The following is a 56693-nucleotide window of genomic DNA, read 5'->3' as shown; positions in this document are numbered from 1 at the left end:
CTTCTTGCCGCGGCCGTACTCACGGTGGCCTTTCCCGCGATGGGAATGGCTGCGCCCGCCACCTGCGACAAGCCCGTCTACCTGACCTTCGACACCGGTCACATGGGCGTGGCGCCGCTGATCGCCGACGTGCTGGCGCGTCACAACGTCAAGGTCACTTTCTTCCTGGCCAACGAACGCACGCTGACCGACGGTTCCAGCCTGGACGACGTGTGGGCGCCGTGGTGGAAGGCGCGCGCGGCCGAAGGCCATGTCTTCGGCTCGCATACCTACGACCACGTGTACTGGCAGTCCGACCTGCCGGGCGGAAAATTCCGCGTCAAGCCCAGCGCCGGTCCGGACGCGGGCAAGCGTTTCGACTGGACCGCCGAGCAGTATTGCGCCGAGATCAAGCGTTCCGCCACCCGCTTTCACCAGATGACCGGCAAGAACATGCTGCCGATCTACCGCGCGCCGGGCGGCAAGACCTCGCCCGCCCTGCTGAAGGCGGCCAAGGCCTGCGGTTTCGAGCACGTGGGCTGGGCGCCGGCTGGTTTCCTGGGCGACGAACTGCCCAGCGACAAGTACCCCAATGCCCGCCTGCTGGACCAGGCGCTGCGCACCATCAAGCCCGGCGACATTTTGCTCGCCCATTTGGGCATCTGGTCGCGCCAGGACCCCTGGGCGCCGGCGGTGTTGGAGCCGCTGATTGAAGGTTTGCAGCGCAAGGGCTATTGTTTTGCTACTTTGGATACGCATCCGTCCTACCGCGACTGGATCGCTACGCATCATTGATCATGGATACGCTTAGTCAATTGTTCGGAGAGTGCCAGCAATGGCTCTTCGAAACGGCGATTCAGCCCGCGCTGTTCCACCTGGGCCTGAGCAACTTCATCGAGGATGGCTACGACGCCACCATGTGGTTGCTGGTCGGCCTGTTGCAGGTCGTGGTGCTGCTGCTGGTGTTCGGCCCGCTGCAGCGCCTGCATCCCGTCGAGGCCGTCACCGACCGCCGCCAGATCGGCATCGACGTGCTGTACACGTTGATTCACCGCTTGGGCGCCTTCCGGCTGATGTTGTTTTTCACGGTGGATCCGCTGTGGGACAGCGTGTTCGGCCAGTTGCACGTCTGGGGCTTCGCGCCATTCCAGCTGGACCAGTACTGGCCCGGTGTGACGGACAAGGCCTGGGTCAGCCTGATCATCTACCTGCTGCTGTTCGACGCGGTGGACTACTTCTATCACCGCGCCCAGCACCGTTTCGGCTGGCTCTGGGCCTTGCACGCCGTGCACCACAGCCAGCGCCAGATGACCATGTGGAGCGACGACCGCAACCACCTGTTGGACGACATGCTGCGTGACGTGCTGGTGGTGTTCGTGTCGCAGCTGGTGGGCGTGCCGCCCGCGCAGTTCATCATGGTGGTGGCCATCACCCAGCTGGCGCAGAGCTTCTCGCACGCCAATCTGCGGATGCATTTCGGCGCCATCGGCGAGCGCTTGCTGGTCAGCCCGCGCTTCCACCGCCACCATCATTCCATCGCCTATGACGCTTCGTCGCCGGGGCCGGTGGGCGGCTACAACTTCGCCGCGCTGTTTCCGATCTGGGACGTGCTGTTCCGTACCGCCCGTTTTGGCGTGGGCTACGGCCCCACCGGCATCCATGACCAGCAGCCGGAACTGGGCGGACGGGACTACGGGCGCGGCTTCTGGTCGCAGCAGTGGCTGGGTCTCAAGCGCATGGTCGGCCGCGACCGCGAGCCTGCCGCCGCGCCGCCGTCCCCGCCGGCGTCCGCCGAACGCGCCTGAACGCGGTCCTGAGCGCCGCGCGCCGGGGACGCCTTTCACGGCCTGGCCAAAAAAACGAGCCCCGAGGGGCTCGTTTTTCATTGGCCGATCGCGGGTTCCGTTTCAGGGCTGGGCGTCGTGCGTGGTTTCGCGCTTGATCTCGCCGTGCCGGCGTTCCATTTCCTGGCGCAGTTCGCGCCGCAGCCGGGCGGCCTCCATGCGCTGCTTTTCTTCCAGGTTGCGGGGCTCCAGCGGCGGCACCGCGGTGGGCGCGCCCTGTTCGTCCACCGCCACCATCGTGAAGTAGCAGCTGTTGGTGTGGCGCACGAGCTTCTTGCGGATGTCCTCGGTGATGACCTTGATGCCGATTTCCATCGAGGTGCGGCCCGTGTAGTTCACGGCCGCCAGAAAGGTCACCAGCTCGCCCACGTGGATGGGCTCGCGGAACACGACCTGGTCGACCGACAAGGTCACCACATACTGGCCGGCGTAGCGGCTGGCACAGGCGTAGGCCACCTGGTCCAGGTACTTGAGGATGGTGCCGCCGTGCACATTTCCCGAGAAATTCGCCATGTCAGGCGTCATCAGGATGGTCATCGACAATTGGTGGCTAAAGGCTTCGTCCATGGCGGGCGTTCAATCTTGGATAAAACACCTATGGTAGCGGCAGCCGCCTGTCATGGTTGCGTCTTTTCGGCGGCTTCCGGGGTTTCTTCGGGCTGAGGAGGAGCGTCGCGCAGCAGGGCCGGCGGCATCCACAGGCCGTCCAGCAGCGCGGGGTCTGGCGCGTAGACGCGCAGCAGCACGCTGGCCGGTCCCGCAGCGGGCAGGGGCAGCCAGTTGGCCTGGTCTTCGGGCGGGGGCGGCGCGTGACTCAGGCGCAGGTCCAGCGAGCCGTCGGCGTTGTAGCGCAGGGGATCTCGGTCGCCCAGCGCATAGCGGTCCAGCGGGTTGGCAAACGGCATGCCCTGGCCGTCGTAGGCCGCCAGCGACCACAGCGCCCCGGCGGGCGGCAACTCGCCGCTGGCGAAATGCAACGTATAGCCTTGCGCGCCATCCAGCGGCGCGCCCTGGCTGTCGGCGGCCAGCAGCAGCACGCTCAGGTCCTCGGGCAGGCCCGCGCCCGGCTGCGCCTGCGCGGCCAGGGCGCGCCGCAGATAGGAATTGCCATAGACGCCGACGCTGGCGGTCTCCTGGTGCCAGCCGTTCATGCTGCGCACCGTGGCGCCGGCCGCGGCCACCATGCGTTCGCGCCCCGCCCGCAAGCCGCGGCGCATGCCCTGCTTGGCAGGGTGGCCGAGCTGGGCAAAGTCGAACGGCCGTCCCGCGATCAGCCCGGCGCCGCGCAGCCTGGCAAGCACCGGCTGGTCGGTGGGGTGTGGCGGATTCTTGCGCAGCAGCTCGGCCGCGTACTCGAAGTAGGCGGCCGTCGGCATGGATTCGACCTGCTCGCGCACCGGGACCTGCAGATTCAGCGAGGGATCGGACTTCACCTGTTGCGCCTGCGCGGGCAGGTTCCATTGCGCCAGCGGCGTCAGGATGAAGCCGTCCTGCAGGGCGTGGACAGCCGGATAGTCGGCCGCTCCGTCCGCCTGCATCAGGTTCTTCGCCCACACGTGGGCGGTGGGGGCGTCGATGCGGGCCATGCCCGAAGGCAGGACGCCGCTCCAGCCCGGCGGCACGATGACCGTGTTGCCCTTGGCCGTGCCGGTGCTGCGCTTGCCCAGGGTGGCGAACGCATCGGTCCACATGTCCAGCAGCGTCAGGGTATAGAGGCGTCCACGGGTGTCCGGCACCGACAGCACCACCGGCCCGGCAGTCAGGTCCAGCCAGGCCGTGCTGCGCAGCATGTCGGGATTGGCCCAGGGCGTGGCGGCGCCGGGTCGAGGCAGCGCGCGGCCATGCAGAAAGGTGTTGGCCGGTGCGCCCTCGGCGCCTCGCGAGGGATGGACGAACTGGCGCCGGGTCAGGTCCATCGTCACCAGCGGGTAGAAGTAGAGGTAGCCCTCCATGGCGGCCTGATGGGCCGCTTCGGTGGCGGCGGCGGCCGGGGTCGGGACGGCGGGCGCAGCCAGGGCGCAGGCGCCCGGCGCAAGCGCGGCGGCGGTGAAGGACAGGGCCAGGGCAACAAGGCGGCGCATCGGCGCTCCTACGGTCATGCGGGAAGTAAACGCGGGAAGTAAACGGCGGGAAAAGGCAGGAATCCGGCTGCGCGGCGTCCCCGGAATCGCGGGCATGCCGGCCAGTTCAGGCAACCGGGAATGGTAGCAGCCGTCGCATCATCCAAAATCTGCGAAAAAACCTGATTTGGCTGCCAAATTTCAGACATAAGGAAGGTCTCTTTGGGGCCGGATGCCATGGCGCGTCCGTCAGGCAAAGCCTATACTTGGCAAATATCCTTGGGAGTCGTAGGGCTTTTTCGCTTCCGCGAACCGACGGCTCTCTTTCATTCACCAGGAGAGGAGTGTTTCATGGTCAACATGAATCGCCGCCAGTTCTTCAAGGTGACCGGTGCGACGCTGGCAGGCTCCAGCCTGGCTTTGCTGGGGGCAGCCCCCGGCACGGCCATGGCCGAAGTCCGCCAGTACAAGCTTGCGCGCATGACTGAAACGCGCAACACCTGTCCCTACTGTTCGGTCGCCTGTGGTCTGCTGATGTACGGCTTGGGCGACGGTTCCAAGAACGCCCGCGCCAGCATCATGCACATCGAGGGCGACCCTGACCACCCCGTCAACCGCGGCACGCTCTGTCCGAAGGGCGCAGCCCTGATCGACTTCATCCACAGCCCCAACCGCCTGAAGTACCCGGAATACCGGGCGCCGGGCTCGGACAAGTGGGTGCGGATGTCGTGGGACGACGCCCTGACCCGCATCACCAAGCTCATGAAGGCGGACCGCGACGCGAACTTCGTCGAGAAGACCGCGGACGGCAAGACCGTCAACCGGTGGCTGACCACCGGCATGCTGGCGGCCTCGGCAAGCAGCAACGAGGTCGGCTACATCACGCACAAGACTGTGCGCAGCATGGGGATACTGGCGTTCGACAACCAAGCCCGTGTCTGACATGGCCCGACGGTGGCAGGTCTTGCCCCGACGTTTGGCCGTGGAGCGATGACGAACCATTGGGTCGACATCAAGAACGCGGACGTAGTACTGATCATGGGCGGCAATGCCGCCGAGGCCCACCCTTGCGGGTTCAAATGGGTCACGGAAGCGAAAGCCCATAACAAGGCGAAGCTGATCGTCGTGGATCCGCGCTTTACGCGCTCGGCATCCGTGGCGGACTTCTACGCGCCCATACGCACCGGCACCGACATCATTTTCCTGGGCGGCGTCATCAAGTACCTGTTGGATAACGACAAGATCCAGCACGAGTACGTGCGCAACTACACCGACTTTTCCTTCATCGTGCGCGAGGACTTCGCGTTCGACGCAGGCCTGTATTCCGGCTATGACGCCGAGAAGCGCAGCTACAACAAGGCCAGCTGGGACTACGAACGCGGCGACGACGGCTACGTCAAGACGGACCCGACGCTGGCGCATCCGCGCACGGTCTACCAGCTGCTGAAGAAGCACTATTCGCGCTACACCGAGGAAATGGTCGAGCGCGTCTGCGGCACGCCCAAGGACAAGTTCCTGAAGGTGTGCGAGATGCTGGCATCCACCGCCACCACCAACCGCGCCGCGACGATTCTCTACGCGCTGGGCTGGACGCAGCACTCCATCGGGTCGCAGATCATCCGCACGGGCGCGATGGTGCAGCTGTTGCTGGGCAACATCGGCATCGCCGGCGGCGGCATGAACGCGCTGCGCGGGCACTCGAACATCCAGGGCCTGACCGACCTGGGCCTGATGTCGAACCTGCTGCCCGGCTACATGACGCTGCCCAACGAGCCCGAACAGGACTACGGCAAGTACATCGAGTCGCGCACGCAGAAACCCCTGCGGCCCAACCAGCTGAGCTACTGGCAGAACTACAGCAAGTTCCACGTGAGCCTGATGAAGGCCTGGTGGGGCAAGTCCGCCACGGCCGAAAACAACTGGGCGTTCGACTACCTGCCCAAGCTGGACAAGCTCTACGACATGCTGCAGGTCTACGAGCTCATGGTCCAGGGCAAGATGAACGGCTACATCGCCCAGGGCTTCAACCCCCTGGCGGCCGCGCCCAACAAGGCCAAGCTGAACGACGGCTTCGCCAAGCTGAAGTACCTGGTCATCATGGACCCGCTGGTCACCGAGACCTCGGAGTTCTGGCGCAACGCGGGCGAAGCCAACGATGTGGATCCGTCCAAGATCCAGACCGAGGTCTTCCGCTTGCCCACGACCTGTTTCGCCGAGGAAGATGGCGCGCTGGTGAACTCCGGCCGCTGGCTGCAATGGCACTGGAAGGGCGCCGAGCCTCCGGGCGAGGCCAAGAGCGACATCGAGATCATGGCGCTGATCTTCACGCGTCTGCGCAAGATGTACCAGGAAGAGGGCGGCAAGTATCCCGACCCCATCGTCAACCTGTCCTGGCCTTACTCCAATCCGCAGAATCCCACCGCGGAAGAACTGGCCAAGGAATATGCGGGCCGCGCGCTTGTGGACCTGGCCGATCCCAAGGATCCTTCCAAGGTCACCCGCAAGGCTGGCGAGCAGCTGGCCGGCTTTGCCGAACTGCGCGACGACGGCTCCACCATCAGCGGCTGCTGGATCTTCGCCGGCGCCTGGGGCCCCACCGGCAACCTGATGGCGCGGCGCGACAACAGCGACCCGACCGGCATCGGCCAGACCCTGAACTGGGCCTGGGCGTGGCCGGCCAACCGCCGCATCCTGTACAACCGCGCCTCCTGCGACGTGGCGGGCAAGCCCTTCGATCCGCGCCGCAGCCTGATTTCGTGGAACGGCAAAGCCTGGGGCGGCGCCGACATCCCTGACTTCAAGGCCGACGAGAACCCCGATGGCGGCATGGGCCCGTTCATCATGAACCCGGAGGGCGTGGCGCGCTTCTTCGCGCGCGCGGGCATGGCCGAAGGGCCGTTCCCCGAGCACTACGAACCCTTCGAGACGCCGCTGGGCTACAACCCGCTGTATCCGAAGGCCAAGGGGGTCACCAGCAATCCGGCCGCGCGGGTCTTCAAGGACGACCTGGCCGCGATGGGCACGGTGGATAAGTTCCCCTACGTGGCCACGACCTACCGCTTGACCGAGCACTTCCACTACTGGACCAAGAACGTCCGCATCAACGCCATTCTCCAGCCCGAGCAGTTCGTGGAGATCGGCGAGGCGCTGGCCAAGGAACTGGGAATCGCCAACGGTTCGCGCGTGAAGGTGTCGTCCAACCGCGGCTATATCAAGGCGGTGGCGCTGGTCACCAAGCGCCTGCGCGCCCTGACCGTCGAGGGCAAGACCGTGCACCATGTGGGCATACCCATCCACTGGGGCTTCGTGGGCCTGGCGAAACCCGGCTTCCTCACCAACACCCTGACGCCGTTCGTGGGCGACGGGAATTCCCAGACGCCGGAATTCAAGTCGTTCCTGGTGAAGGTCGAGAAGGCCTAAGGAGACCGACATGTCTATGCAATCCCTCGACATCAAGCGGCGCTCCGCCACCACCACGCCGCCGCCCGGCGTGCGCGAGCCCATCACGGGCTCGGTGGCCAAGCTCATCGACGTCTCCAAGTGCATCGGCTGCAAGGCCTGTCAAAGCGCCTGCATGGAATGGAACGATCTGCGCGACGAGATCGGCACCAACGTGGGCGTTTACGACAACCCGGCCGACCTGACCGAACATTCCTGGACGGTCATGCGCTTCTCGGAATACGAGAATCCGCAGGGCGACCTGGAATGGCTGATCCGCAAGGACGGCTGCATGCACTGCGAGGACCCGGGCTGCCTGAAGGCCTGTCCCTCGCCGGGCGCCATCATCCAGTACAACAACGGCATCGTGGATTTCCACGAGGAAAACTGTATTGGTTGCGGCTACTGCATCACCGGCTGTCCGTTCAACGTGCCGCGCATCTCCAAGAAGGACCACAAGGCGTACAAGTGCACCTTGTGTTCCGACCGCGTGGCCGTCGGCCAGGAGCCGGCCTGCGTCAAGGCCTGTCCCACCGGCGCCATCGTCTTCGGCACCAAGGAAGACATGAAGCAGCACGCCGAGGAACGTATCGTCGACCTGAAGTCGCGCGGTTTCGACAAGGCCGGCCTGTACGACCCGCAAGGCGTGGGCGGCACCCACGTCATGTACGTGCTGCATCACGCCGACCAGCCCGGGCTGTACCACGGGCTGCCGCAGGACCCGAAGATCAGCCCCATGGTTTCGCTGTGGAAGGGGCTGGCCAAGCCGCTGGGCGTGGCCGCGATGGCCCTGACCGCGTTGGCGGGCTTCTTCCACTACGCCCGCGTTGGCCGCAACGAGGTCTCCGAGGAAGACGAACGCCGTGCCGAAGAGGAGGTGCGCCATGAGTGAAGACCGCCATCACCGCCGGATCAAGCGCTACTCGCCGGGTGAGCGCACCAACCACTGGATCATCGCCTTCACGTTCATCCTGTTGGCGTTGTCCGGGCTGGCGCTGTTCCACCCGTCCATGTTCTGGCTGAGCAACCTGTTCGGGGGCGGCCCCTGGACGCGCATCCTGCATCCCTTCATCGGGATCGTGATGTTCGTCTGCTTCGTCGTGTTCGCCGGCCACATGTGGCGGCACAACCTCATGACGAAGGCGGACCGCCAGTGGCTGCGGCAACTGAACGACGTGGTCGAGAACCGCGAGGAAAAGCTGCCCGAGGTCGGCAAGTACAACGCCGGCCAGAAGCTGCTGTTCTACGTGCTGATCCTGTGCATGCTGGGCCTGTTCGTCAGCGGCATCGTGATCTGGCGCGAGTATTTCGCCTTCTACTTCCCGATCTGGGTGATCCGCGCCGCCTCGGTGGTGCACGCCGTCAGCGCGCTGGTGCTGATCTGCTCCATCATCGTGCACATCTACGCGGCGATCTGGGTCAAGGGTTCCCTGACCGCGATGTTGCGCGGCTATGTCACGGCGGGTTGGGCGTGGAAGCATCACCGCGCCTGGTTCCGGGAGCAAATCCGAAAGTAAAGGGGCCCCCACGGCGCGCGCACTACGTGCGCTTCCTGCCCCCCAAGGGGGCGCTTTTCCCTTGGGGCAGCCCGGCGGGAAAAGGGGCCCCCACGGCGCGCGCACTGCGTGCGCTTCCTGCCCCCCGAGGGGGCGCTTTTCCCTTGGGGCGGCCCGGCGGGAAAAGGGGCCCCCACGCACCCATCAAACGGCTGCTATCCTTCTCCCTGAAGGCTGGCAGCCGTGTTTTTTTATCTGGAGACGCAAGTGCAGCGAATTCTTCCGCGCGGCGAGATCGAAGCGCTAGACCACAACAGCATTCCCCGCGTCAGCTTGCCGGACCGCGGGTCCGTCTTCGCGACGCGCGCGGCGCGCCTGCGGCAGCTGGCGGCGGACAGCCCGGTGGCCGACTACCTGCTGCTGATGGCGCATCTGGTCGACGCCCAGCACCGCGCCTTGCAGGATTGCCGGGCGCCCGAGGCCTCCGAGGACCGCATTTCGCTGGCGCAGGCGCATGGCATGCCGCCCCTGCAAGCGGTGGGCTGGGCGCGCGATCCGCTGTGGCGCGGCATCCTGGGCCAATTGATCGACCATGTGTCCGGCGTCAAGGACGTGCCCGCCGAGGCCATCGAGGTCTGTGCCGGCCTGCGCCGCGCGCTGGCCGAGGATCCCGAGTCGCTGGAAGACCTGGCGGAGGCCGTGCTGTCCGAGCAGGACCGGGGCATCGATGGCGCCGCCGCTCCCTTCGTGATGGCGGCCCTGCAGGTCTATTGGACCGACCTGGCCAGCCGCTTCGACGAAAAGCAGCTGCCCGTGGTCAGCCCCTTCGGCGTCTGTCCCGTGTGCGGCAGCCTGCCGGTAGCCAGCGTGGTGCGCGTGGGCGGGCAGTTCGAAGGCTACCGCTACCTGTGCTGCAGCCTGTGCGCGACCCAATGGCACATGGTGCGGGTGAAGTGCTCGCATTGCGAAGACGTGGAGTCGGTGGCCTATCAGGCCATCGAGGGCCGCACGCCCGCCATCAAGGCCGAAACCTGCGACCACTGCCATACCTATCGCAAGATCTTTTACCAGGACAAGGACCTGCACGTGGAACCCGTGGCCGACGACCTCGCCAGCCTGATGCTGGACGTGCTGGTCGGCGAGGCCGGCTATTCGCGGGCCAGCGGCAACCCGCTGCTCTGGCATGGCGCGGAGGAATAGCATGGCTGCGCAGGCGCCTGATGGCGGCGTGGCCGCGGTCTCCGACATTCCTTCCCTGGACCGGCTGCTGAACGCGCCGGCCCTGAGTCCCGCGCTGGACGAATATGGCCGGACCCAGGTGGTGGCCGCCCTGCGGCGCGACCTGGACGCCCTGCGCGAACGCGCGCTGGCTGGCGGGCTCCCGCGGCACGAACTCGACGCCGGCGCAGTGGCGGCGCGCGTGACTGCGGCCCTGCGCAAGGCCGCCGAACCGAAGCTGCGGGCGGTGTACAACCTGACCGGCACGGTGCTGCACACCAATCTGGGCCGGGCGCTGCTGCCCGACGAGGCCGTGGCCTCGGTGCTGCGCGCGCTCACCACGCCCGCCAACCTGGAATTCGACCTGGACAGCGGCGGCCGCGGCGACCGCGACGACCTGATCGACGAACTGTTGTGCGAGCTGACGGGCGCCGAGGCCGCCACCGTCGTCAACAACAATGCCGCCGCCGTGCTGCTGATGCTGAACGCCCTGGCCGACCGGCGCGAAGTCGTGGTGTCGCGCGGCGAGCTGGTCGAGATCGGCGGCGCGTTTCGCATCCCGGACATCATGAAGCGCGCGGGAGCCAAGCTGGTGGAAGTCGGCACCACCAACCGCACCCACGCCGCCGACTACGAAAACGCCATCGGCCCGCGCACCGCCATGCTGATGAAGGTGCATTGCAGCAACTATGCGGTCACCGGCTTCACCAAGAGCGTGGGCGTGGCCGAGGTGGCCGCGCTGGCGCATGCGCGCGGCTTGCCCGCCACCGTGGACCTGGGCAGCGGCACGCTGGTCGACCTGACGCAATTCGGCCTGCCCAAGGAAGACACCGTGCGCGAAACCATCGCGGCCGGCGCGGACCTGGTCACCTTCAGCGGCGACAAGCTGCTGGGCGGCCCGCAGGCCGGCCTGCTGGTGGGCCGCAAGGAGCTGATCCGCAAGATCAAGAAGAACCCGCTCAAGCGCGCCCTGCGCGTCAGCAAGCTGACCCTGGCCGCGCTGGAGCCGGTGCTGGGCCTGTACCGCGCGCCCGAGTTCCTGGCGCAGCGCCTGACCACGCTGCGCCTGCTGACCCGCCCGCAACGCGACATACAGCCGCAGGCCGAGCGCCTGCGCGGCGTCCTGGCGCACGCGGCGGGCGAGTATTACGCGGTCGAGGCCGTGCCCATGTTCAGCCAGATCGGCAGCGGCGCCTTGCCGGTGGATCAGCTGCCCAGCTGGGGCCTGGCCGTGCGCTACAACGGCAGCGGCCGCGCCGGACGGCATCTGGACAAGCTGGAAACGCAACTGCGCCGCCTGCCCGTGCCCGTGATCGGCCGCATCGCCGACGACGCCTTGTGGCTCGACCTGCGCTGCCTGGAAGCGCGCGACGAAGTGGCTTTCACGGCACAGCTGGCGGAGCGCCTGGGATGATCATCGGCACGGCGGGCCATATCGACCATGGCAAGACCACGCTGGTGCGGGCGCTGACGGGCGTCGATACCGACAGGCTCAAGGAAGAAAAGGCGCGCGGGATCTCCATCGAGCTGGGCTACGCCTACACGCCGCTGCCCAACGGCGAGGTGCTGGGTTTCATCGACGTGCCCGGCCACGAAAAGTTGGTGCACACGATGGCGGCCGGCGCCACCGGCATAGATTTCGGCCTGCTGGTGGTGGCGGCGGACGACGGCGTCATGCCGCAGACGCGCGAACACCTGGCCATCCTGGCCTTGCTGGGCGTGGCGCGCGGCGCGGTGGCGCTGACCAAGACCGACCGTGCCGACGAGGCGCAGCAGCGCGCGGTGCGCGCGCAGATCGCCGAACTGGCCGCCGGCACGTTTCTGCAGGACGCGCCGCTGTACGCCGTGTGCGCATCGCAACCCGGCGACGCGGGCGTGGCGGAACTGAAGACCTATCTGCATGGCGAGGCGCAGTCTCTGCGCCAACGCGACAGCGCCGGCCTGTTCCGGCTGGCGGTCGACCGCGTGTTCACCCTGGCCGGCCACGGCACGGTGGTCACGGGCACGGCCCATGCCGGCTTGGCGCGCGCCGGTGACGATGCCGCTGACCTGCGGCTGATGCCTGCCGGCACGCGCGTGCGCGTGCGCAGCATCCACGCCCAGAACCAGCCCAGCGAGACCGGCGCGGCCGGCCAGCGCTGCGCCCTGAACCTGGCGGGCATCGACAAGAACGCCATTGCGCGCGGCGACTGGATCGCCGACGCGCGCTGTTTCCTGCCCTCGCGCCATGTCGACGTGGCGCTGACGCTGCTGGACTCGGCGGACGCGCCCGTGCGCGCCTGGTCGCCGCTGCACGTGCATATCGGCGCGGCGCACCACGTGGCGCACGCCGTGCCGCTGAGCGCCGAATCGCTGGCGCCGGGGCAATCCGGCTGGGTGCAGCTGGTGTTCGACGAGCCGGTCTGCGTCATGCCGGGCGACCGCTACATCGTGCGCAACGCGCAGGCCGCGCGCACGGTGGGCGGCGGCCGGGTGCTGGACCCGAACGCGCCGGACCGCAAGCGGCGCTCGGCCGCGCGTATGCAGTGGCTGCAGGCGCTGTCGGCCATGCTGGACGGCGCCGGTCTGCATCCGGTGCTGGAGCATGCCGCGCTGGGGCTGGACGAGGACGCCTTGCAGCGCCTGACGGGCCGGCCGGTGCGGGAGATCGCCGCGCCGCCTGGCGCGCTGTGGTTGGAGGCGCGTACCGCGCAGGCGCCGCGCACCCTGATCCTGGCTGCCCACTGGGACGCGCTGCGCGCGCGCATCGAACAGGCGCTGGCGGCATTCCACCAGGGCGCGCCGGACGAGCCGGGCCCGGACGGTCCGCGCCTGCGCCGCATGGCCATGCCTGCCGGCGCGGACGCGCCATGGCTGGCGGCGCTGGACGATCTGCAGCGCGACGGCCGCATCGTGCGCAATGGGCCCTGGCTGCACCTGCCCGGCCACGCCGCGACACTGGCGCCCGAGGAATCGGCGCTGGCCGCGCGCTTGCTGCCGCTGCTGGCCGCCGGCGCCTTCGATCCGCCCTGGGTGCGCGACCTGGCGCGCACGCTGGAGCAACCCGAGGACCGCGTGCGGCAACTGCTGCGCAAGCTGTTGCGGCGCGGCGAAGTTGCGCAGGTGGTGAAGGACTTGTTCTATCACCGCGATCAGATGGCGAGCCTGGCGGCGCTGGCGGGAGATCTGGCGGCGCGGCCCGAGGGCCTGAATGCGGCGGCGTTTCGCGACGCGACCGGCCTGGGCCGGAAGCGCGCCATCCAGATCCTGGAGTTCTTCGACCGCGTGGGATACACGCGGCGCTTGCGGGACACACACGTGCTGCGCAACGAAAGCGCCTATGGGGGCGCGCGCCAGGCTCAGTAACCGGTATCATGGCAGCCACCGCGGAAGGCATTCGTGTCCGGTGGCACGGCTGGGCTTCAAACCCAGTTGGGGACGTCAGACGTTCCCAGGTAGGTTCGACTCCTGCTGCCTTCCGCCATGCTTTGCGCTACGCGCGCAGCATTCCCGTCACCACGCCGCTCACGCGGTCTGACTTCCAGTCCAACTGCCCCAGATGCCAATATCGGACGGATCCGCCGCGGTCCACCAGATAGTTGGCGGGCAGGCCGACCGCGTCCCATGCTTTCAACGCGCTGCTGTTCCTGTCATGCAGCACGGCGCCGGCCACCGGCCATTTGGCAAGAAACGCGCTGATCTTGGCGGCTGAATCGCCCACGTTGACCGCCACCAGGCGCAAGCCTTCCTCGCGATGCCGCTTGGCCATGGCCGACATGAGGGGGATTTCGTCGCGGCAGGGGTCGCAGGTGGTGGCCCAGAAGCTGACGATGACCACATTGCCGCGCCACGCCGAGAGTTTTCTTTCGCGGCCGGCAAGGTCGGGCAGGGCCAGCGGCGGCGTGGCGGCGGTCCACGCGGCCCAGTCCGGACCGGTGGCGACCTTGAGGGCATCGTCGCTGGCGGCCCGGGCGCACCAGGGCAGGGCCGCCAGCGACAGGCCGGACTGCAGGAGTAGACGGCGGCTGATCATGGCGGGACCCTGCGTGCGGACTCAGATGGAAAGGGGCTTGGCGCTGAGCTTGTAGCTGAAGCTGTCGGGATCCAAGCTGTCCAGCCGGCCGGCCGCGGTTTCCCCGTTGGGATACATCAGGAACGGCACGGGGCCGTGGGCAGCTCCCGGCAGGACCACGTCGTGGCCGTGGTTGTAGGCGACCCAGTTCATCTCCCAGGCCCCGAACAGCATGACGCGCGCGGCGCGGACCTTGGCGTCGGTCAGCGGCAGTTCCCCCGGCGGCTCTTCCAGCATGACCTTGCGCACGTCGGCCGGGTCCACGGGCACCCAGCCATAGCCGGACGCGTAGAACTCGGCGCGGCAGTGCTGCGCCTTGGTGACGTCGCCGGCCTTGCCCAGGCTCTTGTAGCCGAGCTCGGAGTCCGCCACGCGCAAGCCGTAGGCGTCGCGGGCGGGAATGCCGGCGGCGCGGGCCAGGGCGACGAACAGGGCGTTGATGTCGGCGCATTTGCCGTTCAGGTCGTTGGCCGTGAGCATGTAGCGCACGTCGCCCACGCCGCAGCCGCGGGTGGCCGCGGTCCTGCAGGTGTTCTCGACCACCCATTCGTAGATGGCGCGGGCCTGCGCCAGATCGCCCCGGTGGCCGCGGGTGATGCGGTCGGCGGTGCTTTTGACAATGCCGTCGGTGGGCAGCAGCGCCGTGGGCTGGAGGAATTCGCGCAGGGTCGCGGCGTTTTCCCGCGGGCTGTCCGCGGGCGGCGGCTGGGTCAGGTCCACGCGCCGGTTGCGGGTCTGGAAGCGGCTGGTCACCGTGACCTTGCGCGGCGCCTGCGCGTCCGGCCATTGCACAGCCAGCATCCGCACGTCGTAGCCGGGCGCCTGCGTCAGCTGTGCAGAACCGCCGCCGCTGACCTGCCACGTGCTCTGCGCGCCGCGCTGGTAGGGCGTATCGGTGGCATAGGGCACCGGGATCCAGATGCGCGCGTGCGCGCCCGGGTCCTGCACGGTGATTTCGGTGGTCAGTTCAAAAGCGCGCCATCCGGCGCTGACGGGGGCGGATGCCGCGCGCGCCGCGCCGGGCAAGCCCGCGCCGGCGGCGCACAAGGCGCCCGAGAAACGGAGGAAATGTCGGCGATCCATGAAGCCCTCACTCACGGTGAAGATTGGCTATCGGTGCGCCCGGGGCCGGGCGGCCGTCCGTTGCTGCATGCTGCCGGACCATCATAGGGCCAATCCCGGGGGCGGTGCTATCCTTTTCCACAGACCAACGGAGATTGAGATGACCCAGGATGTTGCTAGCGCGGCGGTGCCGCGATTGACTTCGCTTTCGCACGGCGGCGGCTGCGGCTGCAAGATCGCGCCCGGCGTGCTGTCCGAGCTGCTCAAGCGCTTCGGTCCAGCGGTCAGCTATCCCGATCTGCTGGTGGGCACCGAGACGGCCGACGACGCGGCGGTCTACCGCCTGAACGACGAGCAGGCGCTCATCGCCACGACCGACTTCTTCATGCCCATCGTCGACGATCCCTACGATTTCGGCCGCATCGCCGCGACCAATGCGCTGTCGGACGTGTACGCCATGGGCGGCACGCCCATCATGGCGCTGGCCATCGTCGGCATGCCGATCAACGTGCTGCCGCACAGCGTCATCGCCGACATCCTGCGAGGCGGCGAATCCGTCTGCAAGGACGCCGGCATTCCGGTGGCGGGCGGCCATAGCATCGACTCGGTCGAACCCATCTACGGCCTGGCGGCCATGGGCCTGGTGCACCCCGGCCGCATCAAGCGCAACGCCGACGCGCGCGCCGGAGACGTGCTGATCCTGGGCAAGGCGCTGGGCGTGGGCATTCTTTCGGCCGCGCTGAAGAAGAACCGGCTCGACGACGCCGGCTACCGCGCCATGATCACCGAGACCACGCGGCTGAACCGGCCGGGCCCGGCGCTGGCCGCCATGGAAGGCGTGCACGCCATCACCGACGTGACCGGTTTCGGCCTGCTGGGCCACACGCTGGAAATGGCGCGCGGCGCGCAACTGACGGCGCACGTCAGCCGCGACGCCTTGCCCTGGCTGCCCGGCGTCCAGGCGTTTGCCGCGGAGGGCGTCATTACCGGCGCATCCGGCCGCAACTGGGCGTCCTATGGCGATTCCGTGCGCCTGGGCGAGGGCGTGAGCGACACCGAGCGGGCCTTGCTGACCGACCCGCAGACCGCGGGCGGCTTGCTGGTGGCATGCTCGCCCGACGCCGCGAAGGCAGTGCTGGACCTGTTCCGGCAGCACGGTTTCGAGCAGGCGGCCGTCATCGGCGAGATGCGCGCCGGCGCGCCGGAAGTGCGCGTGGATTGAGCCGCTTGCGCGGGCAGGCGTAGCGGCGTCTTCCGGCGCCGGCCGCGCCGAGGCCCGCGCCAGGCGCCTTGCGACGCAAACAGGCCCTAGCGCTTGTCGCGGGAACGATCCAGTTCCTGCACCTGGTAGTTGATCTGCCACTGGAGCAGGTGCGGATAGGCGTTCATCCGCACCTGCTCTGCCCATTGCTCGGCCGTGGCGTCCTGCTCGTCGGCCAGCGCCAGGCCCGAGGCGTCCGCCCAGGGCAGGATGCGGCCGGGCTTGTTTGGCCGGAACACCCCTTCGTCCGTCAGCATGACGTGCTTGTGGTTGAAGCCGAAGCACCAGCGCCGCTCGGGCTGCGCGGCCAGCAGGTCGCAGCCGGTGCGGAAGTAGGGCGTTTCCGGCAGGCTCAGGTTGTACAGGGTGGGCAGGATGTCCTTGTGGCTGCCCACGCGCGCCGGATCGTAGCGCGCCTGCGAGCGATAGGCCGGCGGGACGTACAGGTAGAACGGCACCGCGTGGGCCAATGCCGCGTCCTTGGGATTCTGGTAATCGATGCCCAGGATGTTGTGGTCGCCCGTTACCGCGACGATGGTCCGGGCGGCGCTGGGCGCTGCCTTCACCCGGGTCAGGAAGCGACCCAGCTGGTCATTGGCGTAGCGCAGCGTGTCGAGCGCGGGCGCCAGCACGTCCCAGGCCTTGAAGTAGGACAGACCGGTCAGGTCGTCCATGGGCAGGCCGCCCTGCGGCGAACCCTCCGGCACGATGAATGGCGGATGGTGGGTGGTGGACAGGGCGATGATGAACAGGGGTTGGCCGTCCTGGAGACTCTGCGCCAGCCGCTCCTCGATGTACCGGAACATGTACTCGTCGGGCACGCCCCAGGTGCCGGCCTGCGCCTGCGGATAGCGCGTTCTCAGGGTCTGCTGGTCCACGAACTCGTGCGCGCCCAGCTGGGTGGCGAAGACGCCGAGGTTGCGCCAGGTGGCCGCGCCGGAGGTGACGAAGAGGACCCGGTAGCCGCGTTTCAGGAACGGCGTGAAGGCATTGCTGACGAACGGCGTGTCCAGCGCCGATGACTGGCCGATGGCCGAGATGGGGCTGCGCACCAGCAGGCGGCTGAGTGAATCTATGGTGCCGTTGCCCTCCGCCACGAAACGCTCGAACACCCAGTCATCGCGCCAATGCGGGCGCAGCGCGCCGAGCAGGTCGCGGCCTGGGCGGTCATAGGCGTTCAGGTGCGCGCCCATGCTCTCCATGATCTGCAGCACCACGTTGGGCGGCTGCGCCGCAGCCGCCGGATTGGGGCCGGTAGCCGCCATGAAGGGCCGCAGGCCATTGTCCGGCCAGCCCAGGAAGCGCTCGTAGAGCAGGCGTCCCTCGCGGGTGGTGACGGGTTCGAAGCGTTTGTCGTTGCCGCGGTCCGACAGAGCCCAGGAAAAGGCCGAGACGCCGTTGGACGAGATGTCGTTCAGCAGGCGCAGCGACGAGATGCTGGTGTCGTCCTTGTTGAGCGGGAACTTGCCCAGCGAGCCTCTGCAGGCCACCACGGTGATGCCGATGATCAGCAGCAAGCGGATCAGGCCGCGGCCGGGGGCGAGGCGCTTGAACTGGATGCGCTGCACCCAGGCGCGCCAGCGGCGGCCGAGCCACCAGGTGCCCGCCAATACCGCCGCCAGCAGCAAGCCTGCCCGCGCCAGCGGGTAGCCGTGCCACAGGGTCATCAGGATGGCGTGGGTGTCGTCGTCGACCAGGCCGAACACGAAGATGTCGATCGAGCGCGAGAAGGTGGCGAAGTAGAAGACGCTGATGACCGTGACGGCGGCGAAGAGTAGCGCCATGGTCGCGCCCACGCCTGGCATGCAGCGCTGCCAGCGCTGTTGCAGGCGGGGTTTGGCGGCCATCGCCATCGACAGCAGCAGGAGCGCCGAGAACGCGATGCTGGCGACCTTGATGTCGAACAGCAGGCCCGTGGTCAGGGTGCGGCGCACGTCCTGCGGCAGCGCGGCATAGGTGCCCGGCGCCGCGTATTGCAGCAGCAGATAGCCCCGCCCGGCGCTCTGCGCCAGGACGCAGACCAGCCAGGGGGCCAGCAGCAGCACGAAGGAGCGTTGGAAGTTGATGAGCCAGTCTTGCCACGCCGGCACGGAACGGAAACGCTTCATCAACATCTGGGGAACAGGGTCATGGGCGGAGTCGAAGGGCTGAGACGGGAATGCAGCGGCCAGCCGCCGTTCCAAGCGCAGGCCGCAATTTACAGGAATAGCCCTCTCAACATATAAAGATTTGTATATCGCGCGTATGTCGCGCTCCTTGGGCGTCCGAGCCTAGCCTGTCAGGTCGCGCGCCGTGGCCTCTGCCTGTTCCATCAGCCAGCGCGTGACGACTTCGGCGTCCGGCGTGCCCCGGCGCGCGTTGCGCACCAGCCAATAGGCGTGTTCCGTGGCGCTGGCGGCCTGGCCGCCGACGGCTTCCAGGCGCTTGTCCGCCAGCATCGGCGCAATCAGCGCCAGCCGGCCCAGTGCGATGCCGTGGCCGGCCAGCGCCGCGTGCACGATCTGGTCGTATTGGTTGAAGCGCAGCATGCCTTTGACGGGCACCCGGCCCAGCCCGCGCGCGTTCAGCCATTCCGACCATTGCAGCCAGGGTCGGGTCGGGTCGTCGAACTCCAGCAGCACGTGGCGCTGTAGTTCGCCGGGGTCCAGCGAGCGGGCCTTGAGCGAGGGGTGGGCCACGGGCACCACCGCTTCCCCGAATAGCCAGACGGCGCCATCCGGCACGCCGTCGCGCATGCTGTAGCGGATGGCGATGTCCACGCTTTCGCGGTCGATGTCGATCAGCCGGTTGTCGGCCGCCACCCGCACGTCGATATGCGGATGCGCCGCCTGGAAGTCGCCCAGCCGCGGCAGCAGCCACAGCGAGGCCACGCCGATGGTCGTGGTCACGGTGACCGGCGTGCGTCTCTCGGGCGCGCGCAGTTGCTCGGTCAGGTCGCCCAGCTGGCTCAGCCAGACGTCGGCCATGCGGAACAGCTGCGCGCCTTCCGAGGTGAACGACACGCTGCGGAACCCGCGCACCAGCAGCGGCACACCCAGGTGGGCCTCCAGCGCCCGGATCTGGCGGCTCACGGCCGACTGGGTCACATGCAGATCCTGCGCGGCCAGGGTGATGCTCATGCGGCGGCCCACGGCCACGAAGCCTCGGACCAGATCAAGCGGCGGGAGTTTGGCCAGCGGGTATGGCATTCGTAAAACTCATGCGTATCGGACGGAAATGTCGCTTGAGCAATAGTACCCCCCGGGCGTCAAATAGCACTCAGACGACGGGTGAGGGGGATGAACCCCCCGCAATCCGCCGCGATCGCCGCCGCCGCGGCCAGGGGTACGCCATGATCCAGGTTTGTTGCACTGCGGGAATGTCATTCCGTCTGGCCGGCGGCTCGACCATGCTGCTCAAGCGCGCTTCCGGTATCCGCATCGTGTGTCACGCCGGCACCTTGTGGATGTCCGAATACCGGCGCTTCGATGACAGCGTGCTTCAAGCCGGTGAATCCATCACCGTCGGCAGCGATCGCGATGTCGTTCTCAGCGGCCTGCCGGATGCGCAGGTCGCGCTAATTTCCCAGCAGCCCGCCCCGGAGCCCTTGTGATGACTGCGCCACTGCCCGCCACGCCCCGCATCGAGATGTGGTTCGACTTCGCCAGCCCCTACAGCTATCTGGCGATCGAGCGCATCGACGCCCTGGCGCAAGAGGCCGCGGTACGGGTCGATCTGCGTCCCTTCCTGCTGGGCCCGATCTTCCAGGCCCAGGGCTGGAACGACACGCCGTTCCGGCTGTTCCCGGGCAAGGGCGCCTACATGATGCGCGACATCGCCCGCCTGGCCGACAAGTACGGCGTGGTCTACAACCGGCCGCGCCTGTTTCCGCGCATGAGCGTGCTGCCCGCGCGCATCGCGCTGCTGGGCCAGGACCAGCCCTGGGGCCGCGATTTCTGCGTGGCGGTGTTCCGCGCCAACTTTCAGCATGACCTGGACATCCAGTCCGAGGACGTCGTGCATGAGCTGTTGACGGACCTGGGGCAGGACGCTGATGCCCTGATCGCCCGCGGCAAGTCCGAGGCCGCCAAGGAGGCGCTGCGCCGCCAGGTGGACCGCGCGCGCAACCTGGGCGTGTTCGGCGCGCCCACCTTCTTTGTGGACGGCGAAATGTTCTGGGGCAACGACCGCCTGGAAGATGCGCTGGAATGGACCCGCCGCGCGGCGCCCGCCAGCGCCTGGAATTCGGCCGCGCGCGCCTGAGCGCGCCCGCTACGCAAGTTTTTTCGTCAACGCTACTTCAGCAATGAAAAACGCCAGCAGTTCCTATCGCGGCGCGCCCATGCCGGGCGGCCGTTCGTTCACGCAATTCCGGGCCGCGCGCATCCGCCGCGTGTCGTTCCAGTGGCAGCAGATCGGACGGCCCGATGTGCACGACAAAGGCAGCCCGCAAGGCGGCGCGCAGGGCCGCTAGGGCCCCGCGCGAACTGCGGCAAGGGGGCAGGCTAGCCCTTGCTGACGGGCGCCACCCGCGCCCATTCCTCATCCGAATACAGCCGCGAGCGCAGCAGGAAGCGCTTGCCTTCCGCGCTGTCCAGCGAAAACGCGCCGCCCCGGCCGGGCACAGCGTCGATGATGAGCTGGGTGTGCTCCCAATACGCGAACTGGTCCTCGCCCATGTAGAACGGGCAGCCTTCCAGTTCGCCCAGCAGCACGTCCGAACCGCCCACCATGAATTCGCCCTGCGCATAGCACATGGGCGAACTGCCGTCGCAGCAGCCGCCGGACTGGTGGAACATCAACGGGCCGTGCTTGGCCCGCAGGGTCTCGATCAGGCTGCGCGCCTCGTCGGTGGCGACCACGCGCGGCGTTTGCTCTGCCATGTCAGGCTCCTTTGAGGCGCGCCGGGCCCACTGTCTGGCAGCCCGGCGCCTGGCCGCAACCGGCTTAGAAGAAACCCAGCTTCTTCGGCGAGTAGCTCACCAGCAGGTTCTTGGTCTGCTGGTAGTGGTTGAGCATCATCTTGTGGTTCTCGCGTCCGATGCCGGATTGCTTGTAGCCGCCGAACGCCGCATGCGCGGGGTAGGCGTGATAACAGTTGGTCCACACGCGGCCGGCTTTGATCGCGCGTCCCATGCGATAGCAGGTGTTGGCGTCGCGCGACCAAACGCCCGCGCCCAGGCCGTAGAGCGTGTCGTTGGCCAGGGCCAGCGCATCGTCGGCGTCCTTGAAGGTGGTCACGGCCACCACCGGGCCGAAGATCTCTTCCTGGAACACGCGCATCTTGTTGTGGCCCTTGAACACCGTGGGCTGCACGTAATAGCCGCCTTCCAGTGCGCCCTGCATCTGCGCACGCGAGCCGCCGGCCAGCACGTCGGCACCTTCCTGCTTGCCGATGTCCAGGTACGACAGGATCTTCTCCAGCTGTTCGGTGGAGGCCTGCGCGCCCAGCATGGTGTCAGCGTCCAGCGGATTGCCCTGCTTGATCTCGGCCACGCGCTTCAGGGCGCGTTCCATGAACTTGTCATAGAAGGATTCCTGGATCAGCGCGCGGCTGGGGCAGGTGCAGACCTCGCCCTGGTTCAGCGCGAACATGACGAAGCCTTCGATCGCCTTGTCGAGGAAGTCATCGTCCTGCGCGGCCACGTCGGCAAAGAAGATGTTGGGCGACTTGCCGCCCAGCTCCAGCGTGACCGGAATGATGTTCTGCGAGGCGTACTGCATGATGAGGCGGCCGGTGGTGGTCTCGCCGGTGAAGGCGATCTTGGCGATGCGCTTGTTCGAGGCCAGCGGCTTGCCGGCTTCCAGGCCGAAGCCCGTGACCACGTTGACGACACCCGGGGGCAGGATGTCGGCGATCAGTTCCATCAGCAGCAGGATGCCCAGCGGCGTCTGTTCGGCGGGCTTGAGCACCACGCAGTTGCCCGCGGCCAGGGCCGGCGCCAGCTTCCACGCGGCCATCAGGATGGGGAAGTTCCAGGGAATGATCTGGCCCACCACGCCTAGCGGCTCATTGAAGTGATACGCCACCGTGTCGTGGTCTATCTCGGACAGGCTGCCTTCCTGGCTGCGGATGCAAGAGGCGAAGTAGCGGAAGTGGTCGATCGCCAGCGGAATGTCGGCGGCGCGGGCTTCGCGGATGGGCTTGCCGTTGTCCCAGGTCTCGGCCGTGGCCAGGCGCTCCAGGTTGGCCTCCATCACGTCGGCGATCTGCATCAGCATGCGGGCGCGTTGCGCGGCCGGGGTCGCTCCCCATTTGGGCGCGGCGCGGTGAGCGGCGTCCAGCGCCAGCTCGATGTCGCGCTCCTTGGAGCGGGCATTGCGGGTCAGCACCTGGCCCGTGACCGGCGTGACGTTGTCGAAGTACTCGCCGTCGGAGGGCTTCTGCCATTTGCCGTCGATGAAGTTGTCGTACTGGGTCTTCAGGTCCAGGCGCGTGCCGTAGGAGTCGGGGGTGATGCGGGTCGCGATGTCCATGCTTGTCTCCGGTATTGTGGGGGTGCGGCAGTCGGCTGCCTGTTCCGTATCAAGCAAGGAGCGTGCCAGTCCGCGTTTCCTCCCTGGACAGCCCGCGGCTTGCATGCGAAAGTAGGTTTCCGGAACGGGCGATCAGCAGCAAACGCCCTTCGAGGGCCGGTTCCCCGCCGAGCCCCTGGGCGGGCCAGTTCCCCCAGGTGGCGGCAAGCCCGCGTAGCGGGCGCGGCGTGGGGCCTCCCTCCCTGTCGCTTTTTGCGACATCGTCGCGGAACAGGCGTCGCAGAACGCCTGTCCCAGGAGACATGCATGGCCACTCATTCCCGTCAGCGCGCGCTGACGCAAGCGCGCCTGCTGTTCAACCAGCAAGGCGCCGTGCCCGGCGGCCTGGTCGCCGAGCCCATCCTGCGCTCGTGGCGGCGCTGCGCCGACCTGGGCTTCGACATGCGCGGCGTGCGCCGCGCCGAACTCATGACCCAGGGTGAATTGCGCGAGGCCCAGCAGCGCAACGAGGCGCTGCGCCGGTTGTCCGAGCCCGCCATATCCCTGCTGCGGCGCGAGGCCGGCGGCAACGGCGGCCTGGTGATCCTGTCCGATGCCCAGGGCCTGGTGCTGGACACCGATGGCGACACCGGTTTCGCGCAGCGCGCATCGCGCGTGGCGCTGATGCCCGGCGCGCCCTGGGACGAAGCGGCGGCGGGTACCAATGCCATCGGCACCGCGCTGGTGGAAGGCCGCCCCATCGCCGTGCACGGCGCGGAACACTATTTCGAACCCAACCGCATCCTGACCTGCGCAGCCGTCCCCATTACCGACAGCGAGGGCCGCACGGTGGGCGTGCTGGACCTGTCCAGCCCGGCGCGCGACCTGCGGCCCGACGTGCTGGAGCTGGTGCGCGCCGCCGTGGACCTGATCGAGCACCGCTTGTTCGAACAGGCCTACGAGCAGCATGCCGTGCTGCGGTTGCATGTGGACCATTCCGGGCTGGGCGCGCCCGGGGAAGGCCTGCTCGCCTTCCAGGGCGACCTGCTGATCGGCGCGAACCGCCGCGCCCTGCAAGCCCTGGGCCTGGCGCCGACCGCGCTGGGCGTGTACCGCTATGGCGACGTATTCGATGGCGACATCGAGCGCTGCCCCGACGCCGCCGGCCGGGTGCAGGCGCGATCGGGCGCCGTGTACCACGCGCGCCTGCGCTGGCCGCGTTCACGTCCGCCGCAAGCGCCAGCCCTGCCCGTGGCGCCGCCCGCGGCGGGGCCACGCCCCGTCGCGCCGAATTTCGATGCGGCGACCCTGGGCGCGCTGGCGCGCGCCGTGCACCTGTCGGACGCGGGCGTGGCCATCCTGCTGCAAGGCGAAACCGGCGTGGGCAAGGAAGTTTTCGCGCGCCAGCTGCATGCGCGCAGCAAGCGCGCGTCGGGGCCGTTCGTGGCGGTGAATTGCGCGGCGCTGCCCGAAAGCCTGATCGAATCCGAACTGTTCGGCTACGAAGACGGCGCCTTCACCGGCGCGCGCCGGCAGGGCAGCAAGGGCCTGCTGCGCCAGGCGCATGGCGGCGTGCTGTTCCTGGACGAGATCGGCGACATGCCGCTGATGCTGCAATCGCGCCTCTTGCGCGTGCTGCAGACGCGCGAAGTCTCGCCGCTGGGCGCGGCGCGGCCCGTGTCCGTGGATTTCGCGCTGGTGTGCGCGACCCACCGGCCGCTGGCGCACGAAGGACCCGACGCGCCGGTGCGGCCGGACCTGTACTTCCGCATCGCCGAATACACCGTCACGCTGGAACCGCTGCGCACGCGCGCGGACCGCGTCGAACTGCTGCGCGGCCTGTGGGCGGCGCAAGGCGCGGGGCCGGTCCTGCCGCCCGGCATCGAAGCCATCCTGGCCGCGTACGCCTGGCCCGGCAACTACCGGCAACTGGTCGCGGTGCTGCGCACCTTGCACGTGCTGGCGGGGCCCTCGGGCATGGTCGACGCGGAAATGCTGCCCGCCGACATCCGCGGCGCGGCGGCGGCCCGGCCATCAACTGGCGGCGATGACCCGGCAAGCCTGCAAGCCATGACGGACGCCGCGATCCGCGACGCCCTGGCCGCCCACGGCGGCAACGTCAGCCGCGCGGCGCGCGCGCTGGGCGTGCACCGCAGCACGCTGTACCGGCGCTTGCCGCGTCCGTCCTAGCGAGATCTTCCGCGGCCCCTGCGCGCGCCATGGCGGCAGCGCGCGGACGCTTGCCGCGTGCGCGCAAGGCGTGCACAAAAACTATCTTTTGAAGATAAGTTAACTATCCCAGCGCACGGGAAGAACTGCTTACGATGCCCGCATCCCCTTCAACCCAGGTGATGACATGGCAAGCAACGAGCTGTTCTACGACGACTTCGAAATAGGCCGTCTCTTTCCTCCCAGCCGCTACAGCATCGACGCCGCGGACAGCGACGCGTTCATCGGCACCTTCGAACATTCCCCGGTTCTCGACGGCAGCGGCCGCGCCTTGCGGCCCCAAGGCGGCGCGACCCCCGTGCGCAGCGTGCATCCCGTCCTGGTCGGCAGCTTCCAGCCGCAGCACGCGGCGTTCGCCTGGCCGACGGGCGTCTTGCATGCCCGCGAGAAAGTCCGCTTGCTGGCGCCCGTATATCCAGGCGAGGCGCTGGAGGCCAGCGTGCTGGTGAAGGACAAGTACCTGAAGAACGACAAGCGCTTCGTGGTGCTGGAGCTCACCGTCCGCAAGCTGGAAAACGCGCGCGTCGCCCTGGTGGCGGAACGCAGCCTGGTTTGGCCCAACTGAGGAGACCCGCATGGAATTCAAGGTAGGCGACAAGTTCCGTAGCGCCGCGCGTGGCGCGGAACAGAAAGACATCAACCGCTTCGGCGCGCTGCACGGCACCACCGGCAGGACGCACACCGATCCCGAATATGCGCGCAACAGCGTCTTCGGCGGCGTCATCGTGCAGGGGGCGTTGGTGATGGCGCCAGTCCTCGACATGGCCGCCGACCTGCTTGGGGACGCGTGGCTCGACGGCGGCGAAATCGAGGCGAAGTTCGTGGCGTTCACGCGGCCGGGGGAGGCCGTGGACGTTGCATTCGAAGTGACCCGCAGCGAACCCGGATGGCTGGAGCTGGCCTACGCCTGCACCCTGGCTGACGGAAAGAAGGTCCAGGTGGGAACCATCACCCGCCGCCGCGGCTGAATCCAGCCGCAACACATAACAAGCACAAGGAGACAATCTTGAAGCGCATCCTGCAGAGTCTTGCCCTCTCTTGCGCGGCCTTGGCCGCGACCACCGCCTGGGCCGCGCCGTATCCCGACAAGCCCATCCGAATGATCGTGCCCGCGGCGGCCGGCGGCGCCGCCGATACGCTGGCCCGCATGATAGGCCGCGGACTGACGGAGAAATTCGGTCAGCCCGTGGTCATCGAGAACAAGCCGGGCGCGGCCGCCATCGTGGGCATGTCGGCCATCGCCAAGGCGCCCGCCGATGGCTACACCCTGGGCATGACCTTCTCGGGGGCGATGTCCATCAATCCCTCGCTGTATCAGCAACTGCCCTACGACCCCGTGAAGGACTTTGCGCCGATCACTATCGTGGCGGTTTCGCCCCTGGTCATCGCCGTCAGTCCCAAGCTCGGGCCGAAATCGCTGGGCGAATTCCTGGCCCTGGCCAAAAAGGATCCGGGCAAGCTGACCTTCGGTTCCGCCGGCACCGGGTCGACGCAGCACCTGTCCATGGAGCTGCTCAAGTCGACTGCGGGCGTGGACATGCTGCACGTGCCCTACAAGGGTAGTTCGGCAGCGCTGGTCGACGTGCAATCGGGATTGATCTCTGCGCTCAGCGACAACGCGATCACGCTGGTGCCGCTGATCCAGTCGGGACAGCTGGTGCCGCTGGCGGTCGAAACTGCGCAGCGTATCCAGTCGCTGCCGCAGGTGCCCACCGTGGCCGAATCCGGCTATCCCGGATTCCAGGCGGCAGGCTGGTATGGGCTGTTGGCGCCCGCTGGCACCCCGCAGCCCATCGTCGCGCAGCTCAACGCCACCCTGCGCGAGATGGTGGACAAGCCCGAATTCACGCAATGGCTGCGCCAGCAGGGCATGGAGCCGCAGACCGATACGCCCGAAGGCTTCGGCCGCTACATCGGGCAAGAAAAGGAAAAGTGGGCCCAGGTCATCAAGACGGCCAAGGTGCCGGTGCAGGAAGCCCGCTGAACCGCGGCGGCCACGCGCCGCCATCATTCCAGGACAAACATGCAAGCCGTATCTTCGACGCTCAGCGGAAACATCCGCGTCATTCTCATCGACAACCCTCCGGTCAACGCCACTTCGCAGGCGGTTCGGGCCGGGCTGCTGCAAGCCATGGAGCAGGCCGGCGCCGACGGGGCCACCCAGGCCATCGTCATCGCCTGCGCGGGTGCCACGTTCGTGGCCGGGGCCGACATCAAGGAGTTTGGCAAGCCGCCGGTCGATCCGCACCTGTCGGATGTGATCCACGCCATCGAATCCAGCGACAAGCCCGTGGTCGCGGCGATCCATGGTTTGGCCCTGGGAGGCGGCCTGGAACTGGCGCTGGGCTGCCACTATCGGGTGGTCGATGCGCAAGCCCGCCTGGGCCTGCCCGAGTCCACCCTGGGCATCATTCCCGGAGCCGGAGGTATTCCAAGGCTGTTGCGGCTGGCAGGCGTGGAAAAGGCGCTGGACATGGCCGCCGGCGGCAAGCCCATAGACGCGGTGCAGGCGCTGGAAGCAGGCGTGGCGGACGCGCTGGCGCAGGAGGATGTGCGAGGCGCCGCCATGGCCTACGCGCAGCGCCTGTTGGAGCAGGGCAGGGGCGCGCGGCGCACGCGGGAGCTGCCGGCGCCGGCCTGCGACCCCGCGACGTTCGACGCCGCGCGTGACCGGTTCCGTGCCAGCCATCGCGGCCAGCTCGCGCCGCAGGCATGCGTGGACGTTGCCGCGCGCAGTGTGTCCGCGGATTTCGATGCCGCCGTGACCTATGGTCGCGAGCGTTTCCGTGAACTGGTCGCGTCACCTCAGGCGCGGGCTTTGCGTCATGCCTTCTTTGCGGAGCGCGTCGCGACCAAGCCGGCTGGCCTGCCCATGGAGGAGGCCAAGCCGGTGCGCAAGGCGGGCGTCGTCGGCGCGGGCACCATGGGCACGGGCATCGCCATGTGCTTTCTGAACGCGGGCATCCCTGTCGTGCTGGTCGAGCAGAACGAAAAGGTGCTGGCATCCAGCGTCGAGACCATAGGCAAGACCTATCGCAACGACGTGGCGAAAGGGCGCATCACTGCAGACACGCAGCGCGCGCGCGGCGAAGCGCTGATGCCGACGCTGCAATACGAGTCGCTGCATGACTGCGACCTGGTGGTGGAGGCCGTGTTCGAGGATATGGGCGTCAAGCAGCAGGTGCTGGCCAGCATCGAGGAGAACCTGCGGCCGGACGCGCTGATCGCTACCAACACCTCGTTTCTGGATATCGATGCGTTGGCCGCGGGCCTGCGGCGTCCGGAGAACGTTGTCGGCATGCATTTCTTCAGCCCCGCCCACATCATGAAGCTGCTGGAGAACGTGCGCGGCAAGCGTAGCGCGCCGCGGGCGCTGGCTACGGCGCAGGCCCTGGGAAAGCGGCTGGGCAAGGTCGCGGTCATGGTGGGAGTGTCGGACGGTTTCGTCGGCAACCGGATGCTGGCGCGGCGCACCCGCGAGTGCTATTTCATGCTGGAGGAGGGTGCGTTGCCCGAGCAGGTCGACCGCGTGCTGTGCGAGTTCGGCTTCCCGATGGGGCAGTTCCAGCTGAATGACCTGGCGGGCCTGGACGTTGCCTGGCGCAACCGCCAGAGCCGGCTGGACCGCTTGAGCGAGCGCGAAGTAGCCTGCAACATCCTCGACGAAATCGTCGCGGCGGGACGGCTGGGACAGAAGACCGGCGCCGGGTTCTACACCTATGACGCGCAGCGCAGACGTTCGGTGGACCCCGCCATTTCCGAACTGATCGTGCGCAACGCGGAAAGGCGCGGCATCGCGCGGCGCGTCATTTCGGACGAAGAGATCTTGGAACGCTGCCTCTACTCCATGATCAACGAAGGGGCGCGGATCCTGGAGGAAGGCGTCGCCAGCCGGCCGGAGGACATCGACACCATCTGGCTCAATGGCTACGGCTTTCCGCGCTTCCGGGGAGGTCCGATGTTCCATGCGGACCAGATCGGCGCGGCCCGCATCTGCGAACGCATCCGCCACTACGCCAGCCATGCGGGCGCACAGTATTGGACGCCCGCGCCGCTGCTGCTGGCCCAGGCTCGCGATGGCGGCGCCTTCCATGGCCGCTGAAACTTTTCCTTCCGTCATCCACCTACACAATAGCCATGTCTAACAGAGAACCTCCGCTCAGCGGCATCAGCGTGCTCGACATGACCCGCATCATGGCGGGTCCCTGGTGCACGCAGAACCTGGCCGACCTGGGCGCCGAAGTGCTGAAGATCGAACGCCCGCAGTCGGGCGACGACACCCGAGGCTGGGGGCCGCCCAACCTGATGGACGCCGAAGGCCGGCGCACGCAGGAGTCCGCGTATTACCTGGCCGCCAATCGCAACAAGAAGTCCCTGGCGCTGGATATCGCGGCCCAGGCTGGCGCGGACGCGGTGCGCCGGCTGGCAGCCGGGTGCGACATCTTCGTCGAGAACTTCAAGGTGGGCGGCCTGCGCAAGTACGGCCTGGACTACGCCAGCTTGCGGGAGTTGAACCCGCGCCTCATCTATTGCTCCATCACGGGTTTTGGTCAGGACGGACCCTATGCGGAAAAGCCCGGCTATGACTTCGTGATTCAGGCGTTGGGCGGGCTGATGAGCATTACCGGTGAAAAGGATGCGTTGCCTGGCGGCGGTCCGCAGAAGGCGGGCAACGCCGCCGCCGACCTGATGGCCGGCATGTACGCCACCAGCGCCATCCTGGCCGCGCTGCATGAGCGCGGCCGTAGCGGCCGCGGCCAGCACATAGACATCTCCATGCTGGATTGCCAGGTGGCGGCGCTGGGCGTGCAGAACTTCAATTATTTCCTGTCCGGCGAGGTGCCTCGCCGGGAAGGCAATGCGCACGTCAATCTGGCCCCCTATCAAGTGTTCGAGGCCGCGGATGGGCATGTGGTGCTGGGCGTAGGCAATGACAGCCAGTTCCAGAAGTTCTGTGTGGCCGCGGGGCGCAGCGATCTGGCCGGGGACGAACGCTATCGGACCAACACCGGCCGCGTGCTTGCCAAGGGCACTCTCATCCCCGAGCTGGAAAGTCTGTTCCGCACGCGAGGGCGCGACGAATGGGTCAGCCTGCTGGACGCCGCCGGGGTGCCTGTGGGCGTGATCAACGACATTGCCCAGGTGCATGAGGACCCACAGGTCCAGGCGCGGGGCCTGAAGTTCTCGCTGCCGCATCCGGTCAGCGGCAGCGTCCCGCAGGTGCGCAGTCCGATGCGCTTTTCGGACAGCCCTGTGGCCTACCGCAATGCGGCGCCCTTGCTGGGCGCCGATACCCATAGTGTCCTGAGCGCCAGACTGGGATGCACCGAGGCAGAAATCGCGGCGTTGCAGCAAGCCGCCATCCAGGGAGAATCACGATGAGCAGCGCAGCATTCGCTGATATGGGGACGCAGAAGCAGTACTTCGACCATCTGTCGCAGGGGCGCTTCATGATCCAGCGTTGCGCGGATTGCGCGCGCCACGTGTTCCATCCGCGCGAGATCTGCCCGCATTGCGGCAGCGACGTGCTGGGATGGGTTGCGCCGGCGGGGCGGGCCACCGTCTACAGCTACACCACCGTCGCGCGCAAACCCGAGGCCGGCGGCGACTACAACGTTTCGCTGATCGACCTGGAGGAGGGCGTGCGGATGATGTCCAGCGTGGTGGGCATGCCGCCGGACCAGGTGCGGATCGGCATGGCGGTAAAGGCCGTGATCGGCGAACGCGACGGCGCTCCGGCGGTATTGTTCGAGGGAGCGGCGCAATGAACTACCGGCAACTGCGAGCCAAGACGGCAATCGCCGGCGTCGGGCATTTCGGCCTGGGCCAGGCGCCGGGCTACACGGACATGGAGCTGCTGGCGCGGGCCGCGCACGCGGCGGTGCGCGACGCGGGCCTGGAGATGCGTGACATAGACGGCATCGCCACCTCCAGCGTGGCGGCCAGCATGTGGCCGATGTCGGTCATCGAGACCCTGGGCATCCGCCCGACCTATATCGACGGAACCTGCCTGGGCGGTTCCAGCTTCATGTCCTACATCCTGGCCGCCGCCCGTGCGCTGGATTCTGGACAGTGCAATGCCGTGCTGGTCTGCTACGGCAGCGCCCAGAGGACGGCCGCCGTCGGACGCTCGGCGATCGCCGCCACGCGCAAGGCGCTGGATCCCCAGCCCTACGAAATGCCTTATGAGCCCCTGAACCCGCCCAGCGCCTATGCGCTGGCCGCCAGGCGCCACATGCACGAGTTCGGCACGCGCCGCGAGGACCTGGCCGAAGTCGCCGTGGCCGCCCGGCGTTGGGCCCAGCTCAACCCGGAGGCCTATTCCCGCGACCCCCTGTCGATCGACGACGTGCTGGGCGCCCGCAGGGTGTCCGATCCGCTGACGGTCCGCGACTGCTGCCTGGTGACGGACGGCGCGGGCGCCTTCATCATGACGCGGGCAGACCGTGCCAGGGATCTGCCCCAGCCGCCCGCCTACATCCTGGGCAGCGCCACCGCCGTCTGGAACCGCCAGATCTCCGCGATGGCGGACCTGACCACTACCGCGGCGCGTCAGTCGGGCGCGCTGGCGTTCGAGATGGCCGGCTGCCGTCCCGGCGACATCGACGTGGCGCAGCTGTACGACGCCTTCACCATCAACACGATCCTGTTCCTGGAGGACCTGGGATTCTGCGCCAAGGGCGAGGGCGGGGCGTTCGTGCGTGACGGCGGCATCGCTCCGGGGGGCAGGTTGCCGGTGAACACCAACGGGGGCGGGCTGTCCTGCGTGCACCCAGGCATGTACGGCGTGTTCCTGGTCATAGAGGCCGTGCGCCAGCTGCGCGGCCAGGCGGGGGACCGGCAGGTAAGGGATGCGCGCCTGGCGCTGGCGCATGGCAACGGCGGCACGTTGTCGAGCCAGTCCACCGTCATCCTGGGTACTGCGGAAACCTGCTAGCGGGCGGCTTCAGGCGGACCGCGCGATCTCGTAGATTTCCTCGATCAGACCCGCGCGGACCGATTGGCGGTTCCACAGCAAGCCGACGCTGCGGAAGTGCTCGTCGCCGGGTAGGGGAATCTTGCGCAGTCCGGAATCCGGCGGCAGTTCGCCCGCGCCGTCCGGCACCAGGGACACGCCCAGTCCCTGGGTCACCAGCAGCGCGATGACTTCGATGGACGCGGTTTCGATGCGTATCTTCGGCCGTATGCTGTGCTGGCGGAAGTAGTTGGCGGCGAGCTGCCCGCCCCATAGCTTGCGGTCGTAACAGATCAGCGGATTGGCGCGCAGCAGCTGGTGCGGGTCGGTCTCGGTGAGCGAGGCCGGCGCCAGCACGACCAGCGGCTCGTCGCGCACGCGCCGCCATTCCAGATTCTTCGGCATCTGGAACTGGGGCTGGAGTATCAGCGCCGCATCCATTTCGCCATCGCAGATCTTGCTGTAGAGATTGACGGAATAGCCCTTGACCAGGCTGATTTCCAGGTTGGGATGCCGGTCGATGAGGCGGGCCAGCAGCGTGGGCATCATCGTCGTCATGGCGGAGTCGAACGCGCCCAGGGTCAGATGGCCGAACACCACCGGCCCCTGGGACGCCGCCTTCAGGTTGCGGACCTCTTCCATGACGTGCTTGGCCTGGGCCAGGATCTGCGCGCCTTCGACCGTGGGCTTCACCGTGCGGCCTGAACGCACCACCAGCTTGAAGCCGAGTTCGTCCTCGACCTTCTTGATGCGCTGGTTCACCGCCGCCGGCGTCAGGCCGTTCTTGCGCGCGACCTCGGCGATCGAACCTTGCTCGATCACCTGGATGAAATTGAGCAGGAAGGTGGTGTCCATAGGCTCCTGGCATCCGGGGCGCATCGTCCCCGGCGGGCTTCCGTGGGCGACGGCCCGGCGGGCGGCGCGCCGCCCGCCGGGAGCGGGGCGGTCAGCCGATCAGGCGCGCGAGTTCCGCGCCCGGATCCTTGGCGCGCATGAAGGCTTCGCCCACCAGGAAGGCGTCGACCTTGTGCTTGCGCATCAGCTGCACGTCTTCCGGCTTGAGGATGCCGCTTTCGGTTACGACGCGCTTGCCCGCGGGGATCTGGGGCAGCAGGTCCAGCGTGTTCGACAGGCTGGTCTCGAAGGTGCGCAGGTTGCGGTTGTTGATGCCGAGCAACGGCGTCTTCATCGTCAGCGCGATGTCGAGTTCCTTGGCGTCGTGCACTTCCACCAGCACGTCCATGCCCAGCTCCATCGCCAGCGTTTCGTACTCGCGCAGCTGCGCCGGGCTGAGCGCGGCCACGATTAGCAGCACGCAGTCCGCGCCCATGGCGCGCGCCACGATGATCTGGTACGGGTCGATGATGAAGTCCTTGCGCAGGACTGGCAGCGAGCAGGCCGCGCGCGCCTGGCGCAGGTGGTCATGGGAGCCCTGGAAGAACTGCACGTCGGTCAGCACCGACAGGCAGGCGGCGCCGTGCACCGCATAGGTGGCGGCGATTTCCGGGGGATTGAAGGGGTCGCGCAGCACGCCCTTGGAGGGCGAGGCCTTCTTGATTTCAGCGATGACGCCGGCCTTGCCTTGCGCAATCTTGTCTTCGATGGCTTGGGCAAAGCCACGCACGTCCTGCCGCGCCTGCGCTTCGCGCAGGACTTCGGCTTCGCTGCGCATCTGGCGAGCGGCGGCGACTTCCTCGGCCTTGACGGCGAGGATCTTCGCGAGAATATCGTTCATTTCTGGAATTTCCGGGTATATGCGCAGAATTCTTCCAGCTTGGCTCGCGCCGCGCCGGTGGAGATCAGTTCAAATGCTAGAGCCAAGGCTTCGGGAATGGAATCGGCTTTATTGCCAGCATAGATGGCGAGGCCCGCATTGAGCGCGACGATGTCGCGGGCGGTGCCCTCGACATTTTCCAGCGCCTCTATGACAAGCTCGCGCGATTGTTCGCGATTGGACACCTTGATGCTCCGGTTGGACATCATGGATAGCCCGTAGTCCTCGGGATGGATCTCGTATTCTAGGACTTTGCCGTCCTTGAGTTCGCCGACCAGGGTGGCGCCGCCCAGCGAGGCTTCGTCCATGCCGTCCTTGCCATGGACCACCAGCACGTGGCGCGAGCCCAGGCGTTCCAGCACGCGCACCTGGATGCCGACCAGGTCGGGGTGGAACACGCCCATCAGCTGGTTGGCGGCGCCGGCCGGGTTGGTCAGCGGGCCGAGGATGTTGAAGATCGTCCGCACGGCCAGTTCCTTGCGCACGGCGGCCACGTTCTTCATGGCGCCATGATGGGCCGGGGCGAACATGAAGCCGATGCCGGTCGCCTGGATGCATTCGGCCACCTGCTCGGGCGTGAGCGTCAGGTTGGCGCCCAGGGCTTCCAGCACGTCGGCGCTGCCGCTAGAGGACGAGGCGCTGCGATTGCCGTGCTTGGCGATCGGCACGCCCGCGGCCGCGGCGACGAACATGGCGGTGGTGGAGATGTTGAAGGTATGGCTGCCGTCGCCGCCGGTGCCGCACATGTCGAGCAGATCGGCGGGATTGGGCGTGACCACGGGCGTCGCGAATTCGCGCATGACCTGCGCGGCGGCGGTGATCTCGCCGATGGTTTCCTTCTTCACGCGCAAGCCCATCAGCAAGGCGCTGGCGATCTGCGGCGACATTTCGCCGCGCATCAGCATGCGCATGAGATGCAGCATTTCGTCGTGGAAAATTTCGCGGTGTTCAATGCAGCGCGTCAGCGCTTCGGCGGGAGAAATCGTCACGATGCGTCCTTCTTAGGCGAGGTTCAGGAAATTGCGGAGCAGGGCATGGCCGTGCTCGCTGAGCACCGACTCGGGATGGAACTGTACTCCGTATAGCGGCAGGGTCTTGTGGCGCACGCCCATGATGTCGCCGTCCGGCGCGGTCGCGGTCACGGCCAGGCAGTCGGGCAGGGTGGCGGGGTCTATGGTCAGCGAGTTGTAACGGATCACGGTGTACGGGGTGGGCAGATCGGTGAAGATGTCCGTCCCGGTGTGTGAGATCCGCACGGTCTTGCCGTGCATGATCTGCTGTGCGCGCACGATGTCGCCGCCGTAGGCCGCGCCGATGGCCTGGTGGCCCAGACATACGCCCAGAATGGGCTTCTTGCCGGCGAAGGCCTGGATCACGGGCACCGAGATGCCGGCTTCAGCGGGGGAGCAGGGGCCGGGCGACACGCAGATGCGGTCCGGGTTCATGGCGGCGATCTCTTCCAGGGTGATCTGGTCGTTGCGCGCCACGCGCACGTCCTCGCCCAGCTCACCGAAGTACTGGACCAGGTTGTAGGTGAAAGAGTCGTAGTTGTCGATCATCAACAGCATTTAATTCTCCTGAAGGGCCGTCCGGCGGCCCGGATGTATCCGGTAGGGGGCGCCGGCCTCAGATGGGTTCGTCCAGGCCGTGCTGCACCTGCTCCGCCGCGCGCAGCACCGCGCGGGCCTTGGCTTCGGTTTCGGCCCATTCGGCTTCGGGGTTGGAGTCGGCCACGATGCCGGCGGCGGCCTGCACGTACAGCGTGCCGTCCTTGATGACGCCGGTGCGGATGGCGATGGCCACGTCCATTTCGCCGCCGTAGCTCAGGTAGCCGGCCGCGCCGCCGTAGATGCCGCGGCGCACGGGCTCCAGCTCGTCGATGATCTTCATGGCCTCGACCTTGGGCGCGCCGGTCAGGGTGCCGGCGGGGAAGGACGCGCGCAGCACGTCCATGCTGCTCATGCCGGGGTTCAGCGTGCCGGTGACGTTGGACACCAGGTGCATGACGTGCGAATAGCGTTCGATCACCATGGTGTCGCTGACCTTGACCGAGCCGACCTGGGCCACGCGGCCCACGTCGTTGCGCGCCAGGTCGATCAGCATCACGTGCTCGGCCACTTCCTTGGGATCGGCCTTCAATTCGGCGGCCAGGGCGGCGTCTTCCTCGGGCGTGCCGCCGCGCTTGCGGGTGCCGGCCAGGGGGCGGATCGTGATCTGCGACTTGGGCTCGCCGTTTTCCACCACGCGCTCCTGGCGCACCAGGATTTCCGGCGACGCGCCGACCACCTGGAAGTCGCCGAAGTTCCAGAAGTACATGTAGGGGGAGGGATTGAGCGACCGCAGGGCGCGGTAGAGGGAGAGGGGGGAATCACGGAAGGGCTTGGCGATGACCTGGCCGATCTGCACTTGCATCAGGTCGCCAGCGGCGATGTGTTCCTTGGCGCGGTGCACGGCCGCCAGATAGTCTTCCTTCTTGAAGTCGCGCCGCTCTTCTGTCTGCATGCTGGCGTGGCTGTAGGGAATTTCCACGGGGCGTCGCAGGCGGGCGCGCAGGTCGTGCAGGCGCTGCTGGGCGCGGCTGTAGGCCTCGGGCTGGGCCGGATCGGCGTAGACCATCAGGTAGATGCGGCCGGCCAGGTTGTCGACGATGACCAGCTCGTCCACGTGCATCAGCATCAGGTCGGGCGTGCCGCCTTCCATGCCGGCCGGAAACGGCTTGACCGCGGGGCCCAGGCAGGGCTCGATGTGGCGCACCGTGTCATAGCCGAAATAGCCCGCCAGGCCGCCGCAGAAGCGCGGCATGCCCGGGCGCAGGGCGACCTTGAAGCGGCTCTGGTATTGCTCGATGAAGGCCAGCGGATCGCCGTCGTGGGTCTCGGCGACCTTGCCGTCGTGCAGCACTTCGGTGCGGGTGCCGCTGGCGCGGATCACCGTGCGGGCCGGCAGGCCGATGAAGGAATAGCGGCCGAAGCGCTCGCCGCCCACCACCGACTCCATCAGGCAGGTCATGCGCCCGGCCAGGGGGCCCGAGTGCGCCAGCTTCAGGTAGATGCCCAGCGGCGTGTCCAGATCGGCATAGGTTTCCGCGACCAGGGGGATGCGGTTGTAGCCTTGTGCGGCGAGGGCCTTGAATTCGATTTCGGTCATGTCGGGTCTCGTGAGCGATTTATCTGCTATCGGACCAGGCGCGCAACAAAAAGCCCGGTCCAGGTTACTGGTTCCGGGCTTGGCTCTGTGTTTACACAGCTACGGCACTAGGCGGCATACGCGTCCAGGGCCGGGAGGGATCATCGCCACCCGGAAGACAAACGCCACCAGCGCCACGAGGCGCCGAGCATTTGGTTCTGGATGGAAACGTTCATTGAGCTTTGTTCAGTATTGAATTTGCGGTGAGCCGCCGGGGTATTCAGGAGCCTGTTCTTGCCGCGTTCCGGGTTTGATTCCAGAGCGCGACCCACTGGGCGGCGGCAACTAGCGTGTCAACTATACCATCGACATCCAGCTCGCGCACGTCCCGTCCTTCGTTGTAACCGTAAGGCACCACCAGGACCTGCGTGCCGGCGCTGCGGCCCGCCTGGGCGTCATTGACGGAGTCGCCGATGGTCACCGCTTCCTGCGCGGCGATGCCGAGCAGGTCGCAGGCATGCAACACCTGGTCGGGATCCGGCTTGCGGCGCTCGCAGGTGTCGCCGCAGACCACGGCATCGAAAAAGCCCGCCAGACCGGTGCGTTGCAGCAGCGGCAGGGTGAACTCGGTGGGCTTGTTGGTGACGACCGCCAGCTTCAGGCCCTGCTCGCGCATGAGCTTCAAGCCGTCGATGACGCCGGGATAGATCTGCGCCTTTTCGCCGTTGGACAGGTGGTAATGGCGATAGAAGGCGGCGCGGGCCACGTCGAATTCGGCGGCCGAAGGGTCGGCCGCGTCCAGGCTGCCGGCCAGGCTGCGGCGCACCAGGTTGTCCACGCCCTTGCCCACGAAGGTGGCCACCACGTCTTCGCGCAGCGGCGACATGCCCAGCTCCACGCGCATGGCGTTGGCGGCGAAGGCCAGGTCGGGAATCGAATCCAGCAGGGTGCCGTCCAGGTCCAGCAGCGCGGCGCGAAAAGCGGTCATGTCGGTTCCCGGAGCTCAGATGGCGGTGGTTTCGCCGATGGCGATCTGTTCGCGCATCGACTTGATGATGCCGGCGTAGTCCGGCTTGCCGAAGATGGCGGAGCCGGCCACGAAGGTATCGGCGCCGGCGCGGCGGATTTCGGCGATGTTGTCGATCTTCACGCCGCCGTCCACCTGCAGCATGATTTCCTGGCCGCCGGCCTGCGTCCAGGCGTCGATGCGGGCGCGCGCCTCGCGCAGCTTGGTCAGCGCCGCCGGGATGAAGCCCTGGCCGCCAAAGCCCGGGTTCACCGACATGATCAGCACCAGGTCGACCTTGTCCATCACGTAGTCCAGGTAGGACAGCGGGGTGGCGGGGTTGAACACCAGGCCGGCCTTGCAGCCGTTTTCGCGGATCAGCGACAGCGTGCGGTCGACGTGACGGCTGGCGTCCGGATGGAAGCTGATGTAGTCGGCGCCGGCCTTGGCGAACATCGGCACCAGGTCGTCCACGGGTTCCACCATCAGGTGCACGTCGATCGGCACCGTGACGTGGGGGCGGATCGCCGCGCATACCATCGGGCCTATCGTCAGATTGGGGACATAGTGGTTGTCCATCACGTCCACGTGGATCCAGTCGGCGCCGGCGGCGACGACGTTGCGGACTTCCTCGCCCAGGCGGGCGAAGTCGGCCGACAGGATGCTGGGGGTGATGCGAGTGGAAGCCTGTTGGGTAGACATGATGTTCGGGATCGGGGAGGGCATAATGTGCCATTATTGCAGTTTGAGGCGCGGTACCGGGAATGGCCCGGTCCGGCAGGTCCGGAAACTGCGTCTTTTCTAGGGTCCGGCGCCGTACCCCGGCAGCCTGCCAGCACCACACAGGGAAGGACTGTGAAACCTTACGACCTGAGCGTCTCTGTCTCTCCGCGCTTCGTGCCAGAACAGTCCGATCCCGGCGAACAGCAGTTCGTGTTCGCCTATACCGTCCGCATCACCAATACCGGCGAGCATCCCGCCCAGGTGATCAGCCGCCACTGGATCATCACCGACGGCAACCAGCGCGTGCAGGAAGTGCGCGGGCTGGGCATCGTCGGGCAGCAGCCCCTGCTGGCGCCCGGCGAGACCTTCGAATACACCAGCGGCTGTCCCCTGCCCACGCCGGTGGGCACGATGCGCGGCACCTACCACTGCGTCGGCGAGAACGGCATTCCGTTCGAAGTGCCGATCTCCGAATTCGTCCTGGCCATGCCGCGTACCCTGCATTGAATGGCCTGGCCATCAGCCGCCTGTTTTGTTATTTGCTCATGAAGCGCATTCTCAGTCTGTCCGTGCTGTCCGTATTGCTGGCGGCATGTTCCACCCCCTCCGACATTCCCCCTGACTCCGGTTCCTCGTCCGGCCTTCCCGGTGCGACCGCGCCCGCGGCCGACGGCCCGCTGGTGGTGCCGCCGCTGTCGGCCCTGCCCGACACGCCGCCGCGCGCGCTGGCGGGCAAGTACAAGGCCGGCACCTGGGCCGAAATGCCGGGCTGGACCAATGACGATCTGTCGCGGTTCTGGCCCCTGTTCCTGCGCAACTGCCGCGGGCTGATGCGGCCCACCAGCGGCAACCTGGCCGCGCCCGCGCGCGCCACGCCCCGCGCCTGGCAGCCGGTTTGCGCCGCCGCCGCCGATCCGGCCCGCGCTCCGGCCGCCGGCGACAGCGAGGGCGTGCGCCGCTTCCTCCAGACCTATCTGCAGCCCTGGCGCCTGAACGCCGCCGACGGCAAGCCGGCCAGCAATACCGTGACGGGCTATTACGAGCCCCTGGTGCGCGGCTCGCGCCGCCAGGGCGGCAGCCACCAATGGCCGCTGTATTCCGTGCCGGCCGACCTGCTGACCATCGACCTGGGTTCGATCTATCCGGAACTGGCGGGCAAGCGCGTGCGCGGCAAGCTGGACGGCAAGCGCGTGGTTCCCTACGACACGCGCGCCGCCATCGAATCGTCCGGCCGCCGTCCGCCCGTGCTGGTGTGGGTCGACGACCCCGTGGACAACTTCTTCCTGCAGGTGCAGGGTTCGGGCCGCGTGCAGCTGACCGAAGGCCCCGATTCCGGCAAGACCATCCGCGTGGCCTACGCCGACCACAACGGCCAGCCCTACGCGTCCATCGGCCGCTGGCTGATCGATCGCGGCGAACTGACCGCCGACCAGGCCTCCATGCAGAACATCCGCGCCTGGGCCCAGCGCAATCCCAAGCGCGTGCCGGAAATGCTGAACGCCAATCCGGCGGTGGTGTTCTTCCGCGAAGAGGCCGTGGTCGATCCGGAACAAGGGCCCAAGGGCGCCTATGCGGTGCCGCTGGCGCCGATGCGCTCGATCGCGGTCGACGCCGGTTTCGTGCCGCTGGGCGCGCCGGTGTTCCTGGCCACCACCTATCCGGCCTCCGACCGGCCGCTGCAGCGCCTGGTGCTGGCCCAGGACACGGGCACGGCCATCCGCGGCGCCGCCCGCGCCGACTTCTACTGGGGCTACGGCGATGACGCCGGCCAGCAGGCTGGCCGCATGAAGCAGCGCGGCCAGATGTGGGTGCTGTGGCCGAAACAGGCCGGGGAGCCGAGCGCAAGATGAGCCATCAGATTGTCGTTTGCGGGGCCGGCATCGTTGGCCTGTCCACCGCCCTGGCGCTGGCCCGCCGCGGCCAGCGCGTCGCCGTGCTGGCGCCGCGCGCCAGCGTGCCGGCGGCCGATCCCGACCGCTACCATCCGCGCGTCTACGCGATTTCGCCCGCCAGCCAGCGTTTCCTGGCCGAGCTGGGCGTGTGGGACGCCATGCCGGCGTCGCGGCTGATGCCGGTCAGCGCCATGGAGATCCACGGCGACGCCGACGGCCAGGTGAACCTGAACGCCTGGCAGGCGGCGCTGCCGCAGCTGGCGTGGATCGTCGAATCCGGCGAAATCGAGCGCGTGCTGATCCAGGCCGTTCGCATGTTCGGCATTCCCTGGCTGGAAGACCGCTGCACGGGCTACCAAGACGGCGCCATCGACACCGAAAGCGGCGCGCGCATCCAAGCGGAACTGTTCGTGGGCGCCGACGGCGCGGCGTCGCCGCTGCGCGAGGCCGCCGGGCTGAAGCATGAATCCGTGTCCTACGACGATACCGGCCTGGTGGTGCACCTGGACGCGGAACGCCCGCACCAAGGCACCGCCTTCCAGTGGTTCCGCGACGACGGCGTGTTGGCCCTGCTGCCGCTGCCGGACACCTCCGCCGGCCCGCAGGTGTCCATGGTCTGGTCCATGCGCAGCGAGCAGGCCCAGACGTTGCTGGCGCTGCCGCCCGAAGAGCAGGCTGCCCGCCTGGAGGCCCTGCTGGCGGACGCCGCCGAAGGCCGCCTGGGCACGCTGAAGGTCCGCAGCAAGCTGCACGGCTTCCCGCTGACGCTGGAACGCGCCCAGATGGTCGCGCCCGGCATCGCGCTGGCGGGCGACGCGGCCCACCGCCTGCATCCGCTGGCGGGGCAGGGCTTGAACCTGGGCCTGGGCGACGTCGAGGCCCTGGCCCGCGTCGTCGCCGGCCGCGAGTCCTACCGCGCGGCGGGCGATTTGCGCGTGCTGCACCGCTACCAGCGTGCGCGCGCCGAACCGGTGCTGGCCATGCGTCTGGCCACCGACGGCCTGCACAAGCTGTTCGCCTCCCGGGCGACGCCGCTGGTCTGGCTGCGCAACGCCGGCATGCACTGGGTGGAACGGGCGCCGCTGATCAAGCGCCGCCTGATCACGGGCGCCTCGGCCAACTAGCCGCCGTCGCCCGCATCTGCCGGCGGAACCTCGCCCGGCGGCGGATTGTCTGATGCTAAGGGGGCGCCTGCCCGGGCAGGCCGGATCCGCTTCAGCGCGTATCGGTTACCCTTTCCACGCTGGAACACGATAGACAAGTACAGGAGTACCGATGAATTTCCGCATATCCGCCACCCTGGCGGCTTGTTTCCTGGCCGCGGGCCTGGGCTTGTCCGCCACGGCTTCGGCCCAGGGCGACAAGTCTGTCTCCACGCAGTCCGTGGGGCAGCCTGCCAAGGGCGACAAGAGCTATTCCACCACCCAGGTGGCGCCGGCCGATCCCGTGGCGGATGCGGTCAAGGACCGTTTCAAGCAGCGTTTCACCGGCATGGACGTGACGGCCGTGCGTCGCACGCCCTATGGCCTGTTCGAGGTGCAGCTGGGCATGGACCTGATCTACACCGACGAGAAGGTGACCTGGGTCATGGAAGGTCCGCTGATCGACGCCATGACGCGCCGCGACGTGACCCGCGAATCGCAGGAGCGCCTGAGCGCCGTGTCGTTCGACCAGTTGCCGCTGGACCTGGCCATCAAGCAGGTCAAGGGCGACGGCTCGCGCAAGGTGGCGATTTTCGAGGACCCCAATTGCGGCTACTGCAAGCAGCTGCGCAAGACCCTGGAAAACGTCGACAACATCACTGTCTACACCTTCCTCTATCCCATCCTGTCGCCGGATTCCAAGGACAAGGTGCGCGACGTGTGGTGCTCGAAGGATCCGGGCGCCACGTGGGACGACTGGATGCTGCGCGGCAAGAAGCCCGCCACCGCGAATTGCGACGTGCCCGAGGACAAGCTGCTGGCCCTGGGCCAGAAGCTGATGGTGCGCGGCACGCCCACTTCCTTCTTTGAAGACGGTTCGCGCGTCAGCGGCGCCTTGCCGCTGGATCAATTCAAAGCCCGCTTGAACTGACCGGCGCGCGGCGCCGGCCGGGAGGCTGGCGCCGCGGGCGCCATGCCACCCGGAGACAACCCTTGAAAATCGCAATACTCGACGATTACCACGACGTAGCCAAGCGCTATGCGGATTGGACCTCGCTGGGCGGCAACGCCGAGGTGCGGATCTTCAACAACTACATTCCCGAAGGGCAGGTCGAGCCATCGCTCGAATCCTTCGACGTGATCGTCGCCATGCGCGAGCGCACGCCGTTCCCCGCGGAACGGATCCGCGCGCTGCCGAACCTGCGCCTCCTGGTCACGACCGGCATGCGCAACAACGCCATCGACATGCAGGCTTGCGCCGAGCAGGGCATCGTCGTGTGCGGCGCGCCCGGCAGTGCCGACGCCAACACCGCCACGGCCGAGCTGGCCTGGGCGCATATCCTGGGCCTGTTCAAGCACCTGCCCGCCGAAGACGCCGCCATGCGCCGCGGCATGTGGCAGACGGGCATGCCCGAGCCGCTGGCGGGCAAGCGCCTGGGCGTGCTGGGCCTGGGCAAGCTGGGCGCGGCGGTGGCCAAGGTGGGGCAGGCCTTCGGCATGGACGTGGTGGCCTGGAGCCCCAACCTGACCGATGAGCGCGCCGAGGCCGCGGGCGTGAAGCGGGTGGACAAGCACGAACTCTTCGAGACTTCCGACGTCATCAGCCTGCACCTGATCCTGTCCGAGCGCAGCCGTCACGTGGTCGACGCCGCCGCGCTGGCCGCCATGAAGCCGACGGCCTACCTGGTCAACACCTCGCGCGCCGGCCTGGTGGACCAGACCGCCCTGATGGACGCACTGGTGAAATTCCGCATCGCCGGCGCCGGCCTGGACGTCTATCCCGAGGAGCCGCTGTCGCCCACCGATTCCGTGCGCGACCTGGACAACGTGATCCTGACGCCGCACCTGGGTTACGTCAGCCGCGAGAACTTCGAAGCCTTCTACCAGAACGCGCTGGAAGCGGTGAAGGCATGGAAGGCAGGCAAGCCCATCCGGGTGCTGAACGCATAAGGGCCGCATTCGCCGCGGCCCAAAAGAAAAAGGCTGCTTGCGCAGCCTTTTTTGTTTGCGCGCGGTTTTCAGCCGCGCGTGAACGTCACCTTCTTTTCGACGATGGCGCCCGGTTCCTGCGCGGGCGGGGTATCGCCACAGGCTTCGCCGGCGTCCGTCTGCGGATCCTCGGCGTCGAATGCCGTGTCGCCGTTGGCGTCGGGCACGCCGGTGGGCTTCAGGCCCACAAAGTCGAACAGGTCGCGGTCCATCAGGTGCGACGGCACCACGCGCGACAGCGCGTTGAACACGTTCCACGAGCGGCCCGGATGCTGCTTGTCCCATTCCTTGATCATGCGGCCCACTTCCTTGCGCTTCAGGTTCTCTTGCGAACCGCAGAGATTGCAGGGAATGATGGGGAACTGCTTGAGCTCCGCATAGGCGATCAGGTCGGTTTCCGGCACATAGGCCAGGGGGCGGATGACCGTGTGGCGGCCGTCGTCCGACACCAGCTTTGGCGGCATGCCCTTGGCCTTGCCGCCATAGAACAGGTTCAGGAAGAAGGTGCCCAGGATGTCGTCGCGGTGGTGGCCCAGCGCGATCTTGGTCGCGCCCAGCTCGGAGGCGACGCGGTACAGGATGCCGCGGCGCAGGCGCGAACAGAGCGAGCACATGGTCTTGCCCTCTTCCAGCACGCGCGTGACGATGGAATAGGTGTCCTGCGTCTCGATGTGGAAGGGCACGCCCAGTTCAGTCAGGTACTGGGGCAGGATGTGGTCGGGAAAGCCCGGCTGTTTCTGGTCCAGGTTGACGGCGATCAGCTCGAACTTGAAGGGCGCGCGCTTCTGCAGCTGCAGCAGGATGTCCAGCATCGCATAGGAATCCTTGCCGCCCGACAGGCAGACCATCACGCGGTCGCCGTCTTCGATCATGTTGTAGTCGGACAGGGCGCGCGTGGTTTCGCGGGCCAGGCGCTTGGTCAGCTTGTTGCCTTCGTGGCGGGCCTTTTCTTCGGCTTCGGTGCGAAAGCGCACCTCGGGGGTAGCTATGTCGTTCATGGTCAACGCGTGATCTGGATTTCCACGCCCACCGCCGCGCAGTCGGAAAAGGCCATGGGCTTGCTGATGCGCAGGCGCAGCGCGCGGATTTCCTGGAAGTCGGCCAGCAGGCGCGCCGCGACCTGTTCCGACAGGGTCTCGATCAGGTTCACGTGCGCCTGCGTGCATTCTTCCACGATGGCCTCGCGCAGCCGGCGGTAGTCCAGCACGCTGTGGATGTCGTGGTCGTCGACCGAGCGCTGGATGTCCACGTCGAATTCGGCGTCGACGTGCAGGGGCTGGGTGGCGCGGCGCTCGTGCTCGAGGATGCCGATGCGGGCGTCGAGCGCGAGCCCGGAAAGAATGATGCGGCGTGTAGGCATGGTGAAAACCTGGGTGGGGTAGCCCGGAATTGTAAGGCGGCGGCGGAATGGCCGCGGCGCGCTGGCTACAATCCGGCCATATCCGGGCGCCCGCGAGGCGCGGGCGCAGTCAATAAGGGGTGAAATGCAACAGATGCACGATTCGGTCATTGTAGGCGGCGGCCCGGCCGGCGCCTCCTGCGCCCTATGGCTGGCGCGCCTGGGCCTGTCCCCGCTATTGGTCGAGGCCGGTCCCCGGCTCGGCGGCCTGGGCAATGACAATCCGTTCGCGGATGACTGGATCGCCGTGCTGCCCGGCGTGACCGGGCAGCAGGTCGCCGCCAATATCGACACCAGCGTGCGCGCCGCCGGCGTGCCGCTGCGCCTGGAAACCCGAGTCACCGGGGTGCGTCCCTGCAAGGGCGGCATCGAGGCCACGCTGGCCGGCCCGGACGGCGCCGAATCGCGGGTGCGCGGGCGCACCCTGGTCATCGCCTCCGGCGTGCGCGCCAAGGGCCTGCCTGACCATCCGCCTGGCGCGTCCTGGCCGGGCGTGCTGATCGGCCCCGGCTCGCCCATCGTGGCGCAGGACTATTCCGGCCTGTCCGTGGCAGTGCTGGGCGGGGGCGACAACGCCTTCGAGAACTACGTCTATGTGCGCAACCGCGGCGCCCGCCAGGTCCATCTGTATGCCCGCAGCGTCCGCGCCCAGCAGCAGTGGGTGACGCGCGCCGGCCGCGAAGGCGTGCACATCGGCCCGTACAAGGTGGATCCCGCCAACCGCAGCGTGGACGGCAGGCAGTACGACCTGATCCTGGTCTTCTACGGCTGGGAGCCCCAGGCCGGCTTTGCCGACAGCCTGCACCTGGCCCGCGACGAGCGCGGCTACATCCGCACGGACTTCGCCACCGCCGAGACCAGCGTGCCGGACATCTACGCGGTGGGCGAGGTGGCCCACCGCATGCATCCCTGCGTCGTGACCTCCATGGCCGACGGCGTGGTGGCGGCCAAGGCCATCCAGCGGCGCTGGGAGCGCGGCGGCGAGTAGGGCGCTCAGCCTTCCAGCAGGAACGACAGGACAGCCTCCTCGAACGCTTCCGGCAGTTCGACGTTCGTCAGATGCACGGCGGGTAGCGTCAACAGTCTGGCGCCCGGAATGGCGGCGGCGATCTGCTCGCCATGGCTGGCCGCCGTGACCGTGTCGTGCTGGCCGGCGATGACCAGGGTCGGATTGGGAATCAGGGCGATGGTCCGGCGCAGGTCGAAATCCCGCACGGCGGCGAATGCGCCCGCCAGGCCATGCTTGTCGGTGTTCAGCAGCACGGCGCGGAATGGCTCGATGGCGGGGTTGCCCTCCTGCAGCCAGGACGCGGGAAACCAGTTCTTCAGGAAGGTCGCGGTGGTTTCGGACATGTCGTCCGCCCGTAGCGTGGCGGCGATGCGCTCGTCCCATTGCGGCGTGGGTCCCAGATAGGCCGAGGTGTTGCTCAGGATCAACCGGCCGACGCGCTGCGGCGCATGCACGCCCAGCCATTGGCCAACGATGCCGCCCAGTGACAAGCCCAGGAAATGCGCGCGCTCGATGCCCAGCCCGTCCATCAGCTCCAGCACGTCGCCGCCCAGCCGGTCCAGCGAATACGGGCCTTGCGGCACGCTGGACGCGCCATGGCCGCGGTAGTCGTAGCGCAGCACGCGGAAGTGACGGGTCAGCGCGGGAATCTGCGCGTCCCACATGTGCAGCGTGGTGCCGATGGAGTTTGCCAGCACCAGCGTGGGCAGGTTGGCGGCGCCGTCGTAACGGTAGGCGATGCGGGCGCCGTCGCCGGCGGTGAACCAGGAAATGTCTTGCATGATGGTTTGCCTCTTGATGGTTGGGTGTGAGGCAAATCGTAGTTGCACGTCGATCAAGAAAAAATTACAAAGTTCGCACAATCATTGTCGGAAAAACAGACATGAGCGAGTTCACGCTGCACGATCTCCAATGCTTCGACGCCGTGGCGCGGGCCGGCGGTTTCCAGGCCGCTGCGGCAACGCTGCACCGCTCGCATCCCGCGGTGTTCGCTGCCGTGGCCAAGCTTGAACGGCAACTGGGCCTGGCCCTGCTGGACCGCAGCGGCTATCGCGTCAGCCTGAGTGCGGCCGGGCAGTCATTCCACGTGCGCGCGCAGTCGCTGCTGCGCGAGCTGAACGCCTTGCGCGCCCATGCCGAACAACTGGCCATGGGCGAGGAAACCGAGCTGCGCATCGTGATCGGCGATTTCTGTCCGCGGCCCTACGTGCTGGGCTTGCTGAGCCGCTTTTTCGCGGACTGTCCGGCCACGCGCCTGGACCTGCACTTCGAGGCCGTGGCGGGGCCGCAGGAACGCCTGTACGACGGCGAGGCCGATCTCATCCTGCATCGCGTCGACAAGAGCGACGGCCGCATCGAATGGGTCGACCTGGCCAAGGTGCCCTTCGTGCCGGTGGTGGCGCCAGGCTTTCTGCGCGGGCCCATGCCGCGCGCGATCAAGCCGGCGCTGCTGCGCGACTACACGCAATGCGTCATGCGCGACACCGCCAGGCATACGCCGCAGCAGGACTACTTCACGGTTGAAGGCGCGCGCCAATGCACGGTCGCCGATCAGCTGATGAAGAAGGAAATCATCGTGCAAGGCATGGGCTGGGGCCACATGCCGCGCTTCCTCGTCGAGGACGAGTTGCGCGACGGCCGCCTGCTCTCGATCGCCAACCGCCATCTGCCGGGCAGCGTCGAGGATCTGGTGGCGGCGCGGCGCACGGACCGCGCGCAAGGACCAGTGTCGAACCGCTTGTGGCAGTACCTGCAGAAAGCGGCGCCGGCCTTGCGCCGCGCGCTGGCGTCGAGCCGCGGCCGCTAAGGGAAAATACGCATGGCATAGCGCCACACGCTTCTTCAGAATGCCTTCCAGACGCGAGTTCGTCTTCAAATTTTCGCCGACTGCCAGTGTTGCCAGTCAGGCGTAGGGCAAAAAGGCCCGAGCCGGAATATCCGGCTCGGGCCTTTTCGTTTTCCGTTTGTCTATCGCTTTTCTTCGAATGGCGTTTCGATGCGCCGTGGGCGCAGCTTTGCCTGAAGAAACGAGGACGCTGCGGGCGGACGGCTGTCGTCGTGATGTGGTCGGCAAAGGCGCCTGCCCAATCCCGGGCAGCTCAGGGCTTGCAAGCAAGCCCCAGCCGGAGGCTTGCCTTCAGAAACGCACAGGAGCGCAACGATGAGCGTATACAACCGCCGCCGCTTTCTGCAGCACAGCGGCTCCATGGTCCTACTGAGCGCCGCGTCGGGGATGGCAGCCTTGCCCCGCCAGGCCTATGCCCAAGACACCGTCAAACTGGGCTTGCTGCATTCCCTGTCCGGCACCATCGCCATCGCCGAGGCATCGCTGGTGGATGCGGAGAAACTGGCGATCGAAGAGATCAACGCCGCGGGCGGCGTGATGGGGCGGAAGATAGAGCCAGTGGTCGAGGACGGCGCCAGCGAGAACGCCGTGTTCGCCGAGAAGGCGCGCAAGCTGCTGGACCGCGACAAGGTCGCGGCCATCGTGGGCTGCTACACCTCGGCCTCGCGCAAGGCGCTGCTGCCGGTGCTGGCGCGCAGCAAAGGCCTGCTGTACTACCCCACGTACTACGAGGGACAGGAGCAGGATGCCCGGGTGTTCTATCCCTCGCAGGAGGCCACCCAGTCGGTCATCGCCGCGGTTGAATGGATGGCGCGCGAGAAGGGCAAGACCTTCTTCCTGGTTGGCTCCGACTACATCTATCCGCGCACCTGCAACAAGATCGCCAAGCCGGCCATCGCGCACATGAACGCCAAGGTGGTGGGCGAGGAATATGCGCCGCTGGGACACACCGAGTTCTCGTCCATCATCAACAAGATCAAGGCGGCCAAGCCGGACTGCATCTACAGCACGGTGGTCGGCGGCTCCAACGTGGCCTTCTACAAGCAGCTGCGCGCGGCGGGGCTGGACGGCACGCGCGTCGTGCTCCTGTCCACGGTGGTGTCCGAGAACGAGATTGAAGGCATAGGCAAGGACAACGCGGCGGGCTACTACGCCTGCATGGGCTACTTCCAGAGCCTGCAGAATCCGGCCAACGAAAAATTCGTCAAGGCCTTCAAGGCCAAGTACGGCCAGGACCGCGTCATCGGCGATCCGATGGAGGTCGCCTACAACAGCGTGCACCTGTGGAAGCTCGGCGTGGAGAAGGCCGGCTCGTTCGATCCCGACAAGGTCATCGCGGCGTCGGCCGGGCTGACGCTGCAGGCGCCGGAGGGCACGGTGCGCGTGCACGAGACCAACCATCACGTGTGGAAGAAGGTGCGCGTGGGCAGGGCGCGGCCGGACGGGCAGTTCGACATCGTCTGGGAGTCGGCCGACCTGATCGAGCCCAATCCCTTCCCGAAGCTGTAGCTGGCATCCGCGAGCGCTGGCAAGCCCATGGCCGGCGGCGCTGCCGCCGGCATAGCCTGGAACGTGACCATGAATATCGACATTGCGGCAATGCAGTTATTCAACGGCATCAGCCTGTTCAGCATTCTCCTGTTGATGGCGATCGGCCTGGCCGTCGTGTTCGGCCTGATGGGCGTCATCAACATGGCGCATGGCGAACTGATGGCCATGGGGGCATACACCACCTACCTGGTCTCGCTGGCATTCCACCATTGGGCCCCGGCATGGATGGACATCTACCTGTTCCTGGCGATACCGCTGGCCTTCCTGGTCACCTTCGCGTTTGGCTACTTGCTCGAACGGGGCTTTATTCGCTGGTTCTACAACCGTCCGCTGGACACGCTGCTCGCGACCTGGGGCCTGAGCCTGATCCTGCAGCAGGCCTACCGCTCGCTGTTCGGCGCGCAGGAGGTCAGCGTGCCGCTGGCTTCCTGGCTCAGCGGCGCATGGGAGCCCACGCCCGATCTGCAGTTTCCGCTGAACCGCATCTTCATCCTGGGCCTGACGCTGCTGGTGGCCGTGGGCGTGTACCTGCTGCTGTACCGCAGCGCCTGGGGCTTGCGGGTGCGCGCGGTCACGCAGAACCGCGCGATGGCGGGCGCCGTCGGGATCAATACGCGGCGCGTGGACGCGCTGACCTTCGCGCTGGGCTCCGGCCTCGCGGGCATCGCAGGCTGCGTCTTCACCATGATCGGGTCGACCAACCCGGGCACGGGTCAGCTCTACATCGTCGATTCCTTCATCGTGGTGGTGTTCGGCGGCGTGCAGAGCCTGCTGGGAACCGCCTTCTCCGGACTGGCGATCGCGCAGTCCCAGACCACGCTGGAGTACCTGATGAGCGGCTCGATGGCCAAGGTCACGATCCTGGTCCTGGTGATCCTGGTTCTCTACTTCCGCCCGAACGGGCTGTTCGCCAACAAGACTCGGGGATGACGCGATGAAGGCCCTGCACCGGAAAACCGAAGAGATTGCCATCCTGCTGGTCGCGGCGCTGATTCTGGCCGTGCTGCCGCTGTCGCTGGACCCGTTCCGGCTGAACCTGGTCGGCAAATACATGGCGTTCGCCTTCGTGGCGATAGGCATCGTGCTGACCTGGGGCTACAGCGGCGTGCTGAGCCTGGGGCAAGGCATCTTCTTCGGGCTGGGCGGCTACATGATGGCCATGTTCCTGAAGCTGGAGGCCTCCGCGCCGGAGCTGCCCGATTTCATGGTGTGGAGCAGCGTGGACAGCCTGCCCGTGTGGTGGCAGCCGTTTCATTCGCTGACCTTGACGCTGTTGCTGATCGTGGCACTGCCTGGCTTGGCCGCCTATCTGTTTTCGCTGGCGATCTTCCGCAAGCGGGTCAGCGGCGTGTACTTCGCCATCGTGACACTGGCCCTGGCGATGACGCTGACCGTGCTCATCGTGGGCCAGCAGGGCGACACCGGCGGGGCCAACGGCATCACCGATTTCCGCACCCTGCTGGGCTGGGACATCGTCGGCGATGACGGCAAGCTGGTGCTTTACTTCATCGAAGCCTGCGCGCTGGTCGTGGCGATGCTGGCGGCGCTGGCGGTGGTGCGCAGCCGCCTGGGCAAGATCCTCATCGCCATCCGCGACCGCGAGGACCGCGTGCGCTTCTCGGGCTACGACACCGCGCACGTGAAGGCCTGCGTCTTTGCGGTGGCCGCGGTGCTGTCGTCCATCGGCGGCGCCTTCTTCACCTTGCAGGTGGGCCTGATCTCGCCGGGAGCCATAGGCGTGGTGGCGTCGATCGAGATGGTGATCTACGCCGCGGTCGGCGGGCGGCTGTCGATTCCCGGGGCGGTGGTGGGCGCCTTGCTGATCGGTTTTCTCAAGTCCTATCTGTCCGAGACGTTTCCCGAGGTCTGGCTCTACTTCCTGGGCGCGATCTTCATCGTGGTGGTCGTCGCCATGCCCAACGGGCTGGCGGGGATCTTCGGCCAGATCCAGGCGCGCCGCGCCGCAGGGAGCGCGCGATGAGCGCCGCCCTGGACCTGCAGGAGTCCGCCAGCATGGACATGAGCAGCGACCGTCCGGCGCCTGGCGCCATCCTGAGCGTCGAGGACCTGACGGTCTCGTTCGACGGGTTCCGCGCCGTCGACGGACTCAGCCTGCGCGTGGCGCAGGACGAGCTGCGCGTCATCATCGGCCCGAACGGCGCGGGCAAGACCACGCTGCTGGACATCATTTGCGGCAAGACCCGGCCATCGTCGGGCCGCATGATGTTCCAGGGCCGCGACCTGGTGCGGATGGCGGAATTCGACATCGTGCGCGCCGGCGTCGGGCGCAAATTCCAGACGCCGTCGGTCTATGAAGACCTGACGGTGCTGGAGAACTTCGAGATCTCGCTGCCGAACGCGCACGGCGTCTTCCGCTCGCTGCGGTTCCGTCGCACGGCGGAGATCCGCGAACGCATACAGGCCATGGCCGCGCAGGTGTTCCTGGCGGACCGGCTGGCGGAAAAGGCGGGCCGCCTGAGCCACGGCCAGAAGCAGTGGCTGGAGATCGGCATGCTGCTGATGCAGAACCCGCAGCTGCTGTTGCTGGACGAGCCCGTGGCCGGCATGAGTCCGCGCGAGCGCGAGCAGACGGCCGAGCTGCTGGCGCGCATCTCGCGCGGCAAATCCATGGTGGTGATCGAGCACGACATGGATTTCGTCAAGCGCATCGCGCACAAGGTCACCGTGCTGCACCAGGGCCGGCTGCTGAGCGAAGGCACGGTGGCCGAGGTGCAGGCCGATCCGCGCGTGCTCGACGTGTACCTGGGCCATTGAAGGAGGAAGCGCCGTGTTCCGGATCGACAAGCTGAACGTCAGTTACGGGGAGTCCCACGTGGTCCACGATGTGTGCTTCGAGGTGGCGCCGCGCGAATCCGTGGCCATCATGGGCCGCAACGGCATGGGCAAGACCACCTTGCTCAAGGCCTTGATCGGCATGCTGCGCTCGGGCTCGGGCAGCATCCGCCTGGACGGCGTCGAACTGGCGGGCATGGAAAGCTACCAGCGCGTGCGCAACGGCCTGGCGTTTGTGCCGCAGGGCCGCATGATCTTCCCGTTCCTGACGGTGGAACAGAACATCCTGACCGGCGCCGAGCGCAGCGGACTGAAGGCCGTTCCCGAGTACCTGTACCGGTTTTTTCCCGTGCTGCACGAGATGCGCCGGCGCAAGGGCGGCAACCTGTCCGGCGGGCAGCAGCAGCAGCTGGCGATCGCCCGGGCGCTGATTTCCGATCCGCGCGTGCTGATACTGGACGAGCCGACCGAGGGCATACAGCCTTCCATCATCAAGGACATCGCGCGCGTGCTGAACGCGCTGCGCGAGGAACGCGGCTTCGCGATCGTCGTGTCCGAGCAGATGCTGGGCTTCGCGCTGGACCTGGCCGACCGGTTCCTGGTGATAGACCGGGGCCGCATCGTGCACGAAGCCTGCCGCGAGAACCTGGACCAGGACAAGGTCAGATCTTTCCTGACGGTATGACCGTCATCCACCGAGGAGCATTGTCATGAGACACGGAGATATCTCCAGCAGCAACGATTGCGTGGGCGTGGCCGTCGTGAACTACAAGATGCCGCGGCTGCATACCCGCGCGGAGGTGATGGAGAATGCCCGCAAGATCGCCGACATGGTCGTGGGCATGAAGCGCGGCCTGCCCGGCATGGACCTGGTCATCTTCCCCGAGTACTCCACCCACGGCATCATGTACGACGCCAAGGAAATGTATGAGACCGCGTCGGCCATACCGGGCGAGGAAACCGCGGTGTTCGCAGACGCCTGCCGCAAGGCCAACGTCTGGGGCGTGTTCTCGCTGACGGGCGAGCGTCACGAGGAACACCCGAACAAGGCGCCCTACAACACGCTCATCCTGATGAACAACAAGGGCGAGATCGTGCAGAAGTACCGCAAGATCATGCCCTGGGTGCCCATCGAAGGCTGGTACCCCGGCGATTGCACCTATGTGTCGGAAGGACCCAAGGGCCTGAAGATCAGCCTCATCATCTGCGACGATGGCAACTACCCCGAGATCTGGCGCGATTGCGCCATGCGCGGCGCGGAGCTCATCGTGCGCTGCCAGGGCTACATGTACCCCGCCAAGGACCAGCAGGTCATGGTGTCCAAGGCCATGGCCTGGATGAACAACGTCTACGTGGCGGTGGCCAACGCCGCGGGCTTCGATGGAGTGTATTCCTACTTCGGCCACTCGGCCATCATCGGTTTCGACGGCCGCACCCTGGGCGAATGCGGCGAGGAAGACATGGGCGTGCAGTACGCCGAGCTGTCCACCAGCCTGATCCGCGACGCGCGCAAGAACATGCAGTCGCAGAACCACCTCTTCAAGCTGGTGCACCGCGGCTACACCGGCAAGATCAATTCCGGCGAGGAAGCGACCGGCGTCGCCGCCTGCCCGTACAACTTCTACGCCAACTGGATCAACGACCCGGAGGGCACGCGCAAGATGGTCGAATCCTTCACCCGGTCCACGGTGGGAACGCCGGAGTGCCCGATGGAAGGCATCCCGAACGAGGCCGCCAAGCACCGCTGAGGGCGGCCGCCGCCCATCCCGTCCGTCCGGCCAGGCGCCGGACGGCAGCTTCCCAAGGACATGAACCGTGCCGTCTACGCTCGATACCTACCGGATTGCGCAAGAACCCTTCTACCGCCCCACGGGACGGGAAACCGCGCTGTACGAGCATGCGTACGCGCATCGCCTGCCCATGATCCTGAAGGGCCCTACCGGCTGCGGCAAGACGCGGTTCGTGGAATACATGGCCTGGAAACTGGGCCGTCCGCTGGTCACGCTGGCTTGCAACGAGGACATGACCGCGTCCGATCTGGTGGGCCGCTACCTGCTGGACGCCGACGGCACCGCCTGGCATGACGGTCCCCTGACGCTGGCCGTGCGCCATGGTGGCATCTGCTACCTGGACGAGGTCGTCGAGGCGCGCCAGGATACGACGGTGGTCATCCATCCGCTGACCGACGCGCGGCGCATCCTGCCGCTGGACAAGAAGGGCGAGGTGGTGCGCGCCCATCCCGATTTCCAGCTGGTGGTGTCCTACAACCCGGGCTACCAGAGCAGCGCCAAGGATCTCAAGCCGTCTACGCGGCAGCGCTTCGTGGCCCTGGATTTCGATTACCCGGAGCCGGAGCGCGAGGCCGAGATCGTGGCGCACGAGGCCGGCATCGATGCCGGGCTGGCCAGCCGCCTGGTGCGCATCGCCCACAGTTCGCGCGAACTCAAGCGCCACGGGCTGGACGAGGGCGTGTCCACCCGCATGCTGATCTATGCCGGCATCCTGATCCGCGATGGCGTCAGCCCCGCCGACAGCTGCGACATGACGATGACCCGCGCGCTGACCGACGATCCGGACATGGCGGCGGCGCTGCGCGCGCTGGTCGACGCGAATCTGGAATGAACATGCGAGCCATCGTGTCCGCGGGAGAGGGGGCCGGCGCCGGCAGGCGCCTGGAAGACACGCTGGACGACAAGCTGCGCCGTCTGGCCGCACGCAGCGGCGAGGACCAGGCCGCCGAGGCGCGGCGCTGGATCGAGGCGCTGCGCGGCGAGGACGCCGAGTGCGCGCTGGCCGTGGCGGACCGGCTGGACCAGCTGATGGCGCGGCTGACGGCCGGGGGGCTGGGACGCTGGATGCTGGCGGGCCTGCGGCGCTACGAGCGTCAGCCGGCGTTGCAGCGCGCCTATTTCCAGCTGCGTGACGCCTATGCGCGCGAGGCCTTGCACGGCGAAGCCGGCGCGCAGGATGTGGAAGCCGCGCAGGCCAGGCTGTCGTGGCTGTTGTGCGGCCTTTCGGGCCGGGGGATGACGGTCGAGCCTTTGCGCCGCCCCGAACTCGACGGCCCGCCTTCGCGTCCCATCCTGGGGCCTTCGCACCTGCTGCTGCCGGACAGCTACACCGTGCTGGATGGCGCCGACCGCTGGACGCTGTACCTCGCGGCGGTGGCGCATGCCGCCGCCCACCTGCGCTATTCGCCGGCTGCGCAGCCGGTCCTGAGCCTGAAGCCCATGGGCGTGGCGGTGGTGTCCGCCATCGAGGATGCGCGGGTGGAGCGGCTGCTGGCGGCCGACTATCCCGGCGTGCGCCGCTGGTTCCTGCCTTTCGTGCCGCCGCCGCCCGATCCCGCGGACCTGGGATTCGCGGCGCTGATCCAGCGCATGAGCCGCTTGCTGATGGACCCGTCGCTGCGCGATGACAACCACTGGGTGAACAAGGCGCGGGCCTTGTTCGAGGCGCAGGCCACCGACCTGCGCGACACGGCGGCTTTTCGCCGCCTGGCCTCGGTGCTGGCGAACGACCTGGGGCAGATGCGGGTGCGCTTCAATCCGCAGCAGTACGCTGTGCCCGTCCCGTACCGCGACGACAACGCCTATCTGTGGGACTACGGCGAAGCCGCCGATCCGCCTCCCGAACTTGCGCTGGGATCGCAAGGCGTATCGCCCCAGCCGCCCGACGCCCGGATGGATGGCCAGGATGATCCCGGGCAAGCCGCCAGCGAAACGGAACTGGGACGCTACCGCTACCCCGAATGGGATTACAAGCTGGGCCGCAGCCGGCCGGACTGGTGCACCGTGATCGAGAGGTTGCCCGGCTGGAGCGAGAGTGCGCCGCAAGCCTCCGCCGCCGCCCCGCAGCGTCTGGCCCTGCCGCAGTCGCGCCGGTTCAGCCGGGCGCGGCGCCTGAGGCGGCAATGGGAAGGAGATGACATCGACCTGAACGCGGCGATCGAGGTATTGATCGACCGCCGCCTCGATCTGGCGCCGGACGCGCGCTACTTCATGCGGCCAGGCAGCCAGCCTTGTTCCAGCAGCACGCTGGTGCTGCTGGACCTGTCGGCCTCGGCCAACGACCGCACGCCCGACGGCGCAGCCACCGTGCTGGACCTGGAGAAACAGGCCGCGATGCTGCTGGCGCAGGCGGTTCCCGGCGCGCAAGACCGGATTGCGGTGCACGGGTTCTGCTCCGACACGCGGACTGCGGTGCACTACTACCGCCTACTGGATGCCGGCGGGCGGCCAACGGCGGCGGCGCTGGCCCGCATTGGCGCGGCCCAGGCCCGCTATTCGACGCGCCTGGGCGCGGCGCTGCGGCATGCGGGCGCGTTGGCGCAGGCTGCGCCGCTTGAGCGGCGCGCCATCATCGTCGTGACCGATGGCGAACCGTCGGACGTGGATGCGCACGATCCGCGCTAT

The 56693-nt window shown here is 67.5% G+C and carries 53 protein-coding genes and 1 tRNA gene (1 of these 54 cut by a window edge); 36 read left to right on the top strand and 18 right to left on the bottom strand.

Annotated features, from left to right (window positions below; translation table 11 throughout):
• Nucleotides 1–39 precede the first annotated feature (39 nt).
• Nucleotides 40–774, top strand: a complete 735-nt coding sequence (locus tag HWY37_RS22265) for a polysaccharide deacetylase family protein (protein WP_175211359.1) — start codon at nt 40–42, stop codon at nt 772–774.
• A 2-nt stretch (nt 775–776) separates the two neighbouring features.
• Nucleotides 777–1784: a sterol desaturase family protein gene (locus tag HWY37_RS22260; protein ID WP_175211361.1), complete on the top strand. Its 1008-nt coding sequence runs from the start codon at nt 777–779 to the stop codon at nt 1782–1784.
• Between the two features lie 102 nt (nt 1785–1886).
• Here HWY37_RS22260 and HWY37_RS22255 read toward each other — a convergent pair whose 3' ends face one another.
• Together HWY37_RS22255 and HWY37_RS22250 are read right to left on the bottom strand one after the other, a co-directional pair.
• On the bottom strand, nt 1887–2390 hold the full coding sequence (locus tag HWY37_RS22255) for an acyl-CoA thioesterase (protein WP_175211363.1): 504 nt from the start codon (nt 2388–2390) through the stop codon (nt 1887–1889).
• A gap of 50 nt (nt 2391–2440) precedes the next feature.
• The gene (locus tag HWY37_RS22250) at nt 2441–3904 is read right to left on the bottom strand and encodes a DUF1254 domain-containing protein (RefSeq protein WP_175211365.1); all 1464 of its coding nucleotides are present in this window, start codon (nt 3902–3904) and stop codon (nt 2441–2443) included.
• A gap of 330 nt (nt 3905–4234) precedes the next feature.
• Here HWY37_RS22250 and fdnG point away from each other — a divergent pair, with 330 nt between their 5' ends.
• The 7 genes from fdnG to HWY37_RS22215 all read left to right on the top strand — a co-directional run bounded on the left by fdnG (nt 4235) and on the right by HWY37_RS22215 (nt 13498).
• Nucleotides 4235–7303 (top strand): formate dehydrogenase-N subunit alpha, encoded by a 3069-nt coding sequence (gene fdnG / locus HWY37_RS22245; RefSeq protein ID WP_175211367.1) that lies wholly within the window; start codon nt 4235–4237, stop codon nt 7301–7303.
• A 10-nt stretch (nt 7304–7313) separates the two neighbouring features.
• On the top strand, nt 7314–8213 hold the full coding sequence (fdxH, locus tag HWY37_RS22240; RefSeq protein WP_175211369.1) for a formate dehydrogenase subunit beta: 900 nt from the start codon (nt 7314–7316) through the stop codon (nt 8211–8213).
• A complete protein-coding gene (locus HWY37_RS22235) occupies nt 8206–8838 on the top strand; it encodes a formate dehydrogenase subunit gamma (RefSeq protein ID WP_175211371.1) in 633 nt (210 codons plus the stop codon). Before fdxH ends, HWY37_RS22235 begins: the two co-directional genes overlap by 8 nt.
• A gap of 246 nt (nt 8839–9084) precedes the next feature.
• Nucleotides 9085–10017 (top strand): formate dehydrogenase accessory protein FdhE, encoded by a 933-nt coding sequence (gene fdhE, locus HWY37_RS22230; RefSeq protein WP_176089871.1) that lies wholly within the window; start codon nt 9085–9087, stop codon nt 10015–10017.
• 1 nt (nt 10018) lies between these two features.
• Nucleotides 10019–11449 carry an L-seryl-tRNA(Sec) selenium transferase gene (selA, locus tag HWY37_RS22225; protein WP_176089870.1) on the top strand — a complete coding sequence of 477 codons (1431 nt, stop codon included), beginning with the start codon at nt 10019–10021 and terminating at the stop codon, nt 11447–11449.
• Nucleotides 11446–13380, top strand: a complete 1935-nt coding sequence (selB, locus tag HWY37_RS22220) for a selenocysteine-specific translation elongation factor (RefSeq protein ID WP_176089869.1) — start codon at nt 11446–11448, stop codon at nt 13378–13380. The genes selA and selB overlap by 4 nt, the downstream gene beginning before the upstream one ends.
• A 22-nt stretch (nt 13381–13402) precedes the next feature.
• Nucleotides 13403–13498, top strand: a tRNA-Sec gene (locus HWY37_RS22215).
• A 9-nt stretch (nt 13499–13507) separates the two neighbouring features.
• On the opposite strand, the gene HWY37_RS22210 is transcribed toward HWY37_RS22215, so the two are convergent.
• Together HWY37_RS22210 and HWY37_RS22205 are read right to left on the bottom strand one after the other, a co-directional pair.
• Nucleotides 13508–14047: a TlpA disulfide reductase family protein gene (locus HWY37_RS22210; RefSeq protein ID WP_176089868.1), complete on the bottom strand. Its 540-nt coding sequence runs from the start codon at nt 14045–14047 to the stop codon at nt 13508–13510.
• Nucleotides 14048–14068: 21 nt separating this feature from the next.
• Nucleotides 14069–15169 (bottom strand): transglutaminase-like domain-containing protein, encoded by a 1101-nt coding sequence (locus tag HWY37_RS22205; protein ID WP_176089867.1) that lies wholly within the window; start codon nt 15167–15169, stop codon nt 14069–14071.
• A 139-nt stretch (nt 15170–15308) separates the two neighbouring features.
• Here HWY37_RS22205 and selD point away from each other — a divergent pair, with 139 nt between their 5' ends.
• Complete coding sequence (gene selD / locus HWY37_RS22200) at nt 15309–16370, top strand: selenide, water dikinase SelD (RefSeq protein ID WP_176089866.1); 1062 nt, start codon at nt 15309–15311, stop codon at nt 16368–16370.
• Between the two features lie 86 nt (nt 16371–16456).
• On the opposite strand, the gene HWY37_RS22195 is transcribed toward selD, so the two are convergent.
• Nucleotides 16457–18517 (bottom strand): LTA synthase family protein, encoded by a 2061-nt coding sequence (locus HWY37_RS22195; protein WP_176089865.1) that lies wholly within the window; start codon nt 18515–18517, stop codon nt 16457–16459.
• Nucleotides 18518–18679: 162 nt separating this feature from the next.
• Entirely contained in the window at nt 18680–19597 is a 918-nt protein-coding gene (locus HWY37_RS22190; protein WP_175210866.1) for a LysR substrate-binding domain-containing protein, read from the bottom strand.
• 170 nt (nt 19598–19767) lie between these two features.
• On the opposite strand from HWY37_RS22190, the gene HWY37_RS22185 reads away from it, so the two are divergent.
• From HWY37_RS22185 to HWY37_RS22175, 3 genes are read left to right on the top strand one after another with little or no spacing between them, the layout of a single operon-like run.
• Nucleotides 19768–20001 (top strand): DUF2917 domain-containing protein, encoded by a 234-nt coding sequence (locus HWY37_RS22185; protein ID WP_175210864.1) that lies wholly within the window; start codon nt 19768–19770, stop codon nt 19999–20001.
• Nucleotides 20001–20651: a 2-hydroxychromene-2-carboxylate isomerase gene (locus HWY37_RS22180; RefSeq protein ID WP_175210862.1), complete on the top strand. Its 651-nt coding sequence runs from the start codon at nt 20001–20003 to the stop codon at nt 20649–20651. The genes HWY37_RS22185 and HWY37_RS22180 overlap by 1 nt, the downstream gene beginning before the upstream one ends.
• Nucleotides 20652–20694: 43 nt before the next feature.
• A complete protein-coding gene (locus HWY37_RS22175) occupies nt 20695–20862 on the top strand; it encodes a hypothetical protein (protein WP_175210860.1) in 168 nt (55 codons plus the stop codon).
• 31 nt (nt 20863–20893) lie between these two features.
• Here HWY37_RS22175 and HWY37_RS22170 read toward each other — a convergent pair whose 3' ends face one another.
• Nucleotides 20894–21271 (bottom strand): DUF779 domain-containing protein, encoded by a 378-nt coding sequence (locus HWY37_RS22170; protein ID WP_054455269.1) that lies wholly within the window; start codon nt 21269–21271, stop codon nt 20894–20896.
• Between the two features lie 64 nt (nt 21272–21335).
• Nucleotides 21336–22865 (bottom strand): aldehyde dehydrogenase, encoded by a 1530-nt coding sequence (gene adh, locus HWY37_RS22165; protein ID WP_175210858.1) that lies wholly within the window; start codon nt 22863–22865, stop codon nt 21336–21338.
• A gap of 306 nt (nt 22866–23171) precedes the next feature.
• On the opposite strand from adh, the gene HWY37_RS22160 reads away from it, so the two are divergent.
• The 8 genes from HWY37_RS22160 (at nt 23172) to HWY37_RS22125 (ending at nt 32010) form a co-directional block, all read left to right on the top strand.
• Entirely contained in the window at nt 23172–25034 is a 1863-nt protein-coding gene (locus tag HWY37_RS22160; protein ID WP_176089864.1) for a sigma-54-dependent Fis family transcriptional regulator, read from the top strand.
• A gap of 166 nt (nt 25035–25200) precedes the next feature.
• Complete coding sequence (locus HWY37_RS22155; RefSeq protein WP_176089863.1) at nt 25201–25638, top strand: MaoC family dehydratase; 438 nt, start codon at nt 25201–25203, stop codon at nt 25636–25638.
• Between the two features lie 10 nt (nt 25639–25648).
• Nucleotides 25649–26041 (top strand): MaoC family dehydratase, encoded by a 393-nt coding sequence (locus tag HWY37_RS22150; RefSeq protein ID WP_176089862.1) that lies wholly within the window; start codon nt 25649–25651, stop codon nt 26039–26041.
• A gap of 38 nt (nt 26042–26079) precedes the next feature.
• A complete protein-coding gene (locus HWY37_RS22145) occupies nt 26080–27057 on the top strand; it encodes a Bug family tripartite tricarboxylate transporter substrate binding protein (protein WP_176089861.1) in 978 nt (325 codons plus the stop codon).
• A gap of 39 nt (nt 27058–27096) precedes the next feature.
• Complete coding sequence (locus HWY37_RS22140; RefSeq protein WP_176089860.1) at nt 27097–29175, top strand: 3-hydroxyacyl-CoA dehydrogenase NAD-binding domain-containing protein; 2079 nt, start codon at nt 27097–27099, stop codon at nt 29173–29175.
• A 35-nt stretch (nt 29176–29210) separates the two neighbouring features.
• Nucleotides 29211–30455 carry a CaiB/BaiF CoA transferase family protein gene (locus HWY37_RS22135; RefSeq protein ID WP_175210850.1) on the top strand — a complete coding sequence of 415 codons (1245 nt, stop codon included), beginning with the start codon at nt 29211–29213 and terminating at the stop codon, nt 30453–30455.
• Nucleotides 30452–30841, top strand: coding sequence for a Zn-ribbon domain-containing OB-fold protein (locus HWY37_RS22130; protein WP_217481333.1), 390 nt, complete (start codon nt 30452–30454; stop codon nt 30839–30841). Before HWY37_RS22135 ends, HWY37_RS22130 begins: the two co-directional genes overlap by 4 nt.
• Nucleotides 30838–32010: a thiolase gene (locus HWY37_RS22125; RefSeq protein ID WP_175210849.1), complete on the top strand. Its 1173-nt coding sequence runs from the start codon at nt 30838–30840 to the stop codon at nt 32008–32010. The genes HWY37_RS22130 and HWY37_RS22125 overlap by 4 nt, the downstream gene beginning before the upstream one ends.
• A 9-nt stretch (nt 32011–32019) precedes the next feature.
• Here the strand turns inward: HWY37_RS22125 and HWY37_RS22120 are convergent, their stop codons facing one another.
• The 7 genes from HWY37_RS22120 to rpe form a co-directional block, all read right to left on the bottom strand.
• Nucleotides 32020–32883, bottom strand: a complete 864-nt coding sequence (locus tag HWY37_RS22120) for a LysR family transcriptional regulator (protein ID WP_175210848.1) — start codon at nt 32881–32883, stop codon at nt 32020–32022.
• 91 nt (nt 32884–32974) lie between these two features.
• A complete protein-coding gene (gene trpC, locus HWY37_RS22115) occupies nt 32975–33763 on the bottom strand; it encodes an indole-3-glycerol phosphate synthase TrpC (protein WP_175210847.1) in 789 nt (262 codons plus the stop codon).
• Complete coding sequence (gene trpD, locus HWY37_RS22110; RefSeq protein ID WP_175210846.1) at nt 33760–34791, bottom strand: anthranilate phosphoribosyltransferase; 1032 nt, start codon at nt 34789–34791, stop codon at nt 33760–33762. The genes trpC and trpD overlap by 4 nt, the downstream gene beginning before the upstream one ends.
• A gap of 12 nt (nt 34792–34803) precedes the next feature.
• Nucleotides 34804–35370 (bottom strand): aminodeoxychorismate/anthranilate synthase component II, encoded by a 567-nt coding sequence (locus tag HWY37_RS22105; protein ID WP_013391096.1) that lies wholly within the window; start codon nt 35368–35370, stop codon nt 34804–34806.
• Between the two features lie 58 nt (nt 35371–35428).
• Nucleotides 35429–36949: an anthranilate synthase component I gene (trpE, locus tag HWY37_RS22100; RefSeq protein ID WP_176089859.1), complete on the bottom strand. Its 1521-nt coding sequence runs from the start codon at nt 36947–36949 to the stop codon at nt 35429–35431.
• 259 nt (nt 36950–37208) lie between these two features.
• Entirely contained in the window at nt 37209–37916 is a 708-nt protein-coding gene (locus HWY37_RS22095; protein WP_175210844.1) for a phosphoglycolate phosphatase, read from the bottom strand.
• 15 nt (nt 37917–37931) lie between these two features.
• Complete coding sequence (gene rpe, locus HWY37_RS22090) at nt 37932–38660, bottom strand: ribulose-phosphate 3-epimerase (protein ID WP_175210842.1); 729 nt, start codon at nt 38658–38660, stop codon at nt 37932–37934.
• A gap of 129 nt (nt 38661–38789) precedes the next feature.
• Between rpe and apaG the strand changes: the two genes are divergently transcribed.
• The 5 genes from apaG (at nt 38790) to HWY37_RS22065 (ending at nt 43641) form a co-directional block, all read left to right on the top strand.
• Nucleotides 38790–39164 carry a Co2+/Mg2+ efflux protein ApaG gene (apaG, locus tag HWY37_RS22085; RefSeq protein ID WP_039882644.1) on the top strand — a complete coding sequence of 125 codons (375 nt, stop codon included), beginning with the start codon at nt 38790–38792 and terminating at the stop codon, nt 39162–39164.
• A gap of 38 nt (nt 39165–39202) precedes the next feature.
• A complete protein-coding gene (mltA, locus tag HWY37_RS22080) occupies nt 39203–40507 on the top strand; it encodes a murein transglycosylase A (protein WP_176089858.1) in 1305 nt (434 codons plus the stop codon).
• Entirely contained in the window at nt 40504–41673 is a 1170-nt protein-coding gene (locus HWY37_RS22075) for a UbiH/UbiF family hydroxylase (RefSeq protein ID WP_176089857.1), read from the top strand. The genes mltA and HWY37_RS22075 overlap by 4 nt, the downstream gene beginning before the upstream one ends.
• A 151-nt stretch (nt 41674–41824) precedes the next feature.
• Nucleotides 41825–42622, top strand: coding sequence for a DsbC family protein (locus HWY37_RS22070; protein ID WP_175206854.1), 798 nt, complete (start codon nt 41825–41827; stop codon nt 42620–42622).
• A gap of 62 nt (nt 42623–42684) precedes the next feature.
• Entirely contained in the window at nt 42685–43641 is a 957-nt protein-coding gene (locus tag HWY37_RS22065) for a D-2-hydroxyacid dehydrogenase family protein (protein WP_175206855.1), read from the top strand.
• Between the two features lie 68 nt (nt 43642–43709).
• Here HWY37_RS22065 and ttcA read toward each other — a convergent pair whose 3' ends face one another.
• Nucleotides 43710–44678, bottom strand: a complete 969-nt coding sequence (ttcA, locus tag HWY37_RS22060; protein WP_175206856.1) for a tRNA 2-thiocytidine(32) synthetase TtcA — start codon at nt 44676–44678, stop codon at nt 43710–43712.
• A gap of 2 nt (nt 44679–44680) precedes the next feature.
• Nucleotides 44681–45040 (bottom strand): dihydroneopterin aldolase, encoded by a 360-nt coding sequence (folB, locus tag HWY37_RS22055; RefSeq protein ID WP_013391106.1) that lies wholly within the window; start codon nt 45038–45040, stop codon nt 44681–44683.
• A 124-nt stretch (nt 45041–45164) separates the two neighbouring features.
• On the opposite strand from folB, the gene HWY37_RS22050 reads away from it, so the two are divergent.
• Entirely contained in the window at nt 45165–46067 is a 903-nt protein-coding gene (locus tag HWY37_RS22050; protein ID WP_176089856.1) for an NAD(P)/FAD-dependent oxidoreductase, read from the top strand.
• Nucleotides 46068–46072: 5 nt separating this feature from the next.
• Here HWY37_RS22050 and pcaD read toward each other — a convergent pair whose 3' ends face one another.
• The gene (gene pcaD / locus HWY37_RS22045; protein ID WP_176089855.1) at nt 46073–46870 is read right to left on the bottom strand and encodes a 3-oxoadipate enol-lactonase; all 798 of its coding nucleotides are present in this window, start codon (nt 46868–46870) and stop codon (nt 46073–46075) included.
• A 101-nt stretch (nt 46871–46971) separates the two neighbouring features.
• Here pcaD and HWY37_RS22040 point away from each other — a divergent pair, with 101 nt between their 5' ends.
• The 9 genes from HWY37_RS22040 to HWY37_RS22000 all read left to right on the top strand — a co-directional run.
• Nucleotides 46972–47895, top strand: a complete 924-nt coding sequence (locus tag HWY37_RS22040; protein WP_176089854.1) for a LysR family transcriptional regulator — start codon at nt 46972–46974, stop codon at nt 47893–47895.
• A gap of 354 nt (nt 47896–48249) precedes the next feature.
• On the top strand, nt 48250–49443 hold the full coding sequence (urtA, locus tag HWY37_RS22035) for an urea ABC transporter substrate-binding protein (RefSeq protein WP_176089853.1): 1194 nt from the start codon (nt 48250–48252) through the stop codon (nt 49441–49443).
• 69 nt (nt 49444–49512) lie between these two features.
• Entirely contained in the window at nt 49513–50415 is a 903-nt protein-coding gene (gene urtB / locus HWY37_RS22030; RefSeq protein ID WP_217481286.1) for an urea ABC transporter permease subunit UrtB, read from the top strand.
• Nucleotides 50416–50419: 4 nt separating this feature from the next.
• A complete protein-coding gene (gene urtC / locus HWY37_RS22025; protein ID WP_176089852.1) occupies nt 50420–51466 on the top strand; it encodes an urea ABC transporter permease subunit UrtC in 1047 nt (348 codons plus the stop codon).
• Nucleotides 51467–51498: 32 nt separating this feature from the next.
• Nucleotides 51499–52260 (top strand): urea ABC transporter ATP-binding protein UrtD, encoded by a 762-nt coding sequence (gene urtD / locus HWY37_RS22020; protein ID WP_176089953.1) that lies wholly within the window; start codon nt 51499–51501, stop codon nt 52258–52260.
• 13 nt (nt 52261–52273) lie between these two features.
• Nucleotides 52274–52963, top strand: a complete 690-nt coding sequence (gene urtE / locus HWY37_RS22015; RefSeq protein ID WP_175206862.1) for an urea ABC transporter ATP-binding subunit UrtE — start codon at nt 52274–52276, stop codon at nt 52961–52963.
• 25 nt (nt 52964–52988) lie between these two features.
• Nucleotides 52989–54026 (top strand): aliphatic amidase, encoded by a 1038-nt coding sequence (locus HWY37_RS22010; RefSeq protein WP_175206863.1) that lies wholly within the window; start codon nt 52989–52991, stop codon nt 54024–54026.
• A gap of 67 nt (nt 54027–54093) precedes the next feature.
• Complete coding sequence (locus HWY37_RS22005; protein ID WP_176089851.1) at nt 54094–54900, top strand: CbbQ/NirQ/NorQ/GpvN family protein; 807 nt, start codon at nt 54094–54096, stop codon at nt 54898–54900.
• Between the two features lie 2 nt (nt 54901–54902).
• Nucleotides 54903–56693, top strand: the 5' portion of a protein-coding gene (locus tag HWY37_RS22000; protein ID WP_246302375.1) for a nitric oxide reductase activation protein NorD. It continues 192 nt past the right edge of the window; only the first 1791 of its 1983 coding nucleotides appear in the window; its start codon is at nt 54903–54905; its stop codon lies beyond the right edge, outside the window.

The sequence above is a fragment of the Achromobacter anxifer genome (assembly GCF_903652925.1).
In the GTDB taxonomy this organism is placed as follows: Bacteria; Pseudomonadota; Gammaproteobacteria; order Burkholderiales; family Burkholderiaceae_B; genus Achromobacter; species Achromobacter anxifer.
The sequence above is the reverse complement of the archived record's forward strand: the minus strand, read 5'-3'. Positions and strand labels throughout refer to the sequence as shown.

Coding starts and splice junctions, on each gene's coding strand:
- HWY37_RS22075 (WP_176089857.1), top strand. CDS start 40,504: ATGAGCCATCAGATTGTCGTTTGCGGGGCCGGCATCGTTGGCCTGTCC.
- HWY37_RS22260 (WP_175211361.1), top strand. CDS start 777: ATGGATACGCTTAGTCAATTGTTCGGAGAGTGCCAGCAATGGCTCTTC.
- HWY37_RS22205 (WP_176089867.1), bottom strand. CDS start 15,169: ATGGATCGCCGACATTTCCTCCGTTTCTCGGGCGCCTTGTGCGCCGCC.
- HWY37_RS22125 (WP_175210849.1), top strand. CDS start 30,838: ATGAACTACCGGCAACTGCGAGCCAAGACGGCAATCGCCGGCGTCGGG.
- HWY37_RS22135 (WP_175210850.1), top strand. CDS start 29,211: ATGTCTAACAGAGAACCTCCGCTCAGCGGCATCAGCGTGCTCGACATG.
- fdxH (WP_175211369.1), top strand. CDS start 7,314: ATGTCTATGCAATCCCTCGACATCAAGCGGCGCTCCGCCACCACCACG.
- urtC (WP_176089852.1), top strand. CDS start 50,420: ATGAAGGCCCTGCACCGGAAAACCGAAGAGATTGCCATCCTGCTGGTC.
- HWY37_RS22175 (WP_175210860.1), top strand. CDS start 20,695: ATGAAAAACGCCAGCAGTTCCTATCGCGGCGCGCCCATGCCGGGCGGC.
- HWY37_RS22195 (WP_176089865.1), bottom strand. CDS start 18,517: ATGAAGCGTTTCCGTTCCGTGCCGGCGTGGCAAGACTGGCTCATCAAC.
- HWY37_RS22155 (WP_176089863.1), top strand. CDS start 25,201: ATGGCAAGCAACGAGCTGTTCTACGACGACTTCGAAATAGGCCGTCTC.
- HWY37_RS22070 (WP_175206854.1), top strand. CDS start 41,825: ATGAATTTCCGCATATCCGCCACCCTGGCGGCTTGTTTCCTGGCCGCG.
- HWY37_RS22160 (WP_176089864.1), top strand. CDS start 23,172: ATGGCCACTCATTCCCGTCAGCGCGCGCTGACGCAAGCGCGCCTGCTG.
- HWY37_RS22235 (WP_175211371.1), top strand. CDS start 8,206: ATGAGTGAAGACCGCCATCACCGCCGGATCAAGCGCTACTCGCCGGGT.
- trpC (WP_175210847.1), bottom strand. CDS start 33,763: ATGAACGATATTCTCGCGAAGATCCTCGCCGTCAAGGCCGAGGAAGTC.
- HWY37_RS22095 (WP_175210844.1), bottom strand. CDS start 37,916: ATGACCGCTTTTCGCGCCGCGCTGCTGGACCTGGACGGCACCCTGCTG.
- urtA (WP_176089853.1), top strand. CDS start 48,250: ATGAGCGTATACAACCGCCGCCGCTTTCTGCAGCACAGCGGCTCCATG.
- trpE (WP_176089859.1), bottom strand. CDS start 36,949: ATGACCGAAATCGAATTCAAGGCCCTCGCCGCACAAGGCTACAACCGC.
- ttcA (WP_175206856.1), bottom strand. CDS start 44,678: ATGAACGACATAGCTACCCCCGAGGTGCGCTTTCGCACCGAAGCCGAA.
- HWY37_RS22010 (WP_175206863.1), top strand. CDS start 52,989: ATGAGACACGGAGATATCTCCAGCAGCAACGATTGCGTGGGCGTGGCC.
- HWY37_RS22190 (WP_175210866.1), bottom strand. CDS start 19,597: ATGCCATACCCGCTGGCCAAACTCCCGCCGCTTGATCTGGTCCGAGGC.
- pcaD (WP_176089855.1), bottom strand. CDS start 46,870: ATGCAAGACATTTCCTGGTTCACCGCCGGCGACGGCGCCCGCATCGCC.
- folB (WP_013391106.1), bottom strand. CDS start 45,040: ATGCCTACACGCCGCATCATTCTTTCCGGGCTCGCGCTCGACGCCCGC.
- HWY37_RS22255 (WP_175211363.1), bottom strand. CDS start 2,390: ATGGACGAAGCCTTTAGCCACCAATTGTCGATGACCATCCTGATGACG.
- HWY37_RS22040 (WP_176089854.1), top strand. CDS start 46,972: ATGAGCGAGTTCACGCTGCACGATCTCCAATGCTTCGACGCCGTGGCG.
- HWY37_RS22180 (WP_175210862.1), top strand. CDS start 20,001: ATGACTGCGCCACTGCCCGCCACGCCCCGCATCGAGATGTGGTTCGAC.
- adh (WP_175210858.1), bottom strand. CDS start 22,865: ATGGACATCGCGACCCGCATCACCCCCGACTCCTACGGCACGCGCCTG.
- HWY37_RS22265 (WP_175211359.1), top strand. CDS start 40: ATGGGAATGGCTGCGCCCGCCACCTGCGACAAGCCCGTCTACCTGACC.
- urtB (WP_217481286.1), top strand. CDS start 49,513: ATGAATATCGACATTGCGGCAATGCAGTTATTCAACGGCATCAGCCTG.
- HWY37_RS22170 (WP_054455269.1), bottom strand. CDS start 21,271: ATGGCAGAGCAAACGCCGCGCGTGGTCGCCACCGACGAGGCGCGCAGC.
- selB (WP_176089869.1), top strand. CDS start 11,446: ATGATCATCGGCACGGCGGGCCATATCGACCATGGCAAGACCACGCTG.
- HWY37_RS22050 (WP_176089856.1), top strand. CDS start 45,165: ATGCAACAGATGCACGATTCGGTCATTGTAGGCGGCGGCCCGGCCGGC.
- HWY37_RS22210 (WP_176089868.1), bottom strand. CDS start 14,047: ATGATCAGCCGCCGTCTACTCCTGCAGTCCGGCCTGTCGCTGGCGGCC.
- HWY37_RS22120 (WP_175210848.1), bottom strand. CDS start 32,883: ATGGACACCACCTTCCTGCTCAATTTCATCCAGGTGATCGAGCAAGGT.
- HWY37_RS22250 (WP_175211365.1), bottom strand. CDS start 3,904: ATGCGCCGCCTTGTTGCCCTGGCCCTGTCCTTCACCGCCGCCGCGCTT.
- HWY37_RS22105 (WP_013391096.1), bottom strand. CDS start 35,370: ATGCTGTTGATGATCGACAACTACGACTCTTTCACCTACAACCTGGTC.
- urtD (WP_176089953.1), top strand. CDS start 51,499: ATGGACATGAGCAGCGACCGTCCGGCGCCTGGCGCCATCCTGAGCGTC.
- HWY37_RS22130 (WP_217481333.1), top strand. CDS start 30,452: ATGAGCAGCGCAGCATTCGCTGATATGGGGACGCAGAAGCAGTACTTC.
- selA (WP_176089870.1), top strand. CDS start 10,019: ATGGCTGCGCAGGCGCCTGATGGCGGCGTGGCCGCGGTCTCCGACATT.
- HWY37_RS22150 (WP_176089862.1), top strand. CDS start 25,649: ATGGAATTCAAGGTAGGCGACAAGTTCCGTAGCGCCGCGCGTGGCGCG.
- selD (WP_176089866.1), top strand. CDS start 15,309: ATGACCCAGGATGTTGCTAGCGCGGCGGTGCCGCGATTGACTTCGCTT.
- HWY37_RS22140 (WP_176089860.1), top strand. CDS start 27,097: ATGCAAGCCGTATCTTCGACGCTCAGCGGAAACATCCGCGTCATTCTC.
- mltA (WP_176089858.1), top strand. CDS start 39,203: ATGAAGCGCATTCTCAGTCTGTCCGTGCTGTCCGTATTGCTGGCGGCA.
- rpe (WP_175210842.1), bottom strand. CDS start 38,660: ATGCCCTCCCCGATCCCGAACATCATGTCTACCCAACAGGCTTCCACT.
- HWY37_RS22185 (WP_175210864.1), top strand. CDS start 19,768: ATGTCATTCCGTCTGGCCGGCGGCTCGACCATGCTGCTCAAGCGCGCT.